Origin of the sequence: Bartonella sp. CL100XZDX (genome assembly GCF_042195375.1) — a bacterium.
In the GTDB taxonomy this organism is placed as follows: Bacteria; Pseudomonadota; Alphaproteobacteria; order Rhizobiales; family Rhizobiaceae; genus Bartonella.
Genome location: NZ_JBHIOH010000082.1, coordinates 1 through 57,671 on the forward strand (window position 1 = coordinate 1; position 57,671 = coordinate 57,671).

Sequence of the window (57,671 nt, forward strand, 5' to 3'; positions counted from 1 at the left end):
ATTGTTAATCATCACAAACAGCAAAACTTAAGGCTGGCATTTGCGACTATTTTTATATTTTTTACAAAACGGGCTGTTCAAGCGCTTCTTGACACTGCGCTGTGGTATGACAGCACCTGGACGACATATGGGTAAGTTTTCGGCTTTATGATTCTCGCACCAAGTCCCTCCCCCCACTTTATCACGAAAACCTGATTGAATCATACAAGCTTCTATGGTTGCTATTGCATTGTAGCTGAGCTTTCTGCTTTCTGGATCAGTATCATAAGGGGTTGGCATTCCACATTCTAATAAGGCTTTTCCTACCTCAGTAAAATCAGTAACACCATTTTTCTCCCACGTAGCTATCTCTCCTAGAGGAGGTTTATCGATATTACATCCAGTTACACTCACCAAAACTATTCCACTTAATAACTTTAAAATGTGTTTCATTTTTTACTCCATGATTTACTTAAAGGAAATTGTTCACGATGAGATGAGCCGTAAAACTTTTGGCATTTATAACCCACATCTCCAAGGCAAGTATGGGAGCTTATGAGATTCATGATCACTCTCCACCATTCTTTCCACCAGTTACTGCCAGCAGGTATTGTCTCATAAGTATAGCCATTGCCGCCAATAATTCTGCTTACAAAGTCATATCTATTCCCATCAAAGCCAACAGTGGTTTGTTTGCCATCACTCACATAACCTAACAGACCGGATGCAACTAAAGCATTAAAGGCTGGTCCATAGAGATTGATAGTCGTGTTTTCGTTGGCTATACCGTGCACACCTTCTTGTTTGAAAGAATTCAGCATATTCCCCAATGTCATTGTCCCGCGACTATGTCCATAAAGTTCTAATCCTGTAAGACCATAGCTATACATCAAATCTTTTGCTTCTTGTGTTGAATTGGTCAAACCCCAAAAGTTATTTTCCATAAACTTCTGATAGCCCGCGACTAGAAGTTCTGAGATAGCAGAATCGGCTTGAGGGAACACAACAAAATAAAGCGGTTCATTTTTATTCTCTGCATGTTGCTCTGCATAAACAGCAGCTTCATAGGGTGGCGAAAGATGCCATTAAAGGACACATGCACCTTGCCATCAGAGCCTTCTTGCAAATGCTGCTTTTCTTCATCCGTTAAATAATGGAACTTGGGGATTTTTTGTCCACGAGCATCTCTTATAGGTACCCCATTCGCATCTATTTCATAGAGTATATTACCCTGTTCATCACGATCCACCACGGCGATGGGGTGCTCTTTGATAAACATGGTTTTATAGGAGTCATCGCTGTATTTAAACCCTTCTTCTAAGAGTTGGGTTGCCATTTCACGGTTTTCATGGACGATTTGTTCCAGCTTGCCTACATCGAGCTGTTGTACACCCTTATGGGCGGTGGCAGTATCACGATTAAGGGAGGCTATGGCTTGTTCCACATCTTGCCCTGTCAATGCCTTCTGCCCTGCTTCATCAGTCAACACAATGGTGCCATTGCTGATAGCAGATTTGGTATATCCTTCCTCTGAATCTTTAGCTTTTGAATGATCTAAGACATTTTTAGCAATGTTTTTCCCGACACCATATTTGCCCTGATACATCGGACCACCCGCAGAAATGCTTAAACCTTGGCTGCTAGCTTGAGCATGCGCACTGTTGCTGATATCACTGGTGGTAATGCTTCCTGTGGTCAGGCTGTTTTTATCTGCCGGCGCGGTGCTGGAAATAAGCCCTCCGGTCAACGTTGTTTGATTTTTAACGTTGATCTTAAAACCACCATCACCCGCTTTGATGCCTGATTGCTCCACAACACTATGATAATCACTAGAGGATTTATCCTTGTTCAAGGAAATATTGGTTGTGGCTGTACCATCCTTTTCTCGGCTATTATACCCAATGGAAACAGAGTTTTGCTTGCTGGAACTTTGTCCCGTATCACTGCGGCTGGTAACGGAGAAATCACCCCCTACTTCCATTTCTACTTGATTTCCAGAAACCACAGCACCTGCCAATGTGGTATCCTCTCCACTGCTGGTATGAACAGTGCCGGTGCCTATAATATGGCTGTTCTTCTGGTGAACCTCCTCACTGGAACCCTTGCCTTTACCAAAAGAAGCATTCCCCATCCACCCTGTACCCACCGGTACCATAACTATACCCAACATTCATTGAAGCGCTTTGCTTGTGGTTTTCTGTGCTTTGCGTATTTTGCGCACTTTCAAAAGTGATATCTTCACCTGCTTCCATGGTGATATTCCCGCTCTGTTCATCATTGCTTTGCTTCGGGTTTGTGCCGGCAATAATATCGGCTCCAACACCATGGATGCTGCCTTTGTGGGCTTGCATGTTAACAGCGCGTCCTGCTTCTATTGTACCTGTTACCGCAGTAGAAGCTTGAGAAGAGCCCTCTGCCTTCTCTGTCTTAAAGCCCACGGTTACGCTAGCAGAAACATCAGCAATATCACGAATAGACTGTTTGTTTCCACCTTTCATCCCATTATAAAGACCTTTGCCTTTGCTATAGAGATCATAGCCTTTTAGACCAGCAATAAGACCATTGCCGATTTTGTGTTTTGTATCTCCATGACCAAAACGTTTGGCTGCATCCTTTACATCTTTTACTGTACCAAGAATACCCACATTGACAGAGCCTGTCACACCAGCAAAAGACTTTTCATGCTTTTCTTTTGCGTTAGAGGTATCATAGCTTTCTGATAGGGTGATATTATTGCCGGCATCAATGTTGACATCACGATCCGCCGAAACAATGGCTGCTTGCATATTTACATCATTGTCAGCAGTAATCTGCACATCTTGGCGTGCCGTGATGTGTGATTGTGTGGAAGTGGTTTCCCATTGATCGCTCGTATCTTTGGCGCTTGCAATTCCAACACCTACAGAAGCACCGCTGTTGCTCTTTTCAAACTGAAACCCAAAGCCTTCCCGTTCTTCTACAGAGTTTGACTTATGGCTATTATGACCAACAAGCACATTGACATCACGAGCTGCGGTAAAATTAACATTTTCCCCTGCAAGATCAGAGCCAACAATTGTCACATCTTTTTTCTTGGCAGTGATGTTGATCGTACCATCCGCATTGAGAGAAGAACCTTGATGTTCAAAACTCTCTTCATTTTCTGTCTTTCCCTCACTCCCGTATATCGACACAAAGCCCTTGCCTGATCCCACACCAAAACCTGTTTCATGCTCCTCTGAATGGCTCTTATGATGATCTGTCATGCCATCAATCGTCACACTTTCTCCGCTCACATTGATATCTTGACCGGAAAGCAGATGAGAAGCAGAAATCTTGGCTTCTCCTTGTGCGTCTAACACAATGTTGCCCGTTGCCCCAAGGATAGAGGAGACCGTTGTGGTATGCGATTGAGAACTATCGGACGATTTCTCATGCAAAAAGCCACTTGATGACGATTGTGCTTGCTGATCCAAGTGTTCTTGGGCGCCTTTGATAGTAATCTTTCCCCCAGAGTGAATGGTAATATCCGCTTGTTTCTGATCTCCTGGTGCTTTCTCTCCTGACGTTTCCTCTGCCTTACCGGCTATGAGCGTCGAGGCTACAACTTCCGTGTTGTTTCCGGAATCAATGGCAATGCCTTCACCCCCAGATATGAGTGAACCGGAAACTTGAGTAGCATCCATCTTGTTATGCTCAGATTTGCTGCTACTAAACACCCCACCCTCTTTATGGTACGACATCTCATAATGTAAGCTATCCTCTGCATTGGTGATCAGGACATCGTTGCTGGCTTTCAGCCCTACCTTGCCATCAGCCGCAATGGAACTACCTGTGATAGTGAGATCATGCGGTTTGCCATCCTGCCCTGCAATGACCGTGGTATCACCTCCCGATTTTATGGAAGAGCCAACCGCATGAGAGGCTTGCATATCTACTTTCGTGTTTTTGCCCTGAAGATGATACTCCATCTCATCGTTTCTTACCCCTATCGCTATCTCCCCTTGGGCACCAAGAGCAACATTGCCCTTGGCATCTATATCGGAAGCAGCAATATGAATATCGCCACCCGATAGAACAGTGGTCTCTTTTCCAGAACTTAAATGAGAGCCATTGTGCAAGGCAACATGAGATGTTTGATCCCCACGATGGCTATTGGCACTGTTGCGTGTGGCATCAATCGAAACATTCCTCTCAGCTTGTAAGGAAAGATTATCCGTTGCTTGAACATCAGAGCCTAGAATATTCAAATCTTGTCCAGAGAGAAGTGGGCTTGATGTACTTTGAAAAATATTTATTTAAAACAAATGTGTGAATACACAACAACAAGTGTATTCCGTTTAGGGCGTTCTGTTTTGCATGAGGAGTATGATCCCATTAAGAAATGCAATAAACAAAAACGTAAAGCTAAATTAAAAGAAGATGATAAAGTTGGAAACTAGTTTTTCTCTTTGTAAATTTATATTCTTCCCCAATGAGGCTGTATTCCCGTTTCAGAACTTACTCTAACAGATATATGTAGTATGCTCGCTCTAATCTAGCATATAAAAGTAGACTAAAGTTCGTCACTGGTTATGATCTTGTCTTATTTCTGAGATTAATTAAATACTTTGCACTTAAGTGTAAAATGATAGCCGTAATATAAGATTTTATGTAATAAGTAGTTATAAAATCGCTGCATACTACTAATTCGCCTTTTATAATATAAAACTTTTTTAAGCCTTATAATACAAAATGATACCAATAAAAAATAAAAGAGATTAAGAGAAATAAAATAGAGAGCTAATAAAATAAAGGCCCCGTTAAACGAGGCCTTAGTATTTTTTGTGCTGATAATTTCATTTTTACGAAATTAGAATTTGTAAGCGACACCTACACGGAAGTCATTGGTTTTGTAGTTGAATTCACGTGTATCGTTGGCGAATTTCTTTTTACCAAAATCGGAGTAACGGTATTCTGCACGTAAAAGAACGTTGTCGGTCATTGCAAAGTCAACACCGCCGCCAATAGTGAAACCAACCATTGTCTTCGTGTCATCAGCCCAAGTACCACCAGTCAAATCTACATTTTGCTTAATTGATGGGTTTTCAACCACATCAGCTTTCTGTTCAACTTTAACTCTCTCTCCTTTTCCTGTAACTGATTGAATACCCTGTACCTGCGCATAGGCAATACCACCAGCAACATAAGGCATAATACGGTCAACAGCAGCAAAACCGATACGAACGCGTGTAGCACCAGACCATTTTTCTTTGTAACTGTGCTTTTCCGTTACCTTGTCACCTATTTCAAACCGTTGCTGATCTTTTAATTCAACCTTAGCTTTTTCAAGGGCATTATTAAAAAATGCCACATCTTCTTTAGTAAGAGTCAATTCACGGGCTGTTTTTGATTCTTCACGGTCTACCCAAACTGCATCGGTTTCAACACCGAGAATGAGACCATTTCCAAGGTCTACGTTAGATCCGGCATAAATCCCACCCATGAAACCAGAAGGACTAGGTGTGTTATCTTTTTTGACAAGTTCTTTATCTTCTCCTGGAATAGTTACTTTAGTTTTACTCGAAAAGTTACCAACTTGACCACCAAGATAAAAGCCTGTCCAAGAAAACGAAGGGGCTGCTGCGATAACTGCTGGGGCTGTTTCACGAGGAATCACCACGTCAGCAGCTTGTGCTGCAGAAGCTGAAATTAAAGCGGCAATAGAAGTTGCTATTAAAGATTTTGTATTCATAATTTTGCTCCTAAATTAACTACAAAACGACCTTACAAGATTATAAATAGAAAAGCTGTAGTAAAAATGTCACAGTCGTACAAATAAAAGCCCAGAAAACAGCGCTTTTGTAAAAGTCAATATCTTTTGGAAATTTAATTTTTTATTAATACTTTTTATTCATAATTGCACTTTTGATGAAATTAGAACTTGTAAGCGATACCTACGTGAAAGTCATTGGTTGTGTAGCCTAGTTTAAGGTAATACTTTTTATATTCCTTCTTACCAAAGTCTGAGTAACGGTACTCCGCACGAAGCAGAACATGATCTGTCATCGCGAAATCTATACCACCACCAAGGATGAAACCCTCCATCGTTTTTATTTTATCAAATACTGTAGCAGAAACTTCTTTACTTGGCTTACCCATTTGCCAATTTTGTTTGTTCCTGAAACTTTACCAACACCCTGTATTTGCGCATAAGCAATACCATCAGCCACATAAGGCATAATACTGTCAGCGACGGAAAAACCAACACGAACCCGTGTTGCACCAGACCATTTTCTTTGAAACCAATGCAATACACTGCTGTGTCAACCTTTTGAAACTTTTCATTTTCATCCAATGTGACACCAGCATCTTTAAATTCATCATTAAAATCATCAAATTCATCAATCGCAAGAATCTTTGAGACAGTCTTCGTCTCTCCTCAGTCTGCCCAGACTGCATCGGTTTCAACACCTAGGACATTTCTAAGATCTACGTTGGAACCTAAAATAAATACCACCTATGAAACCTGAAGGCTTAGGTAGTGCATCTTTATCTGAAGTTTTTTTCTTTTGTCTCTAAATCAAATACATAAACTTTGACTTGAAAAGTTGCCAACTTGACCACCAAGATAAAAACCTGTCTAAGAAAACGAAAGAGCTATGATAACTGTTGGAGCTTTTTTACTAGGAATGACAATATCAGCAGCTTGTGCCGCAGAAGCTGTAGTCATAGCGATAACAAAAGTTGTTACTGAAGATTTTATATTCGTAAACTTTGCTCCTCATTTATTTACGAGCACAGTATTATACGACTACAAAAAAACGCTGTAGTAAAATGATACAATCATAGGAAACGAAAGCTGACGCAAGATAAAGTCATTTCATAACTTCACGTTTCACAAGAAATTGTAAGTTATGAATACGTATAATTCATTGATTTTACCGCGTAATTATTGCCTGTCGTTTATAAAAATCTTTTTAAGGAAATCTGAATAATATCTTTTACACCGCCAATAAATATGGAGTGTGTAATAATATAACAATAGAAAAATAACAAAGGCTCCGTCTTTAACAGAGCCTCATGACAATTTATTTTATCTTCATCATTTCGTTGTTGACGAAATTAGAATTTGTATGCAACACCTACACGGAAATCATTGGTTTTGTAAGCTATTTTATCCCCGTCCTTTACAAATGCTTTTTTACCAAAGTCTGAGTAACGGTATTCTGCACGCAACAGAACATTGTCTGTCATTGCAAAGTCAATACCACCACCTACAGTGAAACCAACCATCGTTTTCGTTTCATCAAACACTTTAGCAGAAGCGATTTCGGCACCATCAGCTCCTTCCGCCTTAAGAGAATCGACTATCTGGAGCTGCGTATAAGCAATACCACCAGCAACATAAGGCATAATGCGATCAACGGCTGCAAAACCAACACGAACGCGTGTTGCACCAGACCATTTTTCTTTTATAGAGGTGCTATCTACACGTTTGTCAGTCGCCGCGATACCAGTAATAGTTTTTCCTGTAGCAGGTGTAGCTTTCGCTGCTATAAGCTCATCTTTGAAAGCATCAAGGCCAATTGCTCCAATGACTGCTGAATGCGCTTTTGAATCTTCGCGGTCAGCCCAGACGGCATCAGTTTCAACACCTAGAATGAGGCCATTTCCAAGATCTACGTTGGAACCTACATAAATACCCCCCATGAAACCGGAAGGCTTAGGTGTCCAGTCTTTATCTGTAATTTTCTTTTTTGTTTCTGAATCAACTACATCAACTTTACCTGAAAAGTTACCAACTTGACCACCGATATAAAAGCCTGTCCAAGAAAATGAAGGGGCTGCTGCGATGACTGCTGGGGCTGTTTCATGAGGGATGACAACATCAGCAGCTTGTGCTGCAGAAGCTGCTGCTATAGCGATAACAGAAGTTGTTACTAAAGATTTTATATTCATAAACTTTGCTCCTAATTTATTTATGAGCACAGTGCTACAAGATTAAACGAAGAAAAGCTGTAGTAAAAATGATACAGTCACAGAAAATGGAGGACACATCCCAGACAAAATTGCTTCATAACTTGATTGTGTACGAGAAACCTAAAGATATATATATATATATATCTTATTGATTTTTAAATGTAATTCTTGTTTGTTGTCTATGAATTTTTTTAAGAAAATCTGAATAATATCTTTTCACATCCACAATAAATTATGTATTGTGTGATAATATAGCAACAAAGAATAACAGAGGCTCTGTCTTTGACAGAGCCTCTTCGTTATTTAACTTACCATCTATTAAAATTTGTAAGCAACACCAACTCGGAAATCATTGGTTTTGTAAGATGTCTCATATTTGTCATTTGAGAATTTCTTTTTACCAAAATCAGAGTAACGATATTCCGCACGGACAATAACGTTATTGGTCATTGCTAAATCAACACCAGCACCAAGCGTGTAACCAACAAGGGTCTTTGTTTCATCAGACAGAGTACCAGAAGCTATTACTTTATCTGAATCTTTCCCTGTTATTGAAATCAATGCACTATCTTGAAGCTGTGTATAGGCGATACCACCAGCAACATAAGGCATAATGCGTTCAGCTGCAAAACCAATACGTACACGTGTCGCACCAGCCCACTTTTCTTTAAAAGTAAAACTGTGGGTTCGTTTATCACCAGGTACAAGCGCATCTTTACCAATATTAATTCCAGATTCTGTTAATATCTTCTTAATATAATTTATGTGATCTGGAAGAATAACATATGTTTTTCCTGTCTTCGTGTCATCTTTATTAGACCACATGATATCTGTATCAACACCTAAAATAAGGCCATTGCCGAGATCAACGTTGGAACCTGCGTAAAGACCACCCATGAAACCAGATAGTTTAGGCAAAAGGTCATCAGGTGCTGGAATCTTTTTTCCGTTACTGAGAATATCCATTTTCGTCTTACCCGAAAAACCACCAATCTGCCCCCCAACATAAAAACCTGTCCAAGAAAAAGTTGGAGCAACAATAACGGGAGCAACAGGTGTTGGACTGGGGGGAACAATAACATCTGCTGCTTGAGCTGCTGAAGCTGAAACAAAAGCGAAAGCAGAAGCTGTTATTAACCATTTCATATTCATATTTTCTCTCCATAGCTGAATATTTATTTGAACACATCATTTCATATAGAGCCCCATCTTCAGATATCTGTAGCAAAAATGATACACTTATAAAAAAAACAAAAAGCCAATCAAAGTACCCTTAATTGCTTGATCTGTAATAAATGAGAATTAAACTATGCCTATGCACAAATGATCTCTTTTCCTCACGTTTTCTCTCCTTTATCATTTTGATAAAAAAACTGCGCCACAGTACCCTCCGTGTAAAGCGTGTGCTATTGACATAAAAATATAATATATTGATTTATAATGAAAAAATATCTTTTATATTAATTCGTCTGCAATATTGAAGATGCTCTTATCTTAAGCCTTTTTATATTAAAGCCCCCCAGCACCTCACAAACGAGCAAGTGTGTGAATAAATAAAACTATTTAAAAGCTAAAATGCTTCCTATTAATACTCTCAATATTGTAATAGTGAAGACCGTTACAATATTGAGAGCAGCTAAATGTAACTGTTCCATTTAAATTCATACAAACAACGTTTTTAGCTTCATCCTTCGCATAACCAAATGTGAATAGCTCTTTGACTGTTTTTTCATCATTGTAAAGAACGCTTGTAGCGCACATGAACAAGATCTCCACTACCCTATGGACTGCAACAAGATTACATGCAATTTCATTACATTTGCTCTTTGTTTTTAATTTAGGCATTTATTCCTTTTTGACATACTTACCATTTTTTTCTTCTCTCAACCTTATAGTAAAGTCTTTTTCAGAGCTTCAGCCTTATTTGTAGGCTATCATTTCATACTCCTTTACAAGACGAAATTGAAAAAAATACCTAAAGACAGACAACCGGTATGATAAACATTAAAACTTATATAGAAATCTCCTTAAAGCTGAAAAAATGAGAAATCTTTCTTAAAGTTTTCAAAACACCCCTTGCTTTAAAAATCATGAATTTGGCAGAAAAAATATCCCTCTTTTTCAACTTCAAAGCATATATTATACTTTTTGATGTTGTTTTTTCACTTTTTAAAAACTCATTGGACCTCGTGCAAATAGGTTTGGCCGTCCTTTTTTCCCTGGTCTTCTTTTAGGATAATGATCTCTTTTTTTACCAGAATGTAACACAGGTACTAACTTAGCTGCTGTTATGCATTCGCTGTTATTTGTGCAAGAAAGTTCTATCTGAAAAACTTCAGATAATAACTTGCAAAGCTGTTCACCAGAAAAAAAACCTATTGGAGGAACAGTCGAAGATGCTCTCTGTATAAGATTTTGAGACGCTAAAAAACTCGCACTCTGAGTAATAGAGATTGAAGCAAAAGTAGCAAAAGCTGTAATAAAATATTTTATATTCATAAATTTAACCTCATCAAATATTCATAATGGATTTTATCTAGTGCCTTCATTGCAAATTTCCAGAGAAAAATAATGTGTTTATAGATAAAAAGTGAAAATCCTTAAAAATAAAGCTTTGGAGCATTTTGCTTTTAAAATAAAAGCAAATTGCCCTGCTCTGCCAACATAGAAATTACTTATTGAGTAATAAATAAAGGCACGAAGTATCGTCTGAAAATAATAAACTATACGAACTTCATATAATATACTGATTTATAATGATAATTTAGCATTATTCATATTGACTGAGAACCCTAAACATCATAAGATTCTCTCATTCAAAATCTTTTTCATGTTGAATCAATTAAAACCATTTGTTTGCACGTTATAAGTTGGAAGAGCTGTGTGGATAAAAAACACTAAAAAGACTAAAATGTCTCTTATGAACCGTGCCAAGGGCTACACAACATTGGGAGTTGGCAAAGTGGTGTGATGGTAGCAGCTTGTTACTCCGTAAGCGTAAAAATGGGAGTGCTCAATGAATTTTATATCATATTTTTGGGGGCTTTATCGTTATACCATTCATAAGCGCCGCCGTAAAATGGATTTGGGTGCCGGTTTCTTTAAAAAAGCACATGAATTAGCAACACAAATATATTCCGTTTAGGGTGTTCTGTTTTACACGAAGAACGTAAATCCATTAAAAACATGAGGCAATGCGTAATCTCTATTATTTAACAGACATTGCTTTAAATACTTTTGAAAGTCGTAAAGCCGAATTAAAAATGATGGTAAAGATGAGATTTGGTTTTTACATTTACACATTCATATTCTCCCCCAATTAGGCTGTATACCGGTTGCAGAGATTTAAGTCTTCCAACCTACCGTATGTTTTCAGCCTCTTCTCAAAATTGCTTTGTTTCAAATAAAAGCTGTTACAAAAATAAAAAATATGAATTCGCAAAAGTACTTTTATTACCTAAACTTCAAATGAAATAGCACTTAAGAATTTATTATAATTCTTATCAGAAAAGATGAGAGGATAAAATGTCCATAATGTACAAGCATTTTGTCCTCTCACATCAATAATTAACTCCATTAAAAAGCCAATTTTAAAGTTAGCTATGCGCAAAAATATCAACTTCCGCCCATCCTAAAAGATCAAGCCTAGCTCTCATAGGCAAAAATTGAAAGCATGCCTTGGCAACATTTTCTCGCTCTTCACGTCTTAAACGTTCTTCAAATATAACCTTTAAACGATGCAAATATAACACATCCGACGCAGCATATTCAATTTGCGCCTGTGATAACGTTTCTGCCGCCCAATCCGAAGATTGTTGCTGTTTAGAAATATTAACATTCAGCAATTCATTACAAATTTCTTTCAAGCCATGACGATCCGTGTAAGTACGCGTGAGTTTCGAAGCAATCTTTGTACAAAAAATAGCCTCTGGCATAACACCAAATGTATGTGCTAAAATAGCAAGATCAAAACGCCCAAAATGGAATATTTTTACGACTGCTTTATCTTTAAGAAGCTTGACCAAATTAGGTGCATTCTTTTGTCCTTTAGCAATCTGTATAATATCAGCAGTACCATCTCCAGAAGAAAGCTGAACAACGCATAAACGATCACGATGGGGTTGTAATCCTAAAGTTTCGGTATCAATCGCAACAGCATCAGTTTGATAATTATCTAAGTTTGGTAAATCACCTTGATGAACACGAATCTCAGCCATTTACCCTCCTATTTGCTAAAGCTGCAAGAATACGCGCCCAAGACCGCTGCCCCTTATGAAATGATTTTAAATTATACTTTTCATTAGGCGAATGAATACGGTCATCAGCCAGTCCAAAACCAACCAAAAGAGTTTCCATGCCAAGAATTGACCGAAAATCTGCTACAATTGGGATCGAGCCCCCCATGGCTGTCAAGACAGCAGGCACTTCCCACTCTTGTGATAAGGCATCCTTCGCCTCCTTGATAAAAGATGAATCATCAGAAATCTGAAGTGCCGGAGAAGAACCGTGATTCTTAAACTCAACCTTACAATCAGCAGGAATTGAGCTACGTACATAATCACGCAACGCTTGGCGTATTTTCTCTGGATCTTGCTTATGCACCAAACGACACGATACTTTTGCACTCGCTTGAGAAGCAATAACCGTTTTCATCCCTTCCCCTTCATAGCCGCCACTAATACCATTAATTTCCATGGTAGGACGTGCCCATACAAGCTCTAAAATGCTCCGCCCTTTTTCACCAGCTGGAACGGAAAGTCCTATAGGACCAAGAAAATTTTCAGCAGTACAATTAAGCGCATTCCATGATTGTAAAATATGTGGAGGTGTTTCTTCTACTCCATCATAAAAACCAGGAAGTGTTGCCCTATTATTTTCATCGTGAAGTCCTGCTAAGATTTTCGTTAAAATACGAATGGGATTAGCTGCTACTCCTCCAAAATAACCAGAATGCAAATCACGATTAGCTGCTGTGATAATAATCTCTTCTGCCATAATTCCCCGAAGAGAAAGAGCAATAGATGGAGTATTCGCATCCCACATTGACGTGTCACAAACCAATGCATAATCTGCCTTAAGTTCATCTGTATTTGCTTTTAAAAAAGGAATAAGGGAAGGAGAAGCACTCTCTTCCTCGCCTTCACATAAAATAGTAACTTTAATAGGAAGCTGCCCTGTTTCTTTCTTAAATGCACGACATGCTTCAATAAAAGTCATCAACTGACCTTTGTCATCTGAAGCTCCACGAGCACAAATAACTTTCTCTCCATCTCTCTCTTTTAAAGAAGGTGTAAATGGATCATCCTCCCATAAACTCAATGGATCAACAGGTTGAACATCATAATGTCCGTAAAACAACACATGCAAACAATCATCTGAAGGTCCAGGATGATGCCCAACAACCATTGGATGCCCCGGTGTATCACGGCGTGAAGCCTCAAAACCGATGCTTTTTAAATCCTCTACTAACCAATCAGCTGCTTTACGACATGCATCCTTGTAAGCCGAGTCTGTAGAAATCGATTGAAAACGTAAAAGAGAAAAAAGGCGTTCAAGGCTCTTCTCTATATTTCCATCAAGATGTGTTAGTACTTTATTCAGCATAAAAAAAACCTTTCAAGCCTTGTGTAATTATATTATAGATACGATGACTTTAAGCCTCTTGTAAGATTTTGCAAGACGCCTTATTCATTTTTGACATTGTGAGCAGTAAAAACTTGAACGTCCAGCCTGTAAAATGCGCATAATAGGCGCTCCACATTCCAAACATTGCTTGCCTTCTCGTCCATAAACTGAAAAAGCATGCTGAAAATAACCAAGTGAACCATCTATATGCATATAATCACGTAAAGAAGAGCCACCAGACAAAATGGCTTCAGAAATCACATTGCGTATATTTTGTGCTAAAGAATCTGCAAATTCACGTGCCCGTGCCGTTTGTGATGCCAATGTAAATGCACCACGTTGTGGAGACAAACGACTCCGCCAAAGTGCTTCGCAAACATAAATATTCCCAAGACCTGCAACAATAGACTGATCAAGTAAAACACCCTTGAGAGACATTTTTTTATTAACAAAAGCCTTTTGTAAATAACGACCAGAAAACGAATTACTCATAGGTTCAAGACCTAGCTTATTTAAAAGTGGATGTTCATAAAGCTTATCCGTATCGACTAAAAGCATAAACCCAAAGCGACGTACATCATTATAAATAAGACGATAAACATCACCATTCTTTGTCTGAATATCCATGACAAAATGATCATGCTTAACCAATTTACTTGTCGTTGAAAAAACTGTTCTTAAAAGATCATTCTCTATACGCCATGAACCAGACATTCCTAAATGGCTTAAAATCGTTTCATTCTGAGAAAGATGAAATAATAAATATTTCGCACGCCGACCAAGTTCTATAATTGTTCTGCCAATAAGGCGCTCAGAAAAAGCCTCAGGAAAAGGAAAGCGCAAATCTCTACGATTAAGTTTGACAGATACTATCTTTGCATCAATTACAACAGATTCAAGTCCACGACGAACTGTCTCTACTTCAGGAAGTTCAGGCATCTCTCTTCTTTAATAATTATACACTTTCCAATCGTATCACTGATATATTAACTTCTTTTCCCCCTCAAAGAACGAAGACTTCCTCTACATCTACTAAACAAATTCTTGATGAGTGGATTTCACTTGGCTTCCTACTCATGTGAGTCATTTAACTAAAGGCTTTATGGCCAAGCCCTGCCTTGAATATATACCACACACTCTAAAATACTTAACGTATCAATGAGGCTTACATCCCACCCCACCTCAAATGACCGTGTTTTATGGTAACAAAATTAAGCCCATTCACCCTTACGAAATACAGGAACTCTTACACCATCTTGGGTAATGCCATCTATATCAATTTCACCAGAACCAATCATCCAGTCAATATGAATGACACTTTTATTCCCACCACGTGCTGCAATCTCTTCTGACGTCAATGATGCCCCATCTAAAAAGCATTTGGAATAACACTGCCCTAAAGCAATATGACATGCAGCATTTTCATCAAATAAGGTATTATAAAAAAGGAGGCCACTCTTAGAAATTGGTGAAGAATGGGGCACAAGGGCAACTTCACCCAACCGGCTTGCACCCTCATCACTTTGCAAAACCTGCTGTAAAACTTCTTGGCCTGTTGATGCACGAGCCTCAACAATACGCCCGGCTTCAAAACGTACTTCAATATTATCAATCAGAGTTCCTTGATAGGAAAGGGGCTTTGTTGAGCGAACGAAACCTTCAACCTTATGAGCATGAGGAGTCGTGAAAACTTCTTCTGTCGGAATATTCGGATTGCAAATAACACCATTTTGGGCAACGGATGCACCACCATGCCATTCATGATCATCTGCCAAACCAACAGTTAAATCAGTCCCTGGCCCTGTAAAGTGTAAGGCAGAAAAACGCTGCTCATTAAGCCAAGATGACCGTTTCTTCAAATGTGCATTATGAACAGTCCACGCCTGCACCGGATCTTCTCCTGTAACACGTGAAGCAGAAAAAATTGCATCGGCTAATTTTTTAATCGCCTCATTAAGTGGTAAAGAAGGAAACATTGCCTCAGCCCATCCTGCTGTTGGATAAGCAACAATCGACCAATTCATAGCAAAATTTGATATTTGCTTGAGTGCCGGATGGTAAGCTATTGAAGTGGCTTTATTTAAACGTGAAACCTTATCAAAATCCTGATTGGAAAGGAGCAAAGGATTATCCCCAACAATCGCTAAACGCGCTGCCCCATTTTCAAAAGCCTTCGCCATTCCCTCATAAAGCCAAGAAGGAGCACAATCAAAACTAGCTGTATGGGCATTTTCAAACCGTGTAAGCGATAATATATCATCACTAAAAATTGGTGTAATGACACCAGCACCAACCTTATAAGCATGATATGCAATACGCCGAACAAAAGGTAACGCTGAAACTGGAGCAGTTAAAACAAGATCCTGCCCTTCTTGTAAATTCAACCCCACTTTCACTGTAATTTCTGCAAGACGATTAAGCATTTCAGGCGAAATTGTCTCATGAATATCAAAGTACATTACCAATACCCTTCTCTAAATAAAATACGTTCTTTACGTCGTCATATTATAAATTGTTTTTCAGATCCTTTGAGTTCACTTTCTCTACGTATATTTATGCGTATCATTATCGCCAAAAGGTTCACTTAATTCATAAATCGCAATGGGTGCATAACCCTTCTTTGGTCATGAAAAACTTACCAGTTTCTGTGTCGTTTTTCTAACATTGCAACAATTGCATTTAACTGATCAGATGAAGGCAAAGCCATAATCGTTTTATTTTCCTCTTTCCTAGCTAGATGTTGAGGTGCATAGGCAGGGATAGGAACTTTATCAAGCTGTACCATAACGAAAGGCGCAGGATGTGACGTCTTGGATTGTGCTACTTCTGTCGAAGGAGATGTACTTTTCTCTGCCTTTACTCCCCTACTCTCTAAGCCTTCATCTATAAAGCTTGGCGCATGACCAGAACGTTCTTGAGCAAAAGCATAAGCAACATCATAAGGGCGATTATTTGTAGGAACTTGAAGTTCCCCATCACGTGATCGTTTTTCATAAAAAGCATTTCCCCCTGCAACCTGAACATAATGCATGTTTTTATACGGAAAAGACAAACCAGCGGTATGAAAAAACTTAGCGTGTTTAACTTTCTTATCTCGTTCACCCCGTAAAACGGCATCAGCCGCCTCTCTTACACGAGCAACAGATGCTTTCTCCGTCATAGGACGCGTTAAAACACCAGGAGCAAATTGCCTATATTGACCAACAACACCACAAATCGTCTTAGGATAGGCGGTTGAATTAACACGATTCATAACAACCGTTCCAACGGCAATCATTCCTTCACGGCTTGTGCGATTTGATTCAAAATACATCGCTCGCATAAGACATTGACGCTCTGTCAATGGATATGTAACCGTTTTTGTCTTATTATTATTTATTTTTCCAGCATCTAAATGACTTGAAGCACATCCCACAACAACTAACGGCGCTACACAACAGGTAACAAAAACATTCCAACGATTTTTTTTCATCTTATGCAACACATTCCTATAATCTCTGAGATATTCAAGTCTTGAAATGAGCTTTAAATGTATCTCTCAATAAAGTACATAGCTAATTGTTACCACTCAGTAAAATTTTAATACAAGAGGTAATCAAAAAGTATCTATGCAAAATAAAAAATAAAAAACTCTTAATTTACAAATCGATATTGTTATTCTTCATGGTTCAATATAGGCTATAATAACCCACACGTTTCAATTACAATAAAGTAACACTATCCACTTCTTCTACATACGAAAAAATAATACAGATACCCCCTTTAATATAAAATTTTAACAAAATGATCTGAAAGGAAATTCCCCTAGAAAACTCCCCTCCGGCCACAATACGAGTGATGATATCATCTAATATACAAATATGTCAAACCAAGAGTTAGCAATCTGCCACGCTTCTCTGAAAAAACTCTTTGTTGCTTCTTTGTGCTTTTCCATAAGACGGTTATCTTATTCTTTCTATAGCTGCACTGTAAGAAAATACTCACATATCTACAAACTTATTTTATACATATAAGAAAAATTTTAATCTATTTTCTTCTCACCTACTCCAACTTTATAAGTAAGGTCATCGCGAGGACGATCAGAGGACATATGGTAACCCGTTATGATATAATGCAGCATTTCAGCAATATTAGTAACATGATCACCAATTCGTTCAATATTCTTTAAACAAAACAGTAAGTGCGTACAAACCGTAATATTGCGCATATCTTCCATCATATACGTCAAAAGTTCACGAAAAAGAGAAGTATACAAAGCATCAATCTTCTCATCACGCTCACGCACCGCATCAACACGCTCTAATAGGCGAGTCGTATAAGCATTTAAGACTTCTTTTAATTGATTGAGTGCTAAAGCTGTAATTGTTTCAAGCCCATGATAAACAGACGCAGATTGTCGTATTTCTGAAAGCGCAACCGTCCTTTTAGCAATGTTTTTGGCCATATCCCCAATCCGCTCAAGATCAGAAGAAATACGAATGGCTCCAATAATTTCACGCAAATCGACAGCCATCGGTTGGCGTTTGCAAATAATAGCAACCGCTTTTTCATCAATGTCACGTTCTGCTTCATCTAAAAATACATCATCGGCAATCACTGTCGTTGCAAGTTGAAGATCACTACACACAACCGATGCGACAGAACGTTCAATCATCCTTTCTGCATGGCTCCCCATTTCTATAATCCTTGCTCTTAAATATTTTAGTTCTGCATCATAAGAACGGACAGTATGGTTCATAGACATATCTTACACTCCTCAATTCACCTATCCAAAACGCCCCGTAATATAATCTTGTGTCCGTTGCTCTTTTGGTGAGGTAAAGATCATTTCAGTCGCACCAACTTCTACCAAATGCCCTAAATGAAACATAGCCGTATATTGAGAAACACGTGCAGCCTGTTGCATAGAATGCGTTACGATAACAATTGTATAATTTTGCCGTAATGCATCGATAAGCTCTTCAATCCGTGCTGTCGCAATAGGATCAAGAGCTGAACAAGGCTCATCCATCAAAATAACTTCAGGACTAACCGCAATAGCACGTGCAATACACAAACGCTGTTGTTGTCCCCCTGATAAACTTGTTCCAAGATCATGAAGACGGTCTTTTACTTCTTCAAACAAACCTGCCCGCCTCAAACTCTTTTCAACTACATCATGCAATTCAGAGCGCGTTTTTACTAAACCATGAATGCGTGGACCATACGCAACATTCTCAAATATAGATTTTGGAAAAGGACTGGGCTTTTGAAAAACCATTCCAACACGAGCGCGCAATTCTACAACATCAATCCGTGTGTCATAAATATTCTCCCCATCTAAGGTAATAAGACCGGTTGTTTTAGCGCCTTCAATCGTATCATTCATACGGTTAAAACAACGCAAAAAAGTCGACTTTCCGCATCCTGATGGACCAATCAAAGCAGTTACTTGATGTTCAGGAATATCAAGTGTAATACCGTGGAGTGCTTCTTTGTCTCCATAAGAAACCTTCACATCCTCACCACGCATTTTAATCTTCATTACAAAAATTCACCTTACAAAAATCTTATCAAAGTTGTTATTTTATTAAAATTACTGGCGGCGTTCAAATCGTCGTCGTAAAAAAACCGCAGAAATATTCATGATCGCAAGAAAAATCATCAATACAATAATAGCACCTGATGTCTTTTCAACAAAAGCACGCTCTGCTTCCCCCGCCCACATAAAAATTTGAACAGGCAAAGCCGTTGCTGGATCCATGGGGGTCGTAGGAATATTAACAACAAAAGCAACCATTCCAATCAAAAGCAAAGGAGCTGTTTCACCCAAAGCCTGAGCAACTCCAATAATTGTGCCTGTCAAAATGCCAGGCGCTGCTAAAGGAACAACATGATGAAAAATCATTTGTGTTTTTGATGCTCCCAGTCCTAAAGCTGCTGCACGAATAGAGAGAGGAACAGCACGCAGAGCAGAACGTGTTGCAATAATGATCGTGGGAAGAGTCATGAGCGCTAAAACAAGACCACCAACAAAGGAGGCTGAACGTGGTAATCCTAAAAAATTAACAAAAAAAGAGAGTCCTAAAAGACCAAACACAATCGAAGGAACAGCTGCAAGATTATTGATATTAACCTCTATAAAATCTGTAAATTTATTTTTGCGTGCATATTCTTCCAAATAAAGAGCCGTTGCTATGCCTATTGGAAGTGAAACTAATAAAACGATGCCTATCATATAAAGAGAACCAATAATCGCAACACCTAATCCCGCAGTCTCAGGACGACTTGAAGCGCCAAATGTAAAAAAACCAATATTAAATGTTTTATGAAGCGTACCATCATGCGCTAAACGTTTTATCCATTCCACTTGTCGATTAGAAACTTTACGGTTTTTTTCTGCTACACGCAGATCAATCTGTCCCTTATAAGCAGAATCAATATCCGCAGATGCCAAAACTTTAACTTTTTGCATTGTGCCAATCAATTTTGGATTCTTTGTCACCATTTCACGTAGTTGAACGCGGACACCATTTGAAAACATACGGTTAACGTCCCGAAGAGAGGCTCGATCATTTTGATTGATATTAAGTTTCTTTGCTAAAGCATTGCGTACAAGAAGTGGATAATTCGCCGTCATGAGAACTTGTGGTTTTGTTTTACGTTGACCACTTGGATCGATGATCTTTTCATCCAAATAAATCGACAATGTCATTTCACTTTGAAAAAAAGCTGTATAACCCTGACTAATGATAGACCATAAAAGCGCAAATAAAAAAAACAAACCAATAAAAATGGCAATCAAACCATAGGCACGAAAACGACGTTCAGCCCAATATCGACGCTTGAGACTAATATTGCGACGAGGAAAAAAATCTTCATTCATTCATATTGTTCCCGATATTTACGCACAATATAAAGAGCCAGAATATTCATCAAAAGTGTCATAACAAAAAGCGTCATCCCTAAGGCAAAAGCCACCAGAGTTTGTGGAGAATTAAACTCAAAATCACCGGTCAATTGATTAACAATCTTAACAGTCATCGTAGTCATTGCTTCGAAAGGATTGAGTGTTAAGTTTGCTGCAACACCTGCCGCCAAAACCACAATCATTGTTTCTCCAATTGCACGCGATGCCGTCAACAAAATAGCCCCCATAATCCCTGGAAGCGCTGCTGGTATAACAACTTTTTTAATTGTTTCAGATTGTGTTGCGCCTAAACCATAAGAACCTTCACGTAAAATGCGTGGAACAGCCGTAATAACATCATCCGATAAAGAGGAAACAAAAGGTATCAACATAATTCCCATCACAACTCCAGCGGTCAAAACACTTTGTGCCATAATAAAACCAACCCCACCTGAGAGAGAAACAGAAAGATCACGTAAAAATGGTCCTACAACCTTCAAAGCAAAAAAACCATAAACAATGGTTGGGATGCCAGCAAGAACTTCCAATAATGGTTTTACAATTGTTCGCAATCGCGCAGAAGCATACTCAGCCATATAAAGAGCTGAAAATAGTCCTATAGGTACAGCAAAAAGCATGGCAACAAATGCAATATAAAGCGTACCAGCAAGAAGCGGTATTAAACCAAATTGTCCTACTTCATCGCTGGAACCGCTCGCGGAAAAACGCGGATCCCAAACTGTTCCTAAAAAGAAATTTGAAAAGGATACAGTCTGAAAAAAGCTTACTGTCTGAAAAAGCATAGAAAGCGCAATGGCTATTGTTGTCAAGACTGCAACAATAGATGCACAAATCAATCCAATAATAATAAAAGATTCAACCTTATTACGCGCACGTTGATGAGGCGCAATTTGCATCATTCCACAGATAAAACCAAAGGACGCAATAGCAAAAAGGAAAACATAACCTATAAATTTAAGCTTTTCAGAAGAAAATACCCACGACTGTGCTATTTTGAACACATCATCCGATGCTTCATCGGGTAAAATCCATCCCTTCGCGAGTAATTGTGCCTGCACTTCCTTATAGGAAGCGGTAGAAAGATTCCCCTCAAAGCGATGAATCTTTTTGACGAGACTTCGAAGTGTCTCCCAAAGTAGATCGTGATTTACAGGCTCTGTTACATGCGCACTATACGCCTCAAGCTCTCGAGAGGCATTATATTCTAAATAAATTGTACTCCCAGCATCCCAAACAATTAAAAAAATAAAAGCTGGAATAACAGTAATCAAAAATGTCCACCAGCCATAATAATACGCACGAGAATGCATTTTATGTTGTCTGTATTCAAGAATGCGTGCTCGCATATAAGAAATACAAAAACCACAAAATCCAAAAATCAATAATAACAAAATAATAAAGGAAATGCGCATTTTATCTTTCAGTTTTTATAAAAAAATAGCATCCAAATTTCCTATCCCAGAAATCCAACAATTTTTCCCTGCAAATTATTTCAATGTCATTACTCGACCAGCAGAAAAATCAGAACGCTGTGCTTGACGCTCCTTTTCAGGAGAAACAATCAAACCATATTCAGCCAAAGGACCCTCTGGACCAATCATTTGATCAGAAAGAAAAAAATCAACATACTCTCGCAAACCTGAAATAATACCTAAATGTGCTTTCTTAATATAGAAAAAAAGCGGACGAGAAACCGGATATTGTCCACTAGAAATCGTCTCAACTGTTGGCGCAAAACCGTTAATATCGGCAACCTTTAGTTTATCAGCATTATTTTGATAAAAAGACAAACCAAAAATACCAACCCCTGTTTTATTAGAAGTTAGACGCGCAAATGTTTCAGAATAATCACCATCAATATCAACCGCTTTTCCATCCTTACGTACCGCAATACAAGCAGTGTGTATCTCCTTATCATCCATTCCTAAAGACTTCATCACCTCAACTGCCCCACTCTCTTTACACCCCTTAGTAAGTAATTTTTCCTCAAAAACTTCACGTGTCCCATGCTTCTCCCCAGGAATATACGCTGCTATCGTCCAATCAGGAAGAGCACTATTAACTGCACTCCATTTCAAAACATTATTCGGTTGCAACTTTCCGTCTATAATAATTCGAGCAGCAAGGGCTTTATAAACATCTACTGGCTGTAATTTCCAATCAGGTCCCTTAATATCAGTTGCAAAAACAATGCCATCATACCCAATACGTATTTCCTCAACATCTTTTACACCAGCATCAAAACAAGACTGTAATTCACTCGGTTTCATTGCTCGCGAAGCATTAACAATATCAACAGTGTTCTCCCCAATACCACGGCAGAATTCCTTAATACCAGCTCCTGTTCCACCCGATTCGATAACAGGAACCTTAAAATGAGGATAAATTTCTCCAAATGTTTCAGCAACAATCTTTTGATAAGGTAAAACTGTAGATGAACCAGTAATCTGTATTTGATCGCGCGCATTGCCTCCATTTGCTGACAGCAGTAGCGCAAAAAACAATCCCACTCCAATTGATAATACTCTGTTCATCTATAAGCTCCCTAAAAATTGAGGATAAAGCCTCTTAATTTATATCATACGGTCATTCTAGTTCACATTTGCAACATAACAAATATAAAAAACAACATGGATCATTTTTTAAAACCATGTTTTTGTCCTCTGTCAAATAAATTCATTTGAACGCTTGAACTCAATAACATCCCAAAACAAATGAGCAACATCTGTACCGCAGAAGCGTTTAATTTCACGAATTCCCGTAGGAGACGTCACATTAATTTCTGTTATATAATCTCCAATCACATCAATCCCCACAAAAAGAAGACCTCGTTCCTTTAAGGCTGGACCAATGCGTTCACAAATCTCATAATCACGTTTTGTTAACTCCACATTTTCCGCGCGGCCTCCAACATGCATATTAGAGCGCACATCTGTTTCTGTCGGAATTCGATTAATAGCTCCAACAGGTGTACCATCAAGCAAAATAATCCTTTTATCTCCTTTTCGTACTGCCTCTAAATAGCGCTGAACAATAAAAGGTTCGTGATAAATTTCTGAAAACATTTCCAACAATGATGCTAAATTGCGATCATCTTGTTTTAAATAAAAAATACCAGCGCCCCCATTTCCATAAAGTGGTTTAACAATAATATCGCCAAATGTCTCTCTAAAAGCTGTTATTTCTTCAATATCTTTGGTAATTAATGTTTCTGGCATCAGATCAGAAAATTCAGTCACAAAAATTTTTTCTGGACTGTTGCGTACCCATGCCGGATCATTCACAACGAGTGTTTTAGGATGAATACGTTCTAACAAATGAGTCGTTGTGATATAATTGAGATCAAAAGGTGGATCTTGGCGTAAAAGAACCACATCCATATCTGTTAATTCCGTGCGAACAGGCTTTTCTAATTGATAGTGGCTTCCCTCTTTATCATGTACAATCAATGGCTCTAGTCGTGCAATCACACAACCATCATACAGAGATAAACGATCTGGTGTATAATGGAAGAGAGAGTGTCCACGTTCTTGTGCTGCTAAAGCGAGTGCAAATGTCGTATCTCCTTGAATCCGAACTGTTGAAATATGATCCATCTGAATGGCAATTTTCATAAATAAATCCTCCCTATCCTAAAAGCAGACTGGTCTAAGCATCATAAACTTAGTAAACAATAAAAGAACTATGACAAGAGAAAATTTATGACAAAAAAAACAGATACAAAATTAAACAACAAAGAAATCGAACGCTATGCACGCCACATCATTTTGCCTGAGATTGGTGGTGCAGGACAACAAAAGCTAAAAAAAGCACGTGTTCTTGTTGTGGGTGCTGGTGGTCTTGGTGCTCCTGTCTTAACCTATTTGGCTGCCGTAGGTGTAGGAACCCTTGGAATTGTCGATAACGACATCGTTTCACTTTCCAATTTACAACGCCAAGTTATTCATAAAACAAATGCAATAAACAAAAGCAAAACAGACAGTGCTGAAACCACTATAAAAGCAATAAATCCCCATGTTGTAGTTGAAAAACACACCCTACGCTTAGATAAAAGTAATGTGGATAAACTGCTTAATGCTTACCACATCATTGTTGATGGAAGTGATAATTTTACGACGCGCTATCTTCTTGCTGATCACGCTGCCCAATGCAAAAAACCCTTAATAAGTGGTGCTGTAGAACGTTTTAATGGCTCATTAACCGTCCTTATGCCGTATAAAGACAATAATCCTCACTATCGCGATTTATTTCCCACCCCTCCAGCTCACGGGACTATCCCAACATGCGCTGAAACTGGAATAATCGGTGTTTTACCTGGCGTTATTGGGACCCTACAAGCAATGGAAGTTATTAAAATGATCACAAACATCGGAGAGCCATTAGTAGGAAAGATTCTTCTCTATAATGGATTATTAGCGCAATTTAATATTATTACTTATAAACGCTCAAATTATAAAGAAAATGCCATAGTTATTAAGAAGCTTGGAGAATTATGATTATGTCCTCTCTTCCACTAATTTTTAGCACTCTCGCAATATGTATTAAAATACTAATATTTTATCGCAAGTCATCGAAACATTGTAACCAATGAAACCTATTAAATTTTTCACAAATATGGAAAACCTTTTGTGAAAAAATAATTCTCTATAATGGATTATCAGTATAATTTCATGTCATCGTCTATAAATGGACAGAGACTCGTGGGAACGTAGCTGCTATCAATATTCTTGTGTAAAAAATTTTCGACGTAGATAAAAATACAATCAGCAGAACTCTATTCAACTATTTTAATATTCACACATAAAAATTGTTTCACATGAAAGTGCTTACTTCAAACCATAACCTATAAATAAATAATCTAAGTCACATTTTAGTGATTGATACTATAGAAGGTCAATGATCTGTCCGTACATCTCTAACCTCAAGAGAAAACGTCTATTCATCGAGCATCATAAAATGCAGCTTAGGATTATTGCACGTATAAGAACAATCAATTGTCTCTGTTCATAAGAAAAATACATGGGAATTGATGTAAAAGTACATGGGGATTGATGTGCATAGAAGGATTAAGATAAACCTCATGGAGAGCTTTAATTACATAATTATCGCATTCAGAAGCAGAAAGTTGCGGCTCATGAATTGATAATCCTTCAGCAATAATTTCACAGACAAGTATATGTAGAAAAAGTGAAGCAAACAAATCTTGAAAACCAATCTGCAGATGACAGCGTAAAGAGTGCATTTTTATAAAAGAGCTCTTTTTATAAAACCGTGAAACTAAAATTACAAAAAGTCAGACTTCTTTCTAAAATTAACATCTATGGTATAAGTTAATTTGGCTCGTTCGCTTTATTATTATCCATTGGTAAAGGAACAGGATGATCGGATAAACTGCGTAAATAAAGCAAAAGATCGGCACGATCTTGGTCATTTTTAATTCCACGAAAAGACATAATGGTCCCAGGAAAAGCTTCACGTGGAGAATGTAAATAACGATCTAACGTTACAAAATCCCATTTTTGATCAGAATGAGTACGTAATGCCCGTGAATAAGCAAAACCTGCTGCTGATGCCAAAGGGCGGTTAACAATCTCCCAGAGAACTGGACCAACACGCCCTGTTTCATTGCGTCCAGATGTGTGGCATATGGCACATTGGCGAAAAACTTTACGGCCATTTTCAAAATTGCCTTGTTGAAGGCGGCTATTTAGTGATAGGGAAACATCAGGTGCTTTTTGTTTTTCTTGAAATATATCATTCTTGGCAACTGTATGATGATATTGGACTGATGTAGGATGATCGTAAATTATATTGCTGAGTGTGGAAATCCCCACAACAGCGACCAGCACACATAAACAAGCACAAATAAAATAAATAAATCTCCGGCGATTCATAAAAACTCAAATGTTCACGGTTTCATTACCATTTTTAGTCTAAGCTTTTTCTTTATAACACACAACATCATAAATGCATCACAGATGACATTTGGAATCTTACAATGGCTCTTGAACCAATTATTCTTATTCCTGCCCGTATAGGCTCAACCCGTCTTCCTCAAAAAGCTCTCGCTGAAATTGGCGGAAAACCGATGATTGTTCATGTCGCAGAACAAGCTAAAAAAGCTGGAATAGGACGTACAATCGTTGCAACAGATCATAATGATATCGCTAAAGCTGTTGCAGACTATGGACATGAATATATCATAACACGAGGTGATCATAAGTCTGGATCTGATCGTATTTATGAAGCTTTAATGCGCATTGATCCGGAACAACGTTATAATGCCATTTTAAATGTACAAGGTGACTTACCAACAATAATGCCTCGTGAAATCATTCGTGCGCTACGCCCTTTAGAAAATAGCTTTACTGATATTGCAACCTTGGGTGCTCAAATCATTGAAGAAAATGAAACAAGAGATCCCAATGTTGTCAAAATCATTGGTACACCGCTTTCTCAAAATCGCCTTCGTGCTCTTTATTTTACGCGCGCCACAGCACCTTATGGAGAGGGTCCTCTTTATCACCATATTGGAATATACGCCTATAGGCGCGAAGCACTTGAGAAATTTGTATCATTCAAACCCTCACCACTTGAGAAACGTGAAAAACTTGAACAATTACGTGCATTAGAAAACAACATGCGTATTGATGTGGAAATAGTCGATACAATTCCCTTAGGTGTAGACACACAACATGATCTCGATAGAGTTTGTGAGATTTTAGCATGAAAATACTTAAAAAAACCAATAAAATTTCTTTCCAAGGAGAATACGGCGCTAATTCCCATATTGCTTGCTCCAATATGTTCCCCAATATGGATGCTGTTCCCTCTGCTACTTTCGAAGACGCCCTTAATTTAGTGGAAAGTGGGAAAGCTGATCTTGCTATGATCCCTATTGAAAATACCCTTGCGGGACGCGTTGCAGACATTCATCATCTTTTACCGCAGTCATCTCTTTATATTATTGATGAATATTTTTTACCTATCCATTTTCAACTCATGGTTTTACCCGGCGTTACACATGACGAAATTAAAACCGTCCACAGCCATACGCATGCCCTTGCACAATGCCGAAAAATCATACGAAACAACGGTTGGAAACCTGTTGTTTCTGCTGACACCGCTGGAGCTGCAAAATTTATTAAAAAAAATGCTAAACGTTCACAGGCTGCCTTAGCACCTTTAATCGCAGCAGAACTCTATGGACTTGATATTCTTGAAAGAGATGTTGAAGATAACCCTCATAATATTACCCGTTTTGTCATCCTTTCACGCTCCAAACGACATGTCCCCAAACCTCAAAATGGCGAAAAAATCATCACCAGTCTTCTTTTTCGAGTGCGCAATGTCCCCGCTGCTCTCTATAAAGCTATGGGAGGATTTGCAACGAATGGTATCAATATGACAAAATTAGAAAGCTATCAAATTGGTGGAAATTTCAATGCAACACAATTCTTTGTTGATATTGAAGGGCATCCTGAAGACCCGATGATGAAACTTGCCTTAGAAGAATTATCTTTCTTTTCTGCAGAACTGCGTATTATCGGTACTTATCCAGCACAAAACGATCGAACATCGTATATATAAAAGCAATTAGGCTGCTATCATTCTTTGCTGATATCAAAGAGCATCGTAAAAATTTCATAATGCAACGTATCTTGAAAGAGCTCGGTTTTTTCTACTCAACACCCTTCATAAAAACTGAAGAAGAAAAAACGGCTCATAAAAGAATATATAAATTATTTCCATAATATTTTTTCACAAATTATATCATGATAAAAAGCACTTCAACTTGTATAAAAACCAGTGTAAAAAAACACAGTAACCAAAAATAAAAACGCTTGTACCATCTATTTCCCTTTATATATTCAAAGAGAGCTTCTTGAGAAAAGTCATTTCCTCTGACAATATTCCAATAAAGATAACGAACTTCTAAATTAGCTCTCAAAACAATTCAAATTATTATACATAATAGAGCATTCAAATTTCTTAGACTGATATCAGTCTGAACATGGTTTAAAACTAGAAAATGCAACTTAGCCCTGATTTTAGCGTTAAGTTTGAGCTTTTATCTTTATAAAAATTGATTTATGATTCACCTCACTTTAGAAAAAGGAGAAGATAATGAAAAAAATCTTCATGCAAGGATTATTAGCCGCAAATATTCTCGCCCACTCTAGTGGTGCGTTTGCTGGCTTTGGTGAGAAAAAATGGAATTTTGGGCTGGATGAAAGTGTTGTGATCATACCATCCGATACAATCCATCAAGGAGCTGAATACTCTTGTAGTATCTTTGAACCAAAGAAAGTATCCTTTACTTTATCGTACTCTACCCCTTCTGATTTAAACAAATTGAGAATTGCTGTTGATGATGAAAAGAAAATAACCCATGATAAAGAAAAGAAGATCTTTATCCTAAAAAATATAAAATCTCTTCATATAAGTTTTCCTTCGTCAGGACATTATATTTTTAAAAATATTACGAAGAAAAAAGTTGTTGGAACAAATTGTGACACAGGAGATTATGATTAACAATATTTCTATAACATCTAAATTTTAGTAGATTTATTTTTTTCAGTTATTTTTTTCAAAATACAGCATAATGAGCCATTAAAACTTATCGCTGAAGAGGTGTTTTTATCCTAATATGGCAAACCTTAAGTTGCTCATAAGGTTAGATATTAAGGAACTTTTGCGAAAACTAAAAGACTAAATTTAAATTGTTCTGTATTTTCTACTATCAGAGCTATTTTTTTAATAAGAATATGCTTCTCTCTTCGCAACTGCTTCATTTTAAGTGATATAAAGCACATTGTACCCAAATCACTTAGATAAACGGAAAAGTAAAATTTGCTCTACAGATGCATTCCTCACTGCACTTTAAGTCATACTCATTCAGCTTTTTATAAAAATTATCTCGCTTTTCCCTCCTTATTAAAGAATATATTATTTGAAACTATAAAATGTCGCTTACTATCGAATAAGAACCATTTTTATGCTTATAAAATCAGTATCCCCTTATTTCTATAGCGTTGAATGTTGCATCTTCTCTTGTATGAGTACAGCCCCTTAAAAAATATATGAAATCTTTTCTCAAATAATGAAACTTCATATATTGACCCACCTTGTGATGAACATCAATGTTTTTTAATTAAAAGAACAAGCACGCAAAAAAAGAGCGATAACATCTACTCAGTATTTATATATTTATATTATGTTAAAAGAAAAAATATTACATATTTTATATTCTCATTCACTATAGAAATGAGGTGGTACTCTTATAAGATACTGGCTTATCATTATACGACTTTGATTTTCTTATACTGAATTAAAACCACGAATAAAGTAAAATCAATCTCATATTAAATCCATTAAAATCGTTTCTTTGAAAGTTACAAATGGGATTGGTGTGTGAGTAAAAACGATTAAAAAAAGGAATAAAAATGCTTCTTATAAAGCCTCTCAAGTACAAGGGATCGCAACATTGGGAGTTGTTAAATAGCATGAGGGCTAAAATTTATACTTTGTATTAAGCATAAAGAGGGTAGCGCAACTATAGATTTATAACTCAAGGGAAGCATGTATACTATTATGAGTGGAGTTTGAAATATAGTTAAGAGTATTGAGCAATCGCTCTTTCAAAAGCCTGTGAATGTATAACATTAAATGTATAAAGCAATATTTTATAATTCTTTAAATAGCACTCTTCCCCCCTAACTTTCGAATGTTAGCCAATTACATGATCTATCTGCTTTATTTGCTTCTTTGACTGTTGTAAATTTTTGATGATTCAATTTCGTAGTTTTAGAACAGATGTATCTATCCTAAAACTCTTACATGTTTCAGCGAATGAGAATAATTATACATTCAGACTATCTTAAGCGAAAAAATATTTTCATACCAAATAAATATGAAGAGCTACTGCTATAAAAACTGGTAAATCCACAATCTCTTTGTTGTTTATATGTCAATAAATTAAACGCAAAGGAAAATTCTTCGTCATTCTTAGGATATTTTTCGTTTCTGATCTTGATTTTTCATTCCAAATCGACAATATGAGCTTGGGAGGTTGGTGGTGGACGAACTACTCGCCAACTGGGTCAGGTCTGGAAAGAAGCAGCCCCAACGAGTTCTGGTACGGGTCATCGTTCCAACCTCCTATTTTGCTGAAGAAATTATTTTTTATGCTGTCTTTTAGCGAGGTATTTTTAATCTTCAGAGCAGCATTTGTATGCAGCAAATAAAGGGGTTTTGTTATTTTTAAACAAATTGTCCCATAAATAATTTGATTAAGAAAAAATCCTTTTATATGAGACTACAGTATTGATCTATGCTTTTGTATTATCAAAATGTACGCATAAAGAACTTCGAAGTTGGAAATACTCATGGAAAATTTACCGGTAGAAACAGCCTATCGTGTTCTTGCTCGTAAATATCGACCAAAAAACTTCTCTGACCTCATTGGTCAGGAAGCTATGGTGCGTACTCTCACCAACGCCTTTGAAAAAGGTCGTATTGCACAAGCGTGGATGTTAACAGGGATTCGTGGCGTAGGTAAAACCACAACAGCACGTATTTTGGCACGTGCGCTTAATTATAAAACAAAAGATATTGATCAACCAACAACCGTATTGGACTCTCTTGGAGAACATTGCACACAAATTATCGAAGGACGCCATATTGATGTTATAGAAATGGATGCCGCTTCTCATACGGGCATTGATGATATTCGTGAAATTATTGAACAAATACGCTATCGTCCTGTTTCTGCACGCTATAAGGTTTATATTATAGATGAAGTACATATGCTCTCAACACAAGCCTTTAATGGTTTATTGAAAACTCTTGAAGAACCACCGTCCCATGTGAAATTTATTTTTGCCACAACAGAAATTCGCAAAGTTCCTATTACAATTCTTTCGCGTTGCCAACGTTTTGATTTGCGACGTATTGAATCAAAAGCTTTGAGCGCACATTTGCGTCAAATTGCGAAATATGAAAAGGTAGAAGTAGAAGATCAAGCACTCTCTATGATTGCCCGTGCTGCAGAAGGATCAGCACGTGATGCATTATCCATTTTTGATCAAGCAATCGCCCATAGCAATGGCAATGTTAATGCTATTGCGGTGCGTACAATGTTAGGATTAGCGGATCAAGCACGTATCATTGATCTTTTTGAATTTATTATGAAGGGCGATGTTGTCAATGCGTTACATGAATTACGCAGTCAATATGAAGCAGGTGCTGATCCTCTTACTATATTGACAGAACTAGCCGATTTTAATCATCTGGTCACACGTTTACGTTTTACACCAGAAATAGTGGAAGATTTCTCTCTAACTGAAGAACAACGTTTAAGAAGTTTAGACTTTTCAAAAAAACTTTCCGTTCCTATTTTATCCCGAAACTGGCAAATGTTACTCAAAGGTTTACAGGAAGTTAATCAAACTGCACGTCCTCTTCAAGCCGCTGAAATGCTTTTAATTCGTCTTGCTCACACGGCTGACTTACCAACTCTTGATGAGGCTTTAAAAAAGCTTACGCAAGAAAAAACACCTCTCACACTGGTTAAAAACTCTTCTCATCAAGAATCTACAAATGCAAATAATATAACAAAAGAAACAATGGTCGGAGCCCATGCTTCCTCGAGCGTTTCAAATACATTACCCGATCAATCAGATTTAAAAAGCTCTTTGAAAAACCAATTAGATCATTCCTTACAACCGGAAAATTTAGTTAAAAATCAAAACCATGACAAAATCAACGCCCAAGAAGTAACAGAAATTCTAGAAACTTCTCCATCTACTGATCTTTCTGAAAAGATTGTAAATTTATCGCATTCTGTCACGCAAACAACAGAAAAGATTACTGAACCTAAAACTCTCGTGATTAATTCTTTGCACGATATTGTTCAATTAGCCGAACAGCATAATGACACTCCTTTCAAACTCCTTATTAAAGAATTTGTTCATCCTGTTTCTTTTGAAGCTGGGCATATTACCTTAAGACTTTCTGAAAATACCCCACAATTTCTTGCTCATGATATAGAAAAAAAGATATCTCAATGGACAGAAAAACGCTGGACAATAACTTTTGTTAATGAAGGAGGTGGCCCAACCTTACAGGAGGAAAGTATAGCGATTCAAAAGACTCTTTTTTCTAATGCAGAAACAGATCCTGATATTGCGAAAATCCTCAATCATTTCCCAGAAGCAAAAATTGTCGATATTCGACTCAATAAAGAAGAAAATGATCTTGATTTACTCTCCAATACCTTTAAAAATGCTGATATTTTTAAAAATAAAAATGATATCAATGATGAATAAGGATACCTATTCCTATGCGTGAAATGATGAGCATGATGAAAAAAGCCAAAGAAATGCAAGAAAAAATGCAGAAGATTCAGGAGGAAATAGCTAATCTGCAAGCTGTGGGCACTGCAGGGGGTGGTCTCGTCAATATCACTTTAAATGGCAAAAATATTATAACAGCAATTCAAATTGATCCTTCATTACTCAAACCTGAGGAAGGTGAAATTCTTGAAGATCTCATTATGGCAGCTTATAATGAAGCAAGAACAAAAATCGAAGTTGCAATAGAAGAAAAAACCAAAAGTATGACGGCAGGGCTACCACTCCCATCAGGTTTCAAACTTCCATTTTAATGAAACGGTTTTTTCCCGTGAGACAAAAATATGTCTAAATACATTGCAGGACCTGAGATTGAACGTCTCATTCAGATTTTATCACGGTTACCAGGTCTTGGTCCACGTTCAGCGCGTCGTGCTGCGCTTCATCTTATCAAAAAAAAGGAGACATTGCTGGAGCCTTTGGGAGCGGCTATACAAGCAGCTATCGAAAAAGTCGGTATTTGTTCTGTTTGTGGAAATGTCGATACCATTGATCCTTGTTCAATTTGTACAGATTTGCGCCGCGATGATACAACAATCATCGTTGTTGAGGATATTGCTGATCTGTGGGCTCTTGAACGCGCAAAAACTTTAGCCGCACGTTACCATGTGTTGGGTGGACGACTCTCCCCCTTAGATGGAATAGGTCCTGACGAACTCAACATTGCCACCTTAATACAGCGTGTTGTACAAAACCCTATTACGGAGATTATTCTTGCTGTCAATGCGACTGTCGAAGGTCAAACAACTGCTCACTATATCACTGATCAGCTTTCTAATTTTCCAGTTAAAATTACGCGACTTGCTCATGGTGTTCCTGTAGGAGGCGAGCTTGATTATCTTGATGATGGAACTTTAGCAGCAGCTGTACAAGCAAGAACAAATCTTTAAAAATTTTTCTTCTTAACCTTTAGCTCTTTAATGACGGGGAAATATTAAAATGATCAAAAAACATCTCTCACTTTTAAACGACTTTGGTCCTGGTATTCTAACATGTTTACTCATATCAGCCTTAGCTTATGGCTTAGAAGTTGTAGAAAAACAGCTTTTTGGACAAGCATGGCTTGAAAGCCTTGTTTTGGCAATTCTTTTAGGATCAATTATCCGTAGTTGTTTTCCTTTGCCAACATATTTTCAAAAAGGTATCACCTTTTCTGCAAAAACACTTCTCGAAATTGCTATCGTTCTTCTAGGAGCAAGCATTAGCATTAACGCAGTCCTTTCAGCTGGTTGGAATTTGCTTGCTAGTATCATATTCGTGATATTCGTAACGATTATCCTGAGCTTTGCCATCGGCCGACTTTTCGGGCTTTCTACACATTTAGCAATGCTGGTCGCTTGTGGGAATGCTATTTGTGGCAATTCAGCTATTGTTGCCGTTGCACCTGTTATAAAAGCAAAACATGACGATGTAGCCGCATCAATTGCCTTCACTGCTCTTTTAGGAATTCTTATTATTTTATTTCTACCCTTTTTACATCCATCTCTGAATTTGTCATTTAGCCAATATGGTGTGCTTGCTGGCATGGTTGTGTATGCTGTACCACAGGTTTTAGCAGCAACAGCACCTATCTCTTTTCTAAGTGTTCAAATTGCAACAATTGTCAAATTAGTACGGGTTCTCATGTTAGGCCCTGTTATTTTTACTCTATCAATCATTTATCGCCGATCAGCAGAAACACGCTTGCGTTTACATACCCTCGTCCCATGGTTTATCATTGGCTTTATTATCATGATGCTTGTTCGCTCAAGTGGTCTTATCCCTGAAAAGGCTATCAATCCCATCAAATTTATTGCCCAGTTGTTTACTGTTATCTCAATGGCTGCACTAGGATTAGGTGTTGATATCCGATCACTAAAAAAAGCAGGATGGCGCGTCATTTTGGCTTCAACCTGCTCCATAATTATTCTCGGTATTTGTAGCCTTATTATGATACAATTGAATGATTTAAATCATATAACATTTTAAAATGTGCATTGATTATTATTTTTTCAACGTAGTATGCAATCAACCCAAAGTCCTCATTATTATTAAAATCAGTTCTTTCATAAACCAGAAAAAGTTCTAAAATATTGCTCATTATTCTATACAAAAAATTGAAAGAGCTGATATTTAAGTGAAAACTGTCAATTTTGCTTTTCAGTCCATAATGATTTGCAACGGGGTAGTATCAAAATACGTAACTCATACAAAACAATACCATTTCTTTCATCTGCTCTCATTACGCTGAGGTTTTTATACAAAGACTGATAAAATATATTCTTATTTGGAAAAAATGTGAGGTCATGACTTTTCCTCTTTTAAATTACTTTTACTTACTATGTAATACAAGTGGCATCAACGTACTATTTGATAGCTTAAAAGTTGTGACAACCCTTACATTTAAATGATTCGTGAAAGGAGTTTTGATTCATACGCTAACTCCGCTTGTAATATACAAGCTAATAAATTTAATTGTTTCACCATAAGTAAATTTAAAATAAGAGAATCTTACAATACTCAAGGTACTCATTCAAAAAGTGAAATAATAAGGATTAAATTAACATCTCGTTCTATCTCATAAAAAGATATTGTTGCTTATTGGCACTAGTAACTTTCTTACAAATGAAATATACGATAATGAAAAGATTAAAAATACAGCAGGACTTTTATTTATCGTTTTATTCAACTAAAATATTTTTATGCTTATCCTTGCTATAGATACTGCTTCAATTTATTGTGCTGTTGCGCTTATTCGTCATAAATCTGTTATTGCGCGTATCAATGAACGCATGAACAAAGGACATGCCGAAAAAATTATTGGGCAGATTACACAAATAATGAAACAAGCCAATATGACGCTTGATCAAGTTGAGCGTATTGCTGTCAATATTGGACCTGGATCATTTACTGGTGTACGTGTCGGTGTTGCAACAGCGCGCGCTTTGGCATTAGCACTTGAAATACCAGCTGTTGGAGTGAGTGCTCTTGAAGCGTTAGCAGCACAAGTCATAAACAGTAAAAGTACAGTATCGGCAATTACTGTTGTCATTGAAGCAGGGAGAGGGATGTTCTACCATCAAAATTTTCATAATGATCTCACACCTTTGGGAGAGCCGGGATTAAAAACAATTGAAAATATCCTCGAAGATTTGCCAAAAAAAACCCGACTGACTGGCCCAGCTGCTGATGTCGTTATGGAACATATTAAAAACCATAAAATACACGAAAAAATTGTCCTAGAAAAAAGCCCCTGCGAAGCGGCCGATATTGTAAACTATGCTTATCTTGCTGCAAACAAACAATCAAAAAATTCGCCTCGCCCACTCTATCTACGCAGCGCTGATGCAAAACAACAAACCAATTTTGCTTTGCCACAAAAAAAATAATGCCCAAATTTTCATTGACAAAAAAGATTTTTGGAATTGCTCCGCTACAAGTTAATGATAGTGCTTCTCTTCATCAAATTCATCAACATTGTTTTACCCCTTCTTGGGAAAAACAAGCTTTTGATAATTTCTTAACAGATCACTCTATCTTCGGATACAAAGTTTTTCTCATTGATCGCTCTGATCAAATTTTAGGCTTTTGCCTATGCCGTCTCATCCTTGATGAAGCAGAAATCATCACAATTGCTGTTCATCCTCATTATCGTCAACAAGGAATTGGTACCTTTCTTATCGATCGTACAGTTCACCATCTTCACGACAAGGGCGCTATAAAATTATTCTTGGAAGTAGAAGCCACAAATCTTTCTGCTTTGAACCTTTATCAACGCTTTGAATTTCAAAAAATTTCTGAACGTCTTGCCTACTACGCGTCAAAAAATGGTCGTGGTGATGCAATTATCATGCAAAAAACTTTTAAGCAAATAGATTGAGATTTGTGTGAAAAACATTTACACATGCGCTATGAATAAAGTAAATCCTAAAAATACGCCTCCTGTTGCTCCTAAAAAGGTTTTTATAAAAACCTATGGATGTCAAATGAATGTTTATGATAGCCAACGGATGACTGATAGCCTCAGTTCGCAAGGCTATGTGACAACACAAATTCCCAATGATGCCGATCTTATTCTTGTTAATACCTGTCATATTCGTGAAAAAGCAGCAGAAAAACTTTATTCTGATCTTGGTCGTTTGCGCGTTATGCGTCAAGAGCGCACACCTGATAAACCCCTGATGGTTGGTGTAACAGGTTGTGTTGCACAAGCTGAGGGAAGTGAAATCTTGCGCCGTGCTCCAACAGTGGATCTTGTTATTGGTCCGCAAATGTATCATCGCTTGCCAGAATTGTTAGAAAAAGCAAAACAAGGAAAAAAAATTATCGAAACAGACTATGCTGTTGAAGATAAATTTGCTCATTTGCCGCCCTATAATAAACATGCGGTAAGAAAACGAGGTGTTAGCGCATTTTTAACAGTACAGGAAGGTTGCGATAAATTTTGCACTTTTTGTGTTGTTCCTTACACACGCGGTGCTGAAATATCACGGTCTGTCGAGCAAATTACCGAGGAAGCCCGCCAACTCACCGAAGCGGGTGTCAAAGAAATTACGCTGCTTGGACAAAATGTCAATGGTTGGCATGGACAAAGTGCTGATGGCAAAACTTGGCGTCTTGGCGATCTTCTTTATCATCTTGCAAAACTCAATGGTTTAAAGCGTTTGCGTTACACAACCAGCCACCCACGTGATATGGATGATAGCCTTATTGCCGCGCATCGAGATCTTGATATGTTAATGCCTTACCTCCATCTTCCTGTTCAATCAGGTTCAGATCGCATCTTAAAAGCCATGAACAGACAACACAAAAGCTCTCATTATCTTCATCTTATCGAAAAAATTCGAAACGCACGGCCAGATATTGCCTTTTCAGGCGATTTTATTGTAGGGTTTCCAGGAGAAACAGATGAAGACTTTGAAGAAACCATTAAACTTATTCAACAAGTACAGTACAGTTCAGCTTATTCTTTTAAATATTCCCCCCGTCCTGGAACAGTGGGAGCCACAATGAAAAATCATGTTGATGAATCTGTAAAAGATTCCCGACTTCAACATTTACAAGCCCTTCTCCTTGAGCAACAAAATGCGTTTTTGCGTTCTAAAATTGATCAGAAAACGAACGTTCTCATCGAAAAACCTGGACGTCACTCAGGGCAAATGGTAGGGCGTTCCCCTTGGCTTTTACCTGTTGTTGTCGATACAGAAGCCTCTACAGGTAGCGTGATAGAAATTCATATTAAAAATGCAAGCTCAAACAGTTTTGTTGGTGAAGTGACAAATAGATAAACATGCCTCTAACACCTTGTTCAAAAATAAATATTTTTGAAAACTCTTTTATTTTAAAAGAAAATGATTACATCTAAAGCGTGCACTTTTTGTAAAAATTGTCTTTTATAAAGTTTACTTAACAAAATGTGCAATGTTTATGTAGATATGGAGAATAGGCTGAAAGCTTCAACCGAAAAAATAAAGCGTATTAAAGAAAAAGTAAATATGTCCCTTGAAAAGGCTGATACCTTGAAACAAACAAGCGCTTCAGATCTGAGCCAAGTTGTTTTGATTTTCGAAAATAATAAATATGCAAAAGCAGTTTTTGGTAAATTTGACGAAAATCTCACTTATATCGAAAAAAAACTCGAACTTAGTATTCATCCGCGTGGTAATGAAGTCTTAATCCGTGGAAATATTTCTGTTATAAAACGTGCGCAATATGTATTGCAGCAGCTTTATGAACGTGCCAAAACACATCAAGAGCTCACTTTATCAGATATAAAAGGAGCGATTGCTATGGCAAATATACCAAAGAAGCAGAAAGAAGACACAATAACACACAAATCTGCAACGAAACGTATACCAGCACGGTTGAGTACCCATAAAAAAATAATTCATGCAAGAACTCCAACACAAGACGCTTACATAAGCGCTATGGAGCATACTGAACTTGTGTTTGGTGTAGGACCAGCAGGAACAGGAAAAACGTATCTTGCTGTTGCTCATGCTGCAATGCTTCTAGAACGTGGTATCATTGAGCGAATTATTCTCTCACGTCCAGCTGTTGAAGCTGGAGAACATCTTGGTTTTCTTCCCGGTGATCTCAAAGAAAAAGTCGACCCATATTTACGACCACTTTATGATGCTCTTTATGATATGATGCCCGCTGAAAAAATAGAACGCATTTTAGCTTCTGGTGTCATAGAAATTGCTCCTCTCGCCTTTATGCGCGGACGAACACTTGCCCATGCTGCTGTTATTCTTGATGAGGCACAAAATACTACCCCCATGCAAATGAAGATGTTCCTCACACGTCTTGGAGAAGGAACGCGTATGATTGTTACCGGTGACGTAAGCCAAATTGATTTGCCTACAGGGCAAAAATCAGGTCTCATTGAAGCAATTCGCATTCTTTCAAATGTAGAAAATATTGCAATTGTGCATTTTGATGAAAAAGATGTTGTACGCCACCCACTTGTTGCTGCTATCGTTCGTGCTTATGATCGTGATTCCGAAATACAAAATAAAAAAAAATCATTCGCATGCGATGCATTAAAAAATGAATTTGATTCGTCATGATTATTATTGATATAATGATTAAAAGCGCAGGGTGGAATGATGAGAAAATGCTTTATAATATCACTGAAAAAGCATTAATGGCAACTATGCATCATGTTTCATTGGAAAATGTTGTAAGCGAGATTAGCCTGCTTTTTACGGATGATGAACATATGGCACAAATCAATGCACAATGGCGCAACAAAAACAAATCCACTAATGTATTATCCTTTCCTGCTTTTCCACTTAAAGCTGGAAATCAACCTGGTCCCATGCTCGGTGATATTATTATTGCCCGAGAAACTGTTGTTTTCGAAGCAGAGAACGAAGGAAAAACATTTCAAGATCATTTAACGCATATGATTGTTCATGGTATCTTACATCTGCTTGGTTATGACCATGAAACTGATGATGAAGCATATAAAATGGAAAAGCTCGAAAGAGAAATTCTTCAAAAGCTTTCCATAAAAGATCCTTACGCATAATTGTCTATCAATGATAAAATTTAACTTTTAAAATCAATATTACCAGCATAGCATTTAAAGCCTCTTATTTATCTGTTATAAAAAGAAAGTCTAAAAGATTTCAAAACCATGGCAAACAAAATAAATGCACAAAATAATAGTCAAGCATCTTCTAATAATGAAAAAGACCCCTCTCAACAGACGAATCATACAGAGAAATATTCCCTGATGAATCATTTATTTTCATTCTTACGGGGTCGTAATTGTGCATCTACGTCACTGCGCGATGATCTTACCGTTGCACTCACAACTAACAATGAAAAAGATACCGCCCTCTTCTCACCTGAAGAACGTACTATGCTGCATAACATTTTACGCTTACGTGAAGCACGCGTGGATGATGTTATGATACCTCGTTCTGAAATCGAAGCATTAGAAATAAATACCTCTCTTGGAGAAACCCTTCAATGTTTTGCAAAAATTGGTCATTCTCGTATACCCGTTTATGCTGAAACTTTAGATGATCCGCGCGGCATGATCCATATCCGCGATATTCTTAACTACATCACTCGCTTTATTATCAACCCAACAAAAACCCAACAAAAATCCGATTTGCTTCAATTAAACCATACAGACTTGCATACTCCAATCGGTGAATTGGATTTGATCCGAACAGTTCTCTTTGTTCCCAGTTCTATGCTTGCGAGCAAATTATTAACACGGATGCAAACTACACGAACTCAAATGGCTTTAGTTATTGATGAACATGGAGGAACAGATGGTCTCGTTTCAATGGAAGATATTGTTGAGTTAGTCGTTGGGGATATCGAAGATGAACATGATAATGTCGACAATGCTATCGTACGTGAACCAAATAATAAATGGCTCGTTGATGCAAGAACTGAACTAGAAGATGTGGAGAAAGCTCTTGGTCCTGATTTTATCGTAGGGGAATATGGCGATGAAGTTGATACTATTGGTGGTTTGATCGTCTCCATTCTTGATCGCATTCCTGCTAAAGGTGAAATTGTCGAAGCTGTACCTGGCTATAGATTTCGTATTTTAGAAGCTGATAAACGCCGGATTAAACGATTGCGCATTTTTCGCATTCCCAAAAATGAGAATCTTGAGAACAATGCCATCCCTAAAGAATAGTCCAGCGTTTTTAAACAATTTCATCGTTTTTTTGTTCTCTGTTACAGGCTGGAAGCGCCAAGCATGGATATTTCTGTGTGGTGCTCTTACTTCTTTTGCACTTCCACCCTTTTATTTAACACCTCTTTGCTTTTTAACTTTCCCTCTCTTTATTGTTTTACTTGACTCAATACGGGCCACCAAAAACAATAAAAAACATTTTTTTACTTACGCTTTAAGCTGTGGAACCTTTGGTTTTAGTTATTTTATTTGCGGCCTTTGGTGGCTATGCAATGCTTTGTTAACAGATCCAGATTCTTTTGGTTGGGCAGTCCCATTAGCCATTTTATTCCCTCCACTCTACCTTTCTCTTTATTGGTTTTTTTCTGGTTTCATTGTCGGTTTATTATGGACAAAAGGAATAGCACGCTTTTTTGTTTTAGCCTTTGCATTAGGATTATCCGAGTGGTTGCGTGCGTTTTTATTCACAGGATTTCCATGGAATTCTCTTGGCTATACAGCCATGCCAACCCCAATGTTCATGCAATCTGATGCAATCGTAGGACTTTACGGAATGAATATTCTTGCTGTCTTAGCCTACAGTTTGCCAACTGTTTTATTAACGAATGAAAAAAAGAAAGTGGCACTTTCTCTTTGCTTATCACTTATATTCATTCACTGTGGTTTTGGGTTTTATCGTCTTCATACTATAGAAAACACAGCTGAAGATCAAAAAAGTGCTTATTGGGTGCGTATTGTTCAACCGTCCATCCAACAAAATATAAAATTGCGTGATAATACACGAGAAGCTATGTTGGAAGCGCATATGAAGCTAAGTGCAACACCAACAACCGATCAAAATTCAGAACCCGATTTTATCGTATGGCCGGAAGCTTCCGTTCCTTACCTTCTTTATGATAACTCATCTATCACAATGCGCATTGCCTCTCTTTTAAAACCTAAACAATGGGCTATTATCGGAGCAATACGCGCCAGCAATGATCTACCTCATTCCCAAACACAATATTTTAATACAATTGCAGTCATTAATGCTCAAGGTAATATTTTAAATACCTCCGATAAACTTCATTTGGTTCCTTTTGGTGAGTATCTTCCTTATCAGAATTTATTGAAAAAAATTGGATTGCGTACCCTTGCCGATAATATTGGTGGATATAGTACTGCAAGTGTGCGCAAAATTGTTACAATGCCAAACGGATTTTCTTATCTACCCTTAATTTGTTATGAAGCAATATTTCCCCATGAAATGACTTTTCAAGGCTCCCCGCCTCAAGCAATTATTAATATTACAAATGATGCATGGTTTGGTGTAACACCTGGACCCTATCAACATCTTCAACAAGCACAGCTTCGTGCCGTTGAACTGGGAATCCCCCTCATACGGGCAGCTAATAATGGCATATCAGCTGTTATTGATTCTTATGGACGAATCGTTGTAGCTCTTCGACAAAATGCTGTGGGCATTATTGATTCACAAGTTCCATCATCCATTACCCCTATAGGAAGCAATGAATACAGAACTTTCTCTACTTTTATCTTATTCATCCTTATGCTATTGTGTCGTGTTGGTTTTGGTTCTACAAAACAGCTTAAATGATTCAAGTGCCCTTTGTACGGCATTATGTTGCGTGTACCAGTAGTATTGGGAAAAAATATTACATATTGTTTTAATTATATGATAAATCAGCTTCGCATAAATATGATGTTGGTTTAGAAGAAAAGTGCTGGAAATAAAGAGTTGCATTATGACCGAAACTAGAAAAAAACCTGACCCTATAGATATCTATGTTGGAACTCGTATCCGTTTACGTCGTAATATTTTAGGACTCACTCAAGAGAAACTAGGTGAAAAATTAGGAATTACTTTTCAGCAAATCCAAAAATATGAAAAAGGAACAAACCGTATTGGTGCCAGTCGTCTTCAAGCGATAGCAGAAATTATGGATGTTCCTGTTTCTTACTTTTTTGATAAAGGTATTACCTCCCAACAAGTAGAGGGTTTTGCCGAAAGTGATCACAATTTTATAGACTTTTGTTCTAGCAGCGAAGGGATTCAGCTCATGCGCGCTTTTACAAATATATCTGATGCTAAAGTGCGTCGAAAAATTATTGACTTGGCAAAAGCACTTTCTGAGGAAGATGTGACAAATAAGTTATAAATTAAAATTATATCTTTTCTCTTTTATTCATATAAATTTGCATTGACGATTTGCTACAGAATTAGCAAATGGTAGCGACTTTAGTAAGCAATTAATTAAATCGTTGGTTTTCTTTTTTGAAGGAGTTCCTATGCCGCATCAAGATTATCTTTTTACGAGCGAATCGGTATCGGAAGGACATCCTGATAAAATTTGTGATCGTATTTCCGATGAAATCGTTGATATGATCTATAAAGAAGCTGAAAAGACTGGTACTGATCCATGGTTAGTACGCGTTGCCTGTGAAACGCTCGTCAGTGTCAACCGTGTTGTTATCGCTGGTGAAGTACGTGTTCCCGATACGCTATTAAAAAAAGATAAAAATAAAGAATTCATCTATGATGAAACTAGCTTTCCACTCATTAATCCTACACGTTTTCGTACAGCAGCGCGCCGTGCTATTCGTACCATTGGCTATGAACAAGCAGGATTCCATTGGAAAACTGTTAAAATTGATGTTCTTTTGCGCCCCCAATCAGCTGATATAGCAAGAGGGGTTGATAATGCTACGGATCGGCACGGTGAAGAAGGAGCAGGTGATCAAGGCATCATGTTTGGATATGCTTGCCGTGAAACACCTGATCTCATGCCTGCACCAATTTATTATGCGCATAAAATTCTCAAACTTCTTGCCGCAGCCCGACATAAAGGAGAGGGAGAAACTGGAAAATTAGGACCAGATGCTAAAAGCCAAATAACCATACGCTATAAAAATGGAAAACCAATAGAGGTCACATCCATCGTTCTTTCAACGCAGCACCTTGATGAAAGCTGGGATTCCAATAAAGTACGTACAGTGGTTGAGCCTTACATTCGCCAAGCTTTACATGACATTCCCATTGCAGCTCAATGCAGTTGGTATATTAACCCAACAGGAAAATTTGTTATTGGAGGCCCTCAAAGCGATGCCGGATTAACGGGACGCAAAATTATTGTGGATACTTACGGAGGTGCAGCACCCCATGGAGGCGGTGCTTTTTCAGGAAAAGATACAACAAAAGTTGATCGTTCTGCTGCCTATGCGGCACGCTATCTGGCTAAGAATATTGTTGCTGCTCATTTAGCAGAGAGATGCACCATTCAACTCTCCTATGCAATTGGTATTGCACAACCTTTATCTATTTATCTTAATCTTCATGGAACAGGAAAAGTCGATGAAAAAGTTATTGAAGCAGCCATCCGCAAAATAATGGATCTTTCACCTACCGGCATTCGAAAACATCTTGACCTCAATAAACCTATTTATGCAAAAACAGCTGCCTATGGTCACTTTGGTCGTAAACCAAAAAACGATGGTTCGTTTTCATGGGAAAAAACTGATCTCGTGAAAACGCTTCAAACAATGATCCAAATCCCATGATTAAACATAATATACGTAAGAGTGAAGCATTTTTTGGACGCCGACAAGGAAAACAACTTCAAAACAGTCAGCTTACACGTATAAAAATGCTTCTCCCCAATTTTAATATTGATTTAAATGTTCCTCCTCCTTCAAACCTTACATCCTTATTTTCAAGCAAAGTAAGAGAAATTCGACTTGAAATCGGCTTTGGTGGAGGTGAACATTTACTTCATGAAATGGAATATTTTCCAAAAACTGGTTTTATCGGCGTCGAGCCCTTTATCAATGGCATGGCAAAAATATTGTTGTCTCTTGAACAGCATCAAAACCATCAAAATCGTCTTCGCCTCTATAATGATGATGCTACACGCCTCCTTGATTGGCTCCCTGATAACTCGCTTGATGGAATAGACCTCTTCTATCCCGATCCTTGGCCGAAAAAGAAACACTGGAAACGACGTTTCATCAACATAAAAAATCTTAACCGTTTTGCTCGTGTTCTTAAAATAGGAAAATTTTTTCGCTTTGCTAGCGATATAGACAGTTATGTAAACTGGACTTTGTACCATTGTGCACAACATGATCACTTTGAATGGAAAGCAGAAAGCCCTCAAGACTGGAAACTCCCTTATCCACTATGGAGTGGAACCCGCTATGAAGCAAAAGCTTTACGCGAAGGACGAACGCCTGCCTATCTTACCTTTATCAAGAAATAAATGATCAAGCGCTTTTCTCATAAACAACTTGAAAAATTTTGAATTTAAGAGTATCAATAGTTAAATTCTTGGTCTTATGATGAAGAGTGGGCCGTTGGACCCGCTCTTTTTTAATATCATAAAACTGATGAAAACAACTTGGATAAAATGTATGAACGAAGCTGAAAAAATAAGCAATCTTAACGAACCGCGCTTGTTTGAAGAAGATGGTATCGAAGCACAGGTTGCTGCTCTTGTCATACCACTACTTAAACCTTTAGGTTTTCGTTTGGTTCGTGTAAAACTTCTTGGTCAAAATGGTTTAACACTTCAAATTATGGTTGAACGTGCCGATGGTTCTATGACCATAGAAGATTGTGAAACTGTTAGTCGAACTGTTTCCCCACTCCTTGATGTCCAAAATGTTATTGAACGCAAATATCATTTAGAAATCTCATCACCTGGAATTGATCGTCCATTGGTAAGAAAATCTGATTTTTTTCATTGGCAAGGGCATCTTGCAAAAATTGAAACAAAAATAATAATTGATGGGCGCCGAAAATTTCGCGGGACACTTACAAATATCACGCAAGATGGATTTATTTTAAACACTGATAAAGCTGCTTATGGAGAAGCCATGTATACCCCTATTTCCTTTTGTGATATCATAAATGCACATTTAGTGCTTACCGATGAGCTTATTCGCGATGCATTGAAACAAAATAAAGATTTAAGTCAACAATTCATTGCCGAAGAGAACGCTAACGACTCTATACAGACGCTCAATTTCAAAAAATAATATCACAGGGGAATACCCATCGTGTGGCACAAAGAAGGAGAAAATTGATGGCTACAAGCGCTAACAGGCTTGAGATTCTGCAAATTGCAGATGCTGTTGCACGTGAAAAGTCAATCGACCGTGAAATTGTCATTTCTGCGATGGCTGATGCTATTCAAAAAGCAGCACGTTCTCGTTATGGTCAAGAAACCAATATCCGTGCTGAAATCAATTCTAAAACAGGTGAAATTAAATTACAGCGCCTGCTTAAAATCGTTGATGTCGTTGAAGACTATACAACGGAAATTACTTTGTCTGATGCTCTCAAACATCAAGCAGAAGCAAAAATTGGTGATTTTTTTGCTGATCTTTTACCTCCTATGGATTTTGGACGTATCGCAGCACAATCTGCTAAACAGGTTATTGTACAAAAAGTACGCGACGCAGAGCGTGATCAGCAATATGAGGAATTCAAAAATAAAGTTGGTGAAATTATTTCTGGTACAGTTAAGCGTGTGGAATATGGTAACGTCATCGTTGATCTAGGGCGCGGTGAAGCTATTGTGCGCCGTGATGAATTAATTCCTCGTGAATCATTCCGCTATGGAGATCGCATTCGTGCTTTTGTCAATGATGTACACCGTGAAACGCGTGGGCCGCAAATTTTCCTTTCACGCACACATCCCCAATTTATGGTAAAACTTTTCACTATGGAAGTGCCCGAAATTTATGATGGTATTATAGAAATCAAATCTGTAGCTCGTGATCCAGGTTCACGGGCTAAAATCGCCGTTGTTTCACGCGATGGTTCCATTGATCCTGTTGGAGCATGCGTTGGAATGCGAGGAAGTCGTGTACAAGCTGTTGTTGCTGAATTACAAGGCGAAAAAATTGATATTATTCCTTGGTCGCCTGATGCGGCAACATTTGTCGTTAATGCACTGCAACCTGCTGAAGTTTCTAAAATTATCCTTGATGAAGATGCTGAACGGATTGAAGTTATTGTGCCAGATGATCAACTTAGCCTTGCTATTGGACGACGTGGGCAAAATGTTCGCTTGGCTTCACAGCTAACAGGATGGAACATTGATATTTTAACGGAAAAGGAAGAATCTGAAAATCGTCAAAAAGAATTTACTGAACGGAGTAAATTGTTTATGGAAGCCTTAGAGGTTGACGAAATGATCGGACAGGTTATGGCATCAGAGGGTTTTTCTTCTATTGAAGAAATCGCCTATATTGATCTTGAAGAAATCGCTTCTATTGATGGTTTTGACCATGATACCGCCGCTGAAATCCAAAGTCGTGCCCGCGAATATCTTGATCATCAAGAAAAAGAACTTGATGAAAAACGCAAAAAGCTCGGAGTTTCTGACGAATTGCGAACACTTCCTGGAATGACAAGTGCTATGTTGGTTGCTGTAGGTGAGGATGGTGTAAAAACAATAGAAGACTTTGCTGGCTATGCCGTTGATGATTTAGCTGGTTGGAGAGAACGCAAAGAAGGTCAAACACAGAATTTTTCTGGTATTTTAACCCCTTTTGACATTACACGCGCAGATGCAGAAGCTATGGTTTTAGCCGCACGTGTACAAGCAGGCTGGATAGACCAAGCTGATCTTGTTACAGAAAATCCTGTAGAAGATGAAAATTCTACAGAAAATGAAAAAATAGATGATTTGGATGTGGATACACTTTAAATGAATGAACGGACTTGCATTGTGACCCGAAAAAATGCTTCAGCACAAACGCTGATCCGTTTTGTTATTGGTCCCAATAACCAAATTGTTCCTGATCTTAAAGCGAATTTACCAGGGCGTGGCGTTTGGATTTCCGCCCATCACGCTGTTATTGAGAAAGCAATAAAACAGAAAGCTTTTCATAGAAATTTTAAAACAGATGTTGAGGTTGCACCAAATCTTGTGCATGTTATTGATACGCTTTTACTAAAAGCCGCTCTTTCAAGCCTTTCCATGGCACGAAAAGCGGGAGCAATTGTTATGGGAGCAACAAAGGTTGACGCTGCTATCCGCTCTGGTAAAGTTATTCTTGTACTTCATGCTAAAGAAACAACAGAAGATGGGAAACGAAAAATTGCACAGGCCATCCATTCAATACAACAACAAACAAATCGGACTATAAAAACCATATCTTTATTTACAAGTGATGAAATGCGAGTGGCTTTTGGCTCTAATCCTGTAATGCACGCGGCCTTACTGGACACAAAGGCTGCTGAAGGATTTCTCAAAACGACATGTAAATTGATCAGCTATCGTGACGACAAGCATAGTAAGTCTAGTGAGATGACGGCACAAGCCGTGAAGGAAGTACAATGAGTGAAAATAACAACGACAAAACAACCGTCAAGAAGACACTAACTCTCAAGAGGTCTGTCTTGGAAACGAGCACGGTTAAACAAAATTTTAGTCATGGCCGTACGAAGGCTGTCGTTGTCGAAACCAAACGGCGTAAAATTACGCGACCTGATGAAAAAGCTGAAACCCTACAGCCCATTACAAAGCCGCATGTGGCCCCCCAGCGTTCTAAACCGCGTTTTGAGGGAAAAAAGCCTCAAGAATCTGTGGCCAAAAGCAATCTTTCATCAACTGAAATGGAAGCGAGACTTCGCGCGTTAGAAGAAGCACATATCCAAGAAAGAATAACGCGAGAACAAGCCGAAGAAGAAGCAAGACGCGCTAAAGAGCGTGAAGAAATTTTACAGCAAGAAAGTAAAGAAAAAGAAATACATCTCCAACAAGAAGAAGAAATATCACCAGTACAGACTCCACCTGTTCCCCCTCTCATTGAACAGACAGATATTCCTATTGCGCCTAAAAACACAACCGTGATTGAAAAACGCAAAATAGATGACAATAAAGAGGAAGAACGGCATAGTCGACGTGCTAATCCTGCTAAATCAGAAATACGTGTACCAAAAGTTGTCAAAGGAGCTGATGAGCGGCGACGCGGAAAGCTAACTCTGAATAGTGCACTGGATGAAGAAGGAAACGCACGTGGGCGCTCAATGGCTGCAATGCGGCGTAGACAGGAAAAGTTTAAGCGTGCACAAAATCAAGAACCAAGAGAAAAAATTTCTCGCGAAGTTGTTCTTCCTGAAACGATTACCATTCAAGAGCTCGCACAACGTATGACGGAGCGTTCTGTTGATGTGATTAAATTCTTGATGAAACAAGGACAAATGATGAAACCTGGCGATGTTATTGATGCAGATGTTGCCGAACTCATCGCTGTTGAATTTGGCCATACTGTTAAACGTGTTTTAGAATCTGACGTAGAAGAAGGTATCTTTAATATAAAAGATAATCCTCAAAACATGCAGCAGCGTCCCCCTGTTGTAACCATTATGGGCCATGTTGACCACGGAAAAACTTCTCTTTTGGATGCTATTCGTAAAGCAAATGTTGTTTCTGGCGAAGCAGGAGGTATTACGCAGCATATTGGTGCCTATCAAGTAGAACAAAACGGTCAAAAAATTACCTTTATTGATACACCTGGTCATGCTGCATTTACGGCTATGCGTGCACGTGGAGCTCGTGTTACTGATATTGCTGTTCTCGTTGTAGCCGCTGATGATAGTGTTATGCCCCAAACGATTGAATCAATCAATCATGCGAAAGTCGCTGGTGTACCTATCATTGTTGCTATCAACAAAATTGATAAACCAGCTGCGAATGCACAAAAAGTACGTACAGAACTTCTACAACATGAAGTGTTTGTTGAAACTATGGGCGGTGAAACTTTGGACGTTGAAGTTTCTGCTAAAACTGGTCAAAATCTTGATAAACTTCTCGAAGCTATCCTTCTTCAGGCTGAAATGCTTGATCTGAAAGCAGATCCTCAACGAACTGCAGAGGGCGTTATCATTGAAGCCAAATTGGATCGCGGACGTGGATCTGTTGCAACAGTTCTTGTTCAAAAAGGTACATTACACCCTTCTGATATTATAGTTGCCGGAAATGAATGGGGTCGTGTGCGTGCTTTGATTGACGACCATGGCCGCCATGTCAAAGAAGCCGTTCCCTCTACACCGATTGAAATTTTAGGAATGCAAGGAACACCACAAGCCGGAGACCGTTTTGCTGTTGTCACACATGAAGCAAAAGCACGTGAAATTTCTGAATATCGTCAACGATTAGCACGTGATAAAGCTGTTGCGCGGCAAACTGGTTCGCGTGGTTCTCTTGAACAGATGATGACAAAATTGCAAACGACTGGTGTTAAGGAGTTTTCTCTTATTATAAAAGGGGATGTGCAAGGATCAATTGAAGCAATTGCTTCAGCATTGGAAAAACTCGGAAATGATGAGGTTCGTGCGCGTATTGTACATTCTGGTGCTGGAGGAATTACCGAAAGTGATATTTCTCTTGCGGAAGCTTCTAACTCTGCTGTAATTGGCTTTAATGTTCGAGCCAATAAGCAGGCACGTGATTTTGCTAAAACACAAGGAATTGAAATTCGTTATTATAACATCATTTATGATCTTGTTGACGATATCAAGGCTGCCATGTCTGGATTACTCTCACCAGAACAGCGTGAAACTTTCCTTGGTAATGCTGAAATTCTAGAAGTCTTTAACATTACAAAAATTGGAAAAGTTGCAGGATGTCGTGTTACAGAAGGTAAAATAGAACGAGGAGCCGGTGTTCGCCTTATCCGCGATAATATCGTTATTCACGAAGGAAAGCTGAAAACACTCAAACGTTTTAAAGATGAAGTCAGTGAAGTGCAAAGTGGTCAAGAATGTGGAATAGCCTTTGAAAATTATGACGACATGCGCGCAGGAGACATCATTGAGACCTTCCGTATCGAACATATTAATCGTACATTATAAAATAATCCAATAACCTTATTCTGTTATAAAATGAGAAAAAGTTATTAGATTTTATACACAATATCTTTTTTTCCTTATCTAAATGGTCAAAAAAAGAGATCTTGTAGCAAGGATAAAACTTTGATGAAAAATGCAGGACCATCACAACGGCAACTTAGAGTAGCAGAGCAAGTACGTCATGCAGTAGCGCATATATTACAGCGTGATATTTTGCTTGATGATATCTTAAAAGATATTGTTATTTCTGTCTCTGAAGTACGCATGTCACCAGATTTAAAAATTGCTACTTGCTTTGTATCACCTCTCAGCACTCTTAAAAATGCTTCTCATACCGATGTTGTTGATACCCTCAATAAACATAGTCGTTTTCTCCGAGGAGAAATCAGTCATGCGTTGCGACAAATGAAATATATGCCAGAACTGCGTTTCCGACTTGATAATAGTTTTGATAATTTTTCAAAAATTGATGCTCTCCTTCGCTCGCCTGAGGTTGCACGCGATCTTCACCATAGCGATACAGATGAGGATTAAAGATATGGCGCGGCAACACAAGAAAAAAGGGCGTCCTGTTTCTGGCTGGGTCATATTTGATAAACCAAAAGGAATGAAATCAACAGAAGCTGTCTCACAAATCAAATGGCTCTTTCATGCTCAAAAGGCAGGACATGCGGGTACACTTGATCCTCTTGCTTCTGGTCTCCTTCCTATTGCATTGGGCGAAGCAACCAAAACCGTCCCTTACGTGATGCAAGGCAAAAAAACTTACCGTTTTCATATTGCTTGGGGGCAAGAGCGCTCAACAGATGATCTAGAAGGAGAAATAACGAAAACTTCTCTCAAACGTCCAACACAAGAAGAAATACTTGCTCTTCTTCCTCAATATACAGGTGTTATTTTGCAAACACCTCCACAATTTTCAGCAATCAAAATTGCCGGAAATCGTGCCTATGATTTAGCGCGTGAAGGGGAAGTTGTTGAAATTCCGCCCCGTGAAGTGGAAATAGAAACTTTCAAATTATTAGAAATGCCTACTAAAGAGCATTCTGTCTTTGAAATAACCTGCGGAAAAGGAACTTATGTGCGCTCTTTAGCACGCGATATGGGACGTGATCTCGGTTGCTATGGGCATATTGCTGATTTAAGACGTATTGCCGTCGCACCTTTTGATGAAGAAGATCTCATTACATGGGAGGAACTAAAAGCGGCCATTCCGCCAAATAAAAACACTACAGATGAAAATAATCGTTCTTTTGAAAAAAACTTCTCAACACTCGATGGGCTCTTAATTGACACAAGTGCCGCATTAGATTGCCTCCCTCACTATATCCTTAATGAAACTCAAGCACAGAAAATTATCAAGGGGCATTCTATCCTCTTGTGTCATCACAAAGTACCTCTTGATGAAGAGGAAATTTGTGTCCTCTATAAGGAACAACTTCTTGCTATTGGCATTCTCGACAAAGGTCTATTTAAACCAAAGCGGATTTTCACAATTTAATCGATTCTTTTCCACAACCACCTTTTGCGAAAAGATATTTTTCTCTATCAATTAAGAAAAATATGGTGCTTTTCATTGTCTATATTTACCGTATTCATATCAAAATTTAAGTCAGTGCTATAAGCTAACACCACCACACACTTTTTCCTCTTAATGTCGCAATAATCCTTGCATTTGAAGGAATTCATAAGAGGCTTTTTATTTCTTTTTCAATCATTTTTACTCACACTTTAGCCCTCGTTTGTAATGTGCAAGCGAAGATGTGGACTGATTTACTCTAAATAGATTTGAAACGAGAAAAGCTTAAGACTTTCAGAACTATCACTCAACATGAAAAATGGTAAATAACCGTTATAAATCAATTCATTAACTATTGAAACAGCAATTTTTTGTTATGACTATGCTAACAAATTGATCGAAATAATATTAACATATTTAATATTTACAAAAACTGTTTTAACCCTAAGGGAGATGATCAGAGGAAACTTTTAAAAGCATCTCATTGGCTTGAGGTATTGTTTGGCGTTCAATCATGCGGTGCACTCTTATACCGTTAGGAGCACAATTTAAATGACGCAGACGCTTATTGACTTCTGCATCTGCTTTTGTACGACGATGATTATGGCGTAAATAATCTACCCATGTTGGCATATGATAAGCCTCTGTCCAATATTCAGGTCTTTCAAGATCTCGTAAAAGGACCCACTGACGCGCACCATCACGTAACCGAATATGGCGTCGACGCGTCATCACTTTGAGAAACTCTTCGAGTTCATTTTCATGAATTTGGTAATCAATCATTATCATGATCGGGCCACTTCTTGCTTTGAGGTCGAGTAATAGTTCCGGCTCTCTAAAATGATCAAGAGGATTTAAATCTATCTGAGGAATTTCTTGAATTCTAAATTTTACCCCTGCAAGAGCACCAAAAATCAAAAATAAAGAACAAACGCTCAAAGCAATTGTTGGAGAATAACCATCAGCTAAACCTCCCCAGATTGCACTTCCAATAGCCATCCCCCCATAAGATGCCGTTTGATAAAGAGCTAAAGAACGTGCAACAACCCAGCGTGGTGTAGAGAGTTGTACAGATGTATTAAACAATGATAAGGCCAAAACCCAACATAAACCTGCAGGAAATAAAGCAATATGGCTTATAATCAGTGAACGGCTGATTCCCAATAAAAAGCAAGAAAAGGCGAAACCAATAAATGCACTTGCAATAATTGTTTCTGAACGAAAATGATGCCGTACAACTGCATTAATAATGCCTGCTGTCATGGCTCCTAACCCAAAACAACCGAGCAATGTACCATAAAGAAGGGCACTTCCTCCAAGAACTTTATGCGCAACAATTGGCAAAAGTGCTAAAATAGAAATTGCTCCTATACCAAAAAGGAACGCTCGAACCATAATGCTCAGGAGATTAGGTGACATCGCAACATAACGCAAACCATCTGAGACAGCTCCTAACAGCCTTTCTCGTGGCAATGAGTTGTTTTCATAATTCGACTTCCAGAAAAACAACGCACCAATAAGAGGAATATAGCTTATAGCATTAAACAAAAAAGCAGCCGATGCCCCTAAAGTTGCAATGATGGCACCCCCAATAGCAGGACCAACACTCCGCATCAAATTAAAGCCAACACTATTCAAACTAACAGCAGCAGGAATATTTTCCCTGCTCACAATATCTCCTATCGTTGCTTGCCAAGAAGGATTATAAAAAGCTGTGCCACATCCAATCAAAAACGTAAAACATAACAAAAGCCAAGGTGTTAGAAATCCCATATAGGCTAAAACAGATAAACTCATCGATATGACCATCATCATAATCTGTGCACACAACATAATTTGACGCCGATTAAAATTATCAGCTAATGCCCCTGCCATCAAAGAAAACATAACAAGTGGTAATGTTGTGGCACTTTGAACTAGCCCAACCATGGAATGCGAAGAACTAATCAACGCCATTAACCACCCTGCTCCAACAGCTTGTATCAGCCCCCCTAAATTAGAAATAAGAGTAGATGACCATAAATTTCGAAATACCGAATTACGAAAAAGTTTTAATGTTGAAATGCTCTGCATCTTTTTCCTCCAACGGTATTTATCACTTTTGTTACCACACACACACTCATAATCTTTGTATCAAAAGGATGCATAATTGTTTAAAAAACTTCTCATAAAACTCTATTTAAATCAATATTTCAAAACAAAAGCTTTTATTTAAAGAAAGACTTCAAAATGCTGTCAAGGACTAGTATTTTAACCTTCTTTCCTATATAAGAACGAAATTAGGTAAGAGTCTTCGACTTTTCCTGTTTTCTCACAGACCCTAGCTGAACGACATCTCGGCTATGGGTGACTTTATGTTTCTTCGTTTTTGGAAAGGATAATACGATGTCGATTACAGCTGAACGTAAACAAGCTCTTGTCGCAGAATACGCAAACAAAGTTGGTGATACAGGATCACCAGAAGTACAGATTGCTGTACTTTCTGAACGTATTTCTAATTTAACAAACCACTTTAAATCTCACAAAAAGGATAATCATTCTCGTCGAGGTCTTTTGAAGATGGTGTCTCAACGCCGGCGTCTTCTTGATTATCTTAAAGGAGTTGACCAAAATCGTTATCAGACACTTATAAAGAAGTTAGGTTTACGTCGCTAAAAGAAAAATGGAGGTGGTATTTAAAAAACCACCCATTTTTTCAATGTGTTGCTTTTAATTAAAAATTTTAAAAACTGATAAGTTATTATGGGATAGGACTGCTCATCGTTTCACATTTAATGCGATTTACTTCTCTCTTCTCGCAACAAAGGAAGTAATTTGTTGTCCACCCCAGAACTTGCAAATATGCTGCGCACAACCAGAATGTAAGCAATCAAAGATTTAAACACTGGTCATTAAGGATAAAAAATGTTCAAAACGCACAAGATAGAAATTGAATGGGCTGGGCGTCCTCTCACCCTTGAGACAGGGAAAATAGCGCGTCAAGCTGATGGTGCAGTGATTGCTACCTATGGAGAAACTATTGTCTTAGCAACCGTTGTATCGGCCAAAAACCCAAAACCAGACCAGGACTTTTTTCCACTCACTGTTAATTATCAAGAAAAATTCTATGCTGTTGGTAGAATACCTGGGGGCTATTTAAAACGTGAAAGTCGACCAAGTGAAAATGAAACTTTGGTTTCACGTTTGATTGATCGCCCAATTCGTCCCCTTTTCGTTGAGGGATATAAAAATGATACACAAGTTATTGTTTCCGTTATACAGCATGATCTCGAAAACAATCCCGATATCCTTGCGATGATTGCATCTTCTGCCGCATTGACCCTGTCAGGTGTTCCTTTCATGGGACCTATAGCTGGTGCACGCGTTGGCTATTGTAATGGACAATATGTTCTTAATCCTCATATCGATGAAATGCCTGAATCAAAACTTGATCTTGTTGTTGCTGGAACAGAAAGTGCTGTTTTGATGGTTGAATCAGAAGCACAAGAATTACCGGAAGATATCATGTTGGGGGCCGTGATGTTTGGTCACAAAGGCCTTCAACCTGTCCTTGATGCCATTATAAAGCTTGCTGAAGTTGCTGCAAAAGATCCTCGTGATTTTGTTCCTGAAGATCTTTCTGAACTTGAAAAAGCGATGCAGAAAATGGCAGAACAGGATATACGAAAGGCTTACACAATTACTGATAAGCAAGAACGTTATGCTGCAATTGATGCACTAAAGACAGAAATCCTCAATAAATTTATGCCAGAAACAGAAAAAGACTGTCAATTTAGTACAGATCAAATTGCAACCGTATTTAAACAGTTGCAAGCAAAAATTGTTCGTGGGAACATTCTTGATACCCAAAAGCGGATTGATGGACGCAATCTTTCTACCGTGCGCCCTATCCAATCAGAAGTAAGTATTTTACCCCGCACACATGGATCAGCTCTCTTTACCCGCGGAGAAACACAAGCTATTGTCGTTGCAACACTAGGAACTGGTGAAGATGAACAATATGTTGATTCCTTAACGGGAATGTATAAGGAAACATTCCTTCTCCATTACAATTTCCCACCATTTTCAGTGGGTGAAACGGGACGCCTTGGTTCTCCTGGTCGTCGTGAAATTGGACATGGTAAATTGGCATGGCGGGCAATTCACCCCATGTTGCCAACGAAAGAATCTTTTCCTTATACCATTCGTGCTGTCTCAGAAATCACTGAATCCAATGGCTCTTCTTCTATGGCAACGGTTTGTGGAACTTCACTTGCTCTTATGGATGCTGGTGTTCCTCTAGCACGCCCTGTTGCTGGTATTGCTATGGGCTTGATTAAAGAAGGAGAACGCTTTGCTGTTCTTTCTGATATTTTAGGGGATGAAGATCATCTTGGAGATATGGATTTTAAAGTCGCAGGAACAGAAAATGGTATTACTGCCTTGCAAATGGATATCAAAATTGATGGTATTACCGAAGAGATTATGAAAATCGCGCTTGAACAAGCCAAAGGAGGCCGAATCCATATCCTTAATGAGATGGCAAAAGCTTTAACCAGTGCACGTGCTGAGCTGAGTGAATTTTCTCCACGAATCGAAGTTATGAATATTTCTGTCGATAAAATCCGTGATGTTATCGGCTCTGGTGGTAAAGTTATTCGGGAAATCGTGGAACAAACTGGAGCAAAAATTAATATTGAAGATGATGGTACCATTAAAATTGCTTCTGCTGATGCTAAAACCATTGAAGCGGCAAAACGCTGGATCCATTCTATTGTCGATGAGCCTGAAGTTGGTGCTATCTACCAAGGAACAGTTGTAAAAACTGCAGAATTTGGTGCATTTATAAACTTCTTTGGTTCTCGTGATGGACTCGTTCATATCTCTCAGCTTGCATCAGAACGCGTCAGCAAAACAACCGATATTGTAAAAGAAGGTGACAAAGTTTGGGTTAAATTAATGGGCTTTGATGAGCGTGGAAAAGTTCGGTTATCAATGAAGGTCGTTGATCAAACAACCGGAAAGGAAATCACCGGTGATAAAGCGATAAATGAAGAAAAGTGCGTGGATGAAAAAAAACAACCTGAAAATAAGCGCCGCCGTAAGAAAAAAGAAGAGTAAGTTTTTCTTCTTATCGTATCATGAAATGCCATCCCAATATTGGAGTGGCATTTTTTTCTTTGAAAGAGTCATATGTGTTATTATTTTTGCCTTTTGAAAATCATGAACTCCCGTATCCTGATCCAAACCAGTGTTGGCTAAGTTTTGGTTTAACAGAAATCCCAGCTCAAGAA

The 57,671-nt window shown here is 38.1% G+C and carries 45 protein-coding genes, 1 other RNA gene and 3 pseudogenes (1 of these 49 running past the window's edge); 29 read left to right on the top strand and 20 right to left on the bottom strand.

All coding sequences use genetic code 11. From position 1 onward, the window contains the following. Positions 1-27: 27 nt before the first annotated feature. The 7 genes and pseudogenes from ACFILU_RS08870 to ACFILU_RS08900 form a co-directional block, all read right to left on the bottom strand. Positions 28-432, bottom strand: coding sequence for a hypothetical protein (locus ACFILU_RS08870; protein ID WP_375675637.1), 405 nt, complete (start codon positions 430-432; stop codon positions 28-30). Further along, a pseudogene (locus ACFILU_RS08875) lies at positions 429-4,235 on the bottom strand (hemagglutinin repeat-containing protein); the annotation flags it as partial. The gene ACFILU_RS08870 and the pseudogene ACFILU_RS08875, both read right to left, overlap by 4 nt. Before the next feature lie 575 nt (positions 4,236-4,810). After that, positions 4,811-5,692 carry an outer membrane protein gene (locus tag ACFILU_RS08880; RefSeq protein ID WP_375675638.1) on the bottom strand — a complete coding sequence of 294 codons (882 nt, stop codon included), beginning with the start codon at positions 5,690-5,692 and terminating at the stop codon, positions 4,811-4,813. Positions 5,693-5,874: 182 nt separating this feature from the next. Continuing rightward, positions 5,875-6,670: pseudogene (locus ACFILU_RS08885) on the bottom strand (outer membrane protein). Between the two features lie 392 nt (positions 6,671-7,062). Next, complete coding sequence (locus ACFILU_RS08890; protein ID WP_375675639.1) at positions 7,063-7,899, bottom strand: porin; 837 nt, start codon at positions 7,897-7,899, stop codon at positions 7,063-7,065. Positions 7,900-8,238: 339 nt separating this feature from the next. After that, positions 8,239-9,072 (bottom strand): outer membrane protein, encoded by an 834-nt coding sequence (locus ACFILU_RS08895; protein WP_375660867.1) that lies wholly within the window; start codon positions 9,070-9,072, stop codon positions 8,239-8,241. A gap of 1,017 nt (positions 9,073-10,089) precedes the next feature. Then, complete coding sequence (locus tag ACFILU_RS08900; protein ID WP_375675640.1) at positions 10,090-10,419, bottom strand: hypothetical protein; 330 nt, start codon at positions 10,417-10,419, stop codon at positions 10,090-10,092. A 412-nt stretch (positions 10,420-10,831) separates the two neighbouring features. Between ACFILU_RS08900 and ACFILU_RS08905 the strand changes: the two are divergent. Next, positions 10,832-11,266, top strand: a pseudogene (locus ACFILU_RS08905) (integrase); the annotation flags it as partial. Between the two features lie 250 nt (positions 11,267-11,516). Here ACFILU_RS08905 and ACFILU_RS08910 read toward each other — a convergent pair. From ACFILU_RS08910 to gshB, 11 genes are all read right to left on the bottom strand, one after another. Next, positions 11,517-12,137 (bottom strand): ribonuclease D, encoded by a 621-nt coding sequence (locus ACFILU_RS08910; protein WP_273790559.1) that lies wholly within the window; start codon positions 12,135-12,137, stop codon positions 11,517-11,519. Beyond that, positions 12,130-13,524 carry a M20/M25/M40 family metallo-hydrolase gene (locus ACFILU_RS08915; RefSeq protein ID WP_273790560.1) on the bottom strand — a complete coding sequence of 465 codons (1,395 nt, stop codon included), beginning with the start codon at positions 13,522-13,524 and terminating at the stop codon, positions 12,130-12,132. Before ACFILU_RS08915 ends, ACFILU_RS08910 begins: the two co-directional genes overlap by 8 nt. An 84-nt stretch (positions 13,525-13,608) precedes the next feature. Next, complete coding sequence (mutM, locus tag ACFILU_RS08920; protein WP_375675642.1) at positions 13,609-14,484, bottom strand: bifunctional DNA-formamidopyrimidine glycosylase/DNA-(apurinic or apyrimidinic site) lyase; 876 nt, start codon at positions 14,482-14,484, stop codon at positions 13,609-13,611. A 272-nt stretch (positions 14,485-14,756) separates the two neighbouring features. Beyond that, positions 14,757-16,004: an aminopeptidase gene (locus tag ACFILU_RS08925; RefSeq protein ID WP_375675643.1), complete on the bottom strand. Its 1,248-nt coding sequence runs from the start codon at positions 16,002-16,004 to the stop codon at positions 14,757-14,759. Positions 16,005-16,180: 176 nt separating this feature from the next. Then, the gene (locus tag ACFILU_RS08930; RefSeq protein WP_375675645.1) at positions 16,181-17,017 is read right to left on the bottom strand and encodes a cell wall hydrolase; all 837 of its coding nucleotides are present in this window, start codon (positions 17,015-17,017) and stop codon (positions 16,181-16,183) included. A gap of 549 nt (positions 17,018-17,566) precedes the next feature. After that, entirely contained in the window at positions 17,567-18,289 is a 723-nt protein-coding gene (gene phoU / locus ACFILU_RS08935) for a phosphate signaling complex protein PhoU (protein ID WP_375675646.1), read from the bottom strand. 21 nt (positions 18,290-18,310) lie between these two features. After that, a complete protein-coding gene (pstB, locus tag ACFILU_RS08940) occupies positions 18,311-19,069 on the bottom strand; it encodes a phosphate ABC transporter ATP-binding protein PstB (protein WP_375675648.1) in 759 nt (252 codons plus the stop codon). Between the two features lie 51 nt (positions 19,070-19,120). Continuing rightward, positions 19,121-20,410, bottom strand: coding sequence for a phosphate ABC transporter permease PstA (gene pstA / locus ACFILU_RS08945; RefSeq protein WP_273790566.1), 1,290 nt, complete (start codon positions 20,408-20,410; stop codon positions 19,121-19,123). Then, positions 20,407-21,867, bottom strand: a complete 1,461-nt coding sequence (pstC, locus tag ACFILU_RS08950; RefSeq protein WP_375675650.1) for a phosphate ABC transporter permease subunit PstC — start codon at positions 21,865-21,867, stop codon at positions 20,407-20,409. Before pstC ends, pstA begins: the two co-directional genes overlap by 4 nt. Positions 21,868-21,942: 75 nt before the next feature. Further along, the gene (locus ACFILU_RS08955; protein WP_375631060.1) at positions 21,943-22,989 is read right to left on the bottom strand and encodes a substrate-binding domain-containing protein; all 1,047 of its coding nucleotides are present in this window, start codon (positions 22,987-22,989) and stop codon (positions 21,943-21,945) included. 132 nt (positions 22,990-23,121) lie between these two features. Further along, positions 23,122-24,069 carry a glutathione synthase gene (gene gshB / locus ACFILU_RS08960; RefSeq protein ID WP_375631061.1) on the bottom strand — a complete coding sequence of 316 codons (948 nt, stop codon included), beginning with the start codon at positions 24,067-24,069 and terminating at the stop codon, positions 23,122-23,124. 87 nt (positions 24,070-24,156) lie between these two features. Between gshB and ACFILU_RS08965 the strand changes: the two genes are divergently transcribed. Further along, on the top strand, positions 24,157-24,951 hold the full coding sequence (locus ACFILU_RS08965) for a molybdopterin-synthase adenylyltransferase MoeB (protein ID WP_375675652.1): 795 nt from the start codon (positions 24,157-24,159) through the stop codon (positions 24,949-24,951). A gap of 834 nt (positions 24,952-25,785) precedes the next feature. On the opposite strand, the gene ACFILU_RS08970 is transcribed toward ACFILU_RS08965, so the two are convergent. Beyond that, on the bottom strand, positions 25,786-26,349 hold the full coding sequence (locus ACFILU_RS08970) for a c-type cytochrome (RefSeq protein WP_375675654.1): 564 nt from the start codon (positions 26,347-26,349) through the stop codon (positions 25,786-25,788). Positions 26,350-26,453: 104 nt separating this feature from the next. Here ACFILU_RS08970 and ACFILU_RS08975 point away from each other — a divergent pair, with 104 nt between their 5' ends. From ACFILU_RS08975 to truB, 24 genes are all read left to right on the top strand, one after another. Further along, positions 26,454-27,185 (top strand): 3-deoxy-manno-octulosonate cytidylyltransferase, encoded by a 732-nt coding sequence (locus ACFILU_RS08975; RefSeq protein ID WP_375675655.1) that lies wholly within the window; start codon positions 26,454-26,456, stop codon positions 27,183-27,185. Continuing rightward, positions 27,182-28,045 carry a prephenate dehydratase gene (locus ACFILU_RS08980; protein ID WP_273790573.1) on the top strand — a complete coding sequence of 288 codons (864 nt, stop codon included), beginning with the start codon at positions 27,182-27,184 and terminating at the stop codon, positions 28,043-28,045. Before ACFILU_RS08975 ends, ACFILU_RS08980 begins: the two co-directional genes overlap by 4 nt. Positions 28,046-28,582: 537 nt before the next feature. After that, a complete protein-coding gene (locus ACFILU_RS08985; protein WP_375637603.1) occupies positions 28,583-28,990 on the top strand; it encodes a hypothetical protein in 408 nt (135 codons plus the stop codon). 1,532 nt (positions 28,991-30,522) lie between these two features. Continuing rightward, an RNA gene (gene ffs, locus ACFILU_RS08990) (signal recognition particle sRNA small type) lies at positions 30,523-30,620 on the top strand. A gap of 223 nt (positions 30,621-30,843) precedes the next feature. Continuing rightward, positions 30,844-32,784 (top strand): DNA polymerase III subunit gamma/tau, encoded by a 1,941-nt coding sequence (locus ACFILU_RS08995; RefSeq protein ID WP_375643397.1) that lies wholly within the window; start codon positions 30,844-30,846, stop codon positions 32,782-32,784. A 14-nt stretch (positions 32,785-32,798) separates the two neighbouring features. Next, positions 32,799-33,122 carry a YbaB/EbfC family nucleoid-associated protein gene (locus ACFILU_RS09000; RefSeq protein WP_375611802.1) on the top strand — a complete coding sequence of 108 codons (324 nt, stop codon included), beginning with the start codon at positions 32,799-32,801 and terminating at the stop codon, positions 33,120-33,122. Between the two features lie 30 nt (positions 33,123-33,152). Beyond that, positions 33,153-33,758, top strand: a complete 606-nt coding sequence (recR, locus tag ACFILU_RS09005; protein ID WP_273790577.1) for a recombination mediator RecR — start codon at positions 33,153-33,155, stop codon at positions 33,756-33,758. A 49-nt stretch (positions 33,759-33,807) separates the two neighbouring features. Continuing rightward, a complete protein-coding gene (locus ACFILU_RS09010) occupies positions 33,808-34,836 on the top strand; it encodes a YeiH family protein (RefSeq protein ID WP_375675656.1) in 1,029 nt (342 codons plus the stop codon). Between the two features lie 713 nt (positions 34,837-35,549). After that, on the top strand, positions 35,550-36,236 hold the full coding sequence (tsaB, locus tag ACFILU_RS09015; protein WP_375675658.1) for a tRNA (adenosine(37)-N6)-threonylcarbamoyltransferase complex dimerization subunit type 1 TsaB: 687 nt from the start codon (positions 35,550-35,552) through the stop codon (positions 36,234-36,236). Next, positions 36,236-36,727, top strand: a complete 492-nt coding sequence (gene rimI, locus ACFILU_RS09020) for a ribosomal protein S18-alanine N-acetyltransferase (protein ID WP_273790580.1) — start codon at positions 36,236-36,238, stop codon at positions 36,725-36,727. The genes tsaB and rimI overlap by 1 nt, the downstream gene beginning before the upstream one ends. Positions 36,728-36,758: 31 nt before the next feature. Continuing rightward, on the top strand, positions 36,759-38,135 hold the full coding sequence (miaB, locus tag ACFILU_RS09025) for a tRNA (N6-isopentenyl adenosine(37)-C2)-methylthiotransferase MiaB (RefSeq protein ID WP_375675702.1): 1,377 nt from the start codon (positions 36,759-36,761) through the stop codon (positions 38,133-38,135). 159 nt (positions 38,136-38,294) lie between these two features. Beyond that, entirely contained in the window at positions 38,295-39,419 is a 1,125-nt protein-coding gene (locus tag ACFILU_RS09030; protein ID WP_375675703.1) for a PhoH family protein, read from the top strand. Further along, complete coding sequence (gene ybeY / locus ACFILU_RS09035; RefSeq protein WP_375631071.1) at positions 39,416-39,883, top strand: rRNA maturation RNase YbeY; 468 nt, start codon at positions 39,416-39,418, stop codon at positions 39,881-39,883. The genes ACFILU_RS09030 and ybeY overlap by 4 nt, the downstream gene beginning before the upstream one ends. Positions 39,884-39,991: 108 nt before the next feature. Then, positions 39,992-41,017, top strand: coding sequence for a hemolysin family protein (locus ACFILU_RS09040; protein ID WP_375675660.1), 1,026 nt, complete (start codon positions 39,992-39,994; stop codon positions 41,015-41,017). Next, on the top strand, positions 40,980-42,614 hold the full coding sequence (lnt, locus tag ACFILU_RS09045; protein ID WP_375663288.1) for an apolipoprotein N-acyltransferase: 1,635 nt from the start codon (positions 40,980-40,982) through the stop codon (positions 42,612-42,614). Before ACFILU_RS09040 ends, lnt begins: the two co-directional genes overlap by 38 nt. Before the next feature lie 148 nt (positions 42,615-42,762). Then, positions 42,763-43,176 (top strand): helix-turn-helix domain-containing protein, encoded by a 414-nt coding sequence (locus tag ACFILU_RS09050; protein WP_273790585.1) that lies wholly within the window; start codon positions 42,763-42,765, stop codon positions 43,174-43,176. Between the two features lie 130 nt (positions 43,177-43,306). Continuing rightward, entirely contained in the window at positions 43,307-44,575 is a 1,269-nt protein-coding gene (gene metK / locus ACFILU_RS09055) for a methionine adenosyltransferase (RefSeq protein WP_273790586.1), read from the top strand. Beyond that, positions 44,572-45,273, top strand: a complete 702-nt coding sequence (locus tag ACFILU_RS09060; RefSeq protein WP_375675661.1) for a tRNA (guanine(46)-N(7))-methyltransferase TrmB — start codon at positions 44,572-44,574, stop codon at positions 45,271-45,273. Before metK ends, ACFILU_RS09060 begins: the two co-directional genes overlap by 4 nt. A 127-nt stretch (positions 45,274-45,400) precedes the next feature. After that, a complete protein-coding gene (gene rimP / locus ACFILU_RS09065) occupies positions 45,401-46,051 on the top strand; it encodes a ribosome maturation factor RimP (protein ID WP_375675705.1) in 651 nt (216 codons plus the stop codon). 47 nt (positions 46,052-46,098) lie between these two features. Beyond that, on the top strand, positions 46,099-47,730 hold the full coding sequence (gene nusA / locus ACFILU_RS09070; RefSeq protein WP_375631074.1) for a transcription termination factor NusA: 1,632 nt from the start codon (positions 46,099-46,101) through the stop codon (positions 47,728-47,730). Further along, on the top strand, positions 47,731-48,366 hold the full coding sequence (locus ACFILU_RS09075; protein WP_273790589.1) for an RNA-binding protein: 636 nt from the start codon (positions 47,731-47,733) through the stop codon (positions 48,364-48,366). Next, on the top strand, positions 48,363-50,882 hold the full coding sequence (gene infB, locus ACFILU_RS09080) for a translation initiation factor IF-2 (protein ID WP_273790590.1): 2,520 nt from the start codon (positions 48,363-48,365) through the stop codon (positions 50,880-50,882). The genes ACFILU_RS09075 and infB overlap by 4 nt, the downstream gene beginning before the upstream one ends. A 123-nt stretch (positions 50,883-51,005) precedes the next feature. Next, positions 51,006-51,413 (top strand): 30S ribosome-binding factor RbfA, encoded by a 408-nt coding sequence (rbfA, locus tag ACFILU_RS09085; RefSeq protein WP_375637598.1) that lies wholly within the window; start codon positions 51,006-51,008, stop codon positions 51,411-51,413. Positions 51,414-51,417: 4 nt separating this feature from the next. Then, the gene (gene truB, locus ACFILU_RS09090; protein ID WP_375675706.1) at positions 51,418-52,380 is read left to right on the top strand and encodes a tRNA pseudouridine(55) synthase TruB; all 963 of its coding nucleotides are present in this window, start codon (positions 51,418-51,420) and stop codon (positions 52,378-52,380) included. 462 nt (positions 52,381-52,842) lie between these two features. Here truB and ACFILU_RS09095 read toward each other — a convergent pair whose 3' ends face one another. Next, complete coding sequence (locus ACFILU_RS09095) at positions 52,843-54,471, bottom strand: MFS transporter (protein WP_273790593.1); 1,629 nt, start codon at positions 54,469-54,471, stop codon at positions 52,843-52,845. 312 nt (positions 54,472-54,783) lie between these two features. Between ACFILU_RS09095 and rpsO the strand changes: the two genes are divergently transcribed. The 3 genes from rpsO to ACFILU_RS09110 all read left to right on the top strand — a co-directional run. Further along, positions 54,784-55,053: a 30S ribosomal protein S15 gene (gene rpsO / locus ACFILU_RS09100; protein WP_005774142.1), complete on the top strand. Its 270-nt coding sequence runs from the start codon at positions 54,784-54,786 to the stop codon at positions 55,051-55,053. 249 nt (positions 55,054-55,302) lie between these two features. Further along, the gene (gene pnp / locus ACFILU_RS09105) at positions 55,303-57,498 is read left to right on the top strand and encodes a polyribonucleotide nucleotidyltransferase (RefSeq protein ID WP_375637597.1); all 2,196 of its coding nucleotides are present in this window, start codon (positions 55,303-55,305) and stop codon (positions 57,496-57,498) included. A gap of 74 nt (positions 57,499-57,572) precedes the next feature. Further along, positions 57,573-57,671: the beginning of a class I SAM-dependent methyltransferase gene (locus ACFILU_RS09110; protein ID WP_375663552.1), read on the top strand. The gene runs 897 nt beyond the window's last position; only the first 99 of its 996 coding nucleotides appear in the window; the start codon lies at positions 57,573-57,575; its stop codon lies off the right edge, out of view.

Bases quoted from the DNA above. Each gene is read 5' to 3' on its own strand.
- ACFILU_RS08870 (WP_375675637.1), bottom strand. From the start codon at position 432: ATGAAACACATTTTAAAGTTATTAAGTGGAATAGTTTTGGTGAGTGTA.
- ACFILU_RS08880 (WP_375675638.1), bottom strand. From the start codon at position 5,692: ATGAATACAAAATCTTTAATAGCAACTTCTATTGCCGCTTTAATTTCA.
- ACFILU_RS08890 (WP_375675639.1), bottom strand. From the start codon at position 7,899: ATGAATATAAAATCTTTAGTAACAACTTCTGTTATCGCTATAGCAGCA.
- ACFILU_RS08895 (WP_375660867.1), bottom strand. From the start codon at position 9,072: ATGAATATGAAATGGTTAATAACAGCTTCTGCTTTCGCTTTTGTTTCA.
- ACFILU_RS08900 (WP_375675640.1), bottom strand. From the start codon at position 10,419: ATGAATATAAAATATTTTATTACAGCTTTTGCTACTTTTGCTTCAATC.
- ACFILU_RS08910 (WP_273790559.1), bottom strand. From the start codon at position 12,137: ATGGCTGAGATTCGTGTTCATCAAGGTGATTTACCAAACTTAGATAAT.
- ACFILU_RS08915 (WP_273790560.1), bottom strand. From the start codon at position 13,524: ATGCTGAATAAAGTACTAACACATCTTGATGGAAATATAGAGAAGAGC.
- mutM (WP_375675642.1), bottom strand. From the start codon at position 14,484: ATGCCTGAACTTCCTGAAGTAGAGACAGTTCGTCGTGGACTTGAATCT.
- ACFILU_RS08925 (WP_375675643.1), bottom strand. From the start codon at position 16,004: ATGTACTTTGATATTCATGAGACAATTTCGCCTGAAATGCTTAATCGT.
- ACFILU_RS08930 (WP_375675645.1), bottom strand. From the start codon at position 17,017: ATGAAAAAAAATCGTTGGAATGTTTTTGTTACCTGTTGTGTAGCGCCG.
- phoU (WP_375675646.1), bottom strand. From the start codon at position 18,289: ATGTCTATGAACCATACTGTCCGTTCTTATGATGCAGAACTAAAATAT.
- pstB (WP_375675648.1), bottom strand. From the start codon at position 19,069: ATGAAGATTAAAATGCGTGGTGAGGATGTGAAGGTTTCTTATGGAGAC.
- pstA (WP_273790566.1), bottom strand. From the start codon at position 20,410: ATGAATGAAGATTTTTTTCCTCGTCGCAATATTAGTCTCAAGCGTCGA.
- pstC (WP_375675650.1), bottom strand. From the start codon at position 21,867: ATGCGCATTTCCTTTATTATTTTGTTATTATTGATTTTTGGATTTTGT.
- ACFILU_RS08955 (WP_375631060.1), bottom strand. From the start codon at position 22,989: ATGAACAGAGTATTATCAATTGGAGTGGGATTGTTTTTTGCGCTACTG.
- gshB (WP_375631061.1), bottom strand. From the start codon at position 24,069: ATGAAAATTGCCATTCAGATGGATCATATTTCAACAGTTCGGATTCAA.
- ACFILU_RS08965 (WP_375675652.1), top strand. From the start codon at position 24,157: ATGACAAAAAAAACAGATACAAAATTAAACAACAAAGAAATCGAACGC.
- ACFILU_RS08970 (WP_375675654.1), bottom strand. From the start codon at position 26,349: ATGAATCGCCGGAGATTTATTTATTTTATTTGTGCTTGTTTATGTGTG.
- ACFILU_RS08975 (WP_375675655.1), top strand. From the start codon at position 26,454: ATGGCTCTTGAACCAATTATTCTTATTCCTGCCCGTATAGGCTCAACC.
- ACFILU_RS08980 (WP_273790573.1), top strand. From the start codon at position 27,182: ATGAAAATACTTAAAAAAACCAATAAAATTTCTTTCCAAGGAGAATAC.
- ACFILU_RS08985 (WP_375637603.1), top strand. From the start codon at position 28,583: ATGAAAAAAATCTTCATGCAAGGATTATTAGCCGCAAATATTCTCGCC.
- ACFILU_RS08995 (WP_375643397.1), top strand. From the start codon at position 30,844: ATGGAAAATTTACCGGTAGAAACAGCCTATCGTGTTCTTGCTCGTAAA.
- ACFILU_RS09000 (WP_375611802.1), top strand. From the start codon at position 32,799: ATGCGTGAAATGATGAGCATGATGAAAAAAGCCAAAGAAATGCAAGAA.
- recR (WP_273790577.1), top strand. From the start codon at position 33,153: ATGTCTAAATACATTGCAGGACCTGAGATTGAACGTCTCATTCAGATT.
- ACFILU_RS09010 (WP_375675656.1), top strand. From the start codon at position 33,808: ATGATCAAAAAACATCTCTCACTTTTAAACGACTTTGGTCCTGGTATT.
- tsaB (WP_375675658.1), top strand. From the start codon at position 35,550: ATGCTTATCCTTGCTATAGATACTGCTTCAATTTATTGTGCTGTTGCG.
- rimI (WP_273790580.1), top strand. From the start codon at position 36,236: ATGCCCAAATTTTCATTGACAAAAAAGATTTTTGGAATTGCTCCGCTA.
- miaB (WP_375675702.1), top strand. From the start codon at position 36,759: ATGAATAAAGTAAATCCTAAAAATACGCCTCCTGTTGCTCCTAAAAAG.
- ybeY (WP_375631071.1), top strand. From the start codon at position 39,416: ATGATTATTATTGATATAATGATTAAAAGCGCAGGGTGGAATGATGAG.
- ACFILU_RS09040 (WP_375675660.1), top strand. From the start codon at position 39,992: ATGGCAAACAAAATAAATGCACAAAATAATAGTCAAGCATCTTCTAAT.
- lnt (WP_375663288.1), top strand. From the start codon at position 40,980: ATGAGAATCTTGAGAACAATGCCATCCCTAAAGAATAGTCCAGCGTTT.
- ACFILU_RS09050 (WP_273790585.1), top strand. From the start codon at position 42,763: ATGACCGAAACTAGAAAAAAACCTGACCCTATAGATATCTATGTTGGA.
- metK (WP_273790586.1), top strand. From the start codon at position 43,307: ATGCCGCATCAAGATTATCTTTTTACGAGCGAATCGGTATCGGAAGGA.
- ACFILU_RS09060 (WP_375675661.1), top strand. From the start codon at position 44,572: ATGATTAAACATAATATACGTAAGAGTGAAGCATTTTTTGGACGCCGA.
- rimP (WP_375675705.1), top strand. From the start codon at position 45,401: ATGAAAACAACTTGGATAAAATGTATGAACGAAGCTGAAAAAATAAGC.
- nusA (WP_375631074.1), top strand. From the start codon at position 46,099: ATGGCTACAAGCGCTAACAGGCTTGAGATTCTGCAAATTGCAGATGCT.
- ACFILU_RS09075 (WP_273790589.1), top strand. From the start codon at position 47,731: ATGAATGAACGGACTTGCATTGTGACCCGAAAAAATGCTTCAGCACAA.
- infB (WP_273790590.1), top strand. From the start codon at position 48,363: ATGAGTGAAAATAACAACGACAAAACAACCGTCAAGAAGACACTAACT.
- rbfA (WP_375637598.1), top strand. From the start codon at position 51,006: ATGAAAAATGCAGGACCATCACAACGGCAACTTAGAGTAGCAGAGCAA.
- truB (WP_375675706.1), top strand. From the start codon at position 51,418: ATGGCGCGGCAACACAAGAAAAAAGGGCGTCCTGTTTCTGGCTGGGTC.
- ACFILU_RS09095 (WP_273790593.1), bottom strand. From the start codon at position 54,471: ATGCAGAGCATTTCAACATTAAAACTTTTTCGTAATTCGGTATTTCGA.
- rpsO (WP_005774142.1), top strand. From the start codon at position 54,784: ATGTCGATTACAGCTGAACGTAAACAAGCTCTTGTCGCAGAATACGCA.
- pnp (WP_375637597.1), top strand. From the start codon at position 55,303: ATGTTCAAAACGCACAAGATAGAAATTGAATGGGCTGGGCGTCCTCTC.